Here is a 56,970-nt window from a genome sequence, read left to right on the forward strand (position 1 = left end):
GTCCTCCATCGTGACGATGGTGCCGTTGCGCTTCGACATGCGCATCGGCTCGCCGTCCTTGAGCAGGTTGACCATCTGCCCGATCAGGATCTCGAGGTTCTTGCCCGGCTCGTCCCCGAACGCGGCGCACATCGCCATCATCCGGCCGACGTAGCCGTGGTGGTCGGCGCCGAGCATGATCAGGTTCCGCTCGAACCCGCGCTCGCGCTTGTCGAGGTAGTACGCCAGGTCGCCGGCGATGTACGCGGGCTCGCCGTCCGACTTGATGACGACGCGGTCGCGGTCGTCGCCGAAGTCGGTCGTGCGGAGCCACTCGGCACCCTCGGCCTCGTACATCACGCCGGCCGACCGCAGGCGGGCGATGGCACGCTCGACGGCCTTCGACTCGTGCAGGGCGTTCTCGTGGAAGTAGACGTCGAAGTCGACGCCGAAGTCGTGCAGCGACGACTTGATGTCGGCGAACATGAAGTCGACGCCCTCGCGACGGAAGAGCTCCTGCGCCTCGTCGCGCGGCAGGTCGCGGACGTCGACGCCCGGCTCGAGGGTCGCGATGACCCGTGCCGCGATCTCGGCGATGTAGGCGCCGCCGTAGCCGTCCTCGGGCGTGGGCTCACCGAGTGCGCTGGCCACGAGGGAGCGGGCGAACCGGTCGATCTGCGCGCCGTGGTCGTTGAAGTAGTACTCGCGGGTGACGAGTCCGCCCTGCGCCTGGAACACGCGTGCCAGGCTGTCGCCGACCGCGGCCCAGCGGACGCCGCCCATGTGGATCGGGCCGGTGGGGTTGGCGGAGACGAACTCCAGGTTGATCCGGACGCCGTCGTACAGGTCGCCGGTGCCGAAGGACTCGCCGCCGTCCACGATGGTGCGGGCGATCTCACCCGCGGCAGCCGCCTCGAGCGTGATGTTGATGAAGCCGGGGCCGGCGACGTCGACCGAGTCCACGCCGTCGAGCTCGGTCAGCTCGCCGGCGATCTCGGTCGCGAGCTCGCGCGGGTTCGTGCCGAGCCGCTTCGCGAGCTGCATGGCGGCGTTCGAGGCCCAGTCGCCGTGGGCGCGGTTCTTCGGACGCTCGAGCACCACGTGGGACTCCTCGATCGTCACGGTCTCGGACGCACCTCGGCGCTCGACGATCCCGGTCAGGATCGACAGGTACGCGGCGGAGAGTTCGGCAGGAGTCACGAGGATCGATCCTACCGGGACGCCCAGGTCCGCACCGGTCGATGCAGCATCATGTCGGGATGACCCCCCGCAGCCGTGCCCGGGCGCTCACCGTCGCCACCCTCACCACCGCAGCAGCCCTCGTGCTCGCCGGGTGCTCGGGCGGCGGGGACAGCACCCCGTCGGCCACTGCGACCCCGGCGGGCAAGCCGGTGTCGCAGACCTGCGCGGAGCTCCTGCCCGCGAGCGCACTGTCGGTGTACGGGCAGACCTTCGAGCTCGACGACTCCTTCACCCCGGCGAAGGGTTCCCCCGCCGCGACCATCGCGAAGCAGCAGGGTCGCGTGTGCCGGTTCGTCAGCACCGACGCGGACGCCACGGCGATCACGCTCGCGGTCGCCGACCTGCCTGAGAAGTCGCTCACCAACCTGAAGGACGCCCTGTACGAGCGGGGCGGGTCCGTCCCCACCTACCGGGTGGAGGGGTACTTCGCCCTGAGCGGCGACGTCGGCCGCGCGGACGCCTTCGCCGACCCGTACTGGATCACCGCGCAGTCGACCTTGTTCACCGAGCCGGGTGGGGCGCAGCCCGTCGTCGACGCGGTGCGGGCCGCGCTGCAGCCGTCCGCGTCGGCGACGGCCACGCCCGCGGGCTGACGCGGCACTGCGGCCGCGCACCGTGCGGCCTGGAGGCCCGGGGCGGCCCGCACCGCGCCTCCCGGGCGCCCGACGTGACGTCCACGGCGCGACACGCGCTGTCCAGGACCACCCGCCGGACCTGCTACGGTTGTTGACACCCCTTGGCCCCCATAGCTCAGGGGATAGAGCACTGCCCTCCGGAGGCAGGGGCGGAGGTTCGAATCCTCCTGGGGGCACTGGAAATCGCCGGCCAAGGTGACGTCTCCGCTCCGCGGAGTCGGCACCGGCCGATGTCGCCTGCGGCGGCCTTCCCCCGTTGAGACTCCTCCGGGTGCGTCGCCGGCCTCGTGGCTGGGTGCTCCTCGACGGTGAGCAGCAGGACGAACCCCGTGCTCCTCGACCGTGAGCAGCAGGACGAACTGCGCGGCGCGCAGCGGGTCCGCCCGGTAGCGTTCGGGCATGACGATGACGTTCCCGGAGCCCGGAGTCCACGCACTGCGGGGCGGACCCGTGCTCCGGTGGGGTGTGATCGGCCCCGGGGAGATCGCGAACGACTTCACGACGACGCTGCACGCGAACTCCGACCAGCGCGTCGTCGCCGTGGGCTCCCGCTCCCCCGAGCGTGCTGCGGCCTTCGCCGCCCGCCACGGCGTGCCCGGCGTGCACGGGTCGTACGAGGCCCTCGTGGCGGACCCCGCCGTCGACGTGGTCTACGTCGCCTCGCCGCACCCGCAGCACCTCGGGCACGCACTGCTCGCGATCGCCGCCGGCAAGCACGTGCTCGTCGAGAAGCCGATGACGACCTCGGCGGCGGACACCCGCACCCTCGCCGACGCCGCACGGGCCGCGGGCGTCCTCGCGATGGAGGCGATGTGGACCCGGTACCTGCCGGGCACCGCCGTCGTCGCCCGTCTGCTCGCGGACGGGGTCCTGGGCGACGTCCGGCTCGCCACGGTCGACGTCGGGTGGCCGCACGACCCGGACCCGGCGGACCGGATGTTCGACCCCGCCGCCGGTGGGGGTGCCCTCCTCGACGCCGGTGTGTACGGGCACTGGTTCGCACGGTTCGCCACCGGCGCCCCGGTGACCAGCAGCACGACGGGGGCGGTCTCGGATCGCGGGGTGGACCTCCAGTCCGTCACGGTGTCGACGGCGGAGGGTGGCGCGCAGGCGGTGGTGGCCACGTCGATGACGGCGTGGACGCCGGGGCTGGCGGTGATCGCCGGGAGCCGGGCCACGGTCCGGTACACCGACCACTTCGTGTTCCCGGCGTCGTTCGCGGTGCACCACCGGGGTGGGGAGGACCACTGGGAGGAGCCGACGGGGCTGCGGGGTCGTCAGGGACTCGTGTGGCAGGCGGCGGCGCTCGCGCAGTACGTGGCGGACGGCCGCACGGAGTCCCCGGTGCACACGCTGGACGACTCCGTCGGGATCGCGGCGGCGCTCGACGCGGCACGTGCGGCACTCGACCCGACCGGTGCGGCACCGTCCGTTGCGGCACCGTCCGTTCCCGAGCAGGACACCTCGACCCTCTAGGATCACGGGCCGGTCGTCCCGCACGCGACCGGGAAGAGGCCTCGATGACCACCGGCACCGGGAACGCGCAGCTCGAACTCGCCCGCGGCGGCGACGCACCCGCCCCACGGACCCTGTTCGACGTCCTGGCGGCGACCGCGGCGACCCACCCGGATGCGACCGCCCTCGAGGACCCCGCCGGCAGCGTCGACTACGCCGCCCTGCTCGACCTCGTGTGCGCGCAGGCCGACGACCTGGCCCGCCGCGGTGTCCGCCGGGGCGACCGGGTCGGGGTGCGGATCCCCTCCGGTGGGCGTGACCTGTACCTGTCGATCCTCGCCGTGCTCGCCGCCGGAGCCGCGTACGTGCCGGTCGACGCCGACGACCCCGAGGAGCGCGCCACCCTGGTGTTCGGCGAGGCCGGTGTCGTCGGGGTGATCGGCGCGGGCGGTGTCCTGCGCGACCGCGACGGCACAGAGCTGCCGGTGACGGACCCTGCGGCGAGCGCCGAGCTCCCGCGCGAGACCGACGACGCGTGGATCATCTTCACGTCCGGGTCGACCGGGGTGCCGAAGGGTGTGGCGGTCACTCACCGCAGTGCTGCGGCGTTCGTGGACGCCGAGGCTCGGATGTTCCTGCAGGCGGCGCCGATCGGTCCGGGTGACCGGGTGCTGGCTGGTCTGAGCGTGGCGTTCGACGCGTCGTGCGAGGAGATGTGGTTGGCGTGGGGGCACGGTGCCGCGTTGGTGCCGGCGCCCCGGTCGTTGGTGCGGACGGGGGTGGACCTGGGGCCGTGGCTCATCGCGCACACGATCACGGTGGTGTCGACGGTGCCGACGTTGGCGGCGTTGTGGCCGGACGATGCGCTCGAGCAGGTGCGGCTGGTGATCTTCGGTGGTGAGGCGTGCCCCCCGGAGCTGGCGGCGCGCATCGCGAGTCGTGACCGTGAGGTGTGGAACACGTACGGGCCGACCGAGGCGACGGTGGTGGCGTGCGGGTCCCTGCTCGACGGGAGCCAGCCGATCCGGATCGGGTTGCCGCTGGACGGGTGGGACCTGGCGGTCGTCGACGCGTCGGGGTCCCGTGTGGCGCCCGGAGGTGTCGGGGAGCTGGTGATCGGCGGGGTCGGGCTGGGGCGGTACCTCGACCCGGCGAAGGACGCGGAGAAGTACGCGCCGTTCCCGGAGCTCGGGTGGGAGCGGGCGTACCGGAGCGGGGACCTGGTGCGGTACGAGCCCGAGGGGCTGGTGTTCCAGGGGCGTGCGGACGACCAGGTGAAGCTCGGTGGCCGGCGGATCGAGCTCGGGGAGATCGATGCGGCGCTGCAGGCCCTGGACGACGTGGCGGGTGGTGCTGCGGTGGTGCAGCGGACCCCGGCGGGCAACCAGGTGCTGGTCGGGTACGTGGCCCCGGTGGCCGGGGCGACGGTGGACGTGGCTGCGGCGAACGCCCGGTTGCGGCAGGAGCTGCCGGCGGCGCTGGTGCCGTTGGTGGCCGTGGTGGGGTCGCTGCCGACGCGGACGTCGGGCAAGGTCGACCGTGCGGCGCTGCCGTGGCCGTTGCCGGGTGCCTCGGACGCGACGATGCTGCCGGACACGGTGGCGTGGATCGCCGAGCGGTGGTCGGCGATCCTCGGGGTGCCGGTGGCGAGCGTCGACGACGACTTCTTCGCGCACGGCGGTGGGTCGTTGACGGCGGCGCAGCTGGTGTCGGCCATCCGCGAGCGGTTCCCGACGACGACGGTGGCGGACGTGTACGACCACCCGCGGATCGGGGCGTTGGCGGCGGCGTTGGACGAGTCCGGCCCGGTCGAGGCGTCGTCGCGTGACGTCACGCCGGTGCCTCCGGCGACCGGGTTGCTGATGACGCTGCTCGGGCTGCCGGTGCAGGTGCTCCGGGGGTTGCGGGTGCTGACGTGGACGGCCCTGGTGGCTGCGGTGCTGCACGCGACGACGCTGCCGTTCCTGCCGGTGCTGCCCTGGCCGGTGCTGGTGCTGGTGCTCCTGGTGTTCGTGACGCCGATCGGCAAGATGGCGCTGACGGTGGTGCTGGCGCGGCTGCTGCTCGCCGGGGTCCGGCCGGGGTCGTACCCCCGTGGTGGTTCGGTGCACCTGCGGGTGTGGCTGGCCGAGCGCATCGCCGAGGCGGTCGACGGCCCGTCGACGGCGGGTGCCCCGTGGATCAGCTACTACGCCCGGGCGCTCGGTGCGCGGATCGGCAGGGACGTCGACCTGCACACGCTGCCGCCGGTGACGGGGATGCTCACGATCGGCAAGCGTGCGTCGATCGAGCCCGAGGTCGACCTGGCCGGGCACTGGCTGGACGGCGACGTGTTCCACCTGGGGCACGTCCGTGTCGACGAGGACGCCGTGGTGCGCAGCCGGACGACGCTGCTGCCGGGGGCGCACGTCGGCGCGGGTGCCGAGATCACGGCGGGTTCCGCCGTCGGCGGCCCGGTGCCCGCGGGCGAACGCTGGGCGGGGGCGCCGGCGGAGCGCACCGGGTCGGCTCGTGACGACCGGGAGGCCCGTCCCGCGACCCGCCGACGCTGGCTGCTCGCGTACGGGGCCGGGTCCCTGGCCGTTGCAGGGTTGCCGGTCGTCGGTGTCGCGGTCGGACTGCTGGTCGCCCTCGCCCTGGTCGGGCGGGCGTCGACCCTGGGCGACGCGGTGCTCCGTGCGCTGGTGACGGTCCCCCTGGTGACGGTCGTCGCCGGTGCGGTGTACGCGCTGCTCGTGGTGGTCGCGGTGCGGCTGCTCGGCATCGGCCTGCACGAGGGGCGGCACCCGGTGCGCTCCCGGATCGGCTGGCAGGTGTGGTCGACCGAGCGGGTGCTCGACGCGGCGCGCACCCTGTTGTTCCCGCTGTACGCCTCGCTCGTGACGCCGGTGTGGCTGCGGCTGCTCGGTGCCCGGGTCGGTCGGGACACCGAGATCTCGACGGTGCTGCTCATCCCGGCGTTGACGCAGATCGCGTCGGGGGCGTTCCTGGCCGACGACACGATGGTGGCCACGTACGAGCTCGGCGGCGGTCGGGTGCGGATCGGTCGCTCGAAGGTCGGCCGGCGGGCGTTCCTCGGCAACAGCGGGATGACGGGTGCCGGACGCTCGGTGCCGCGCGAGGCACTGGTGGCGGTGCTGTCCGCGGTGCCGAAGAAGGCCAAGCGCGGGTCGTCGTGGCTCGGGTCGCCCCCGGTGCGGCTGCGGCGTGCGGCGACGGAGTTCGACGAGGCGCGCACGTTCCGTCCGTCCGGGAGGCTCAAGGTCGCCCGCGGCTGCTGGGAGCTGCTGCGCCTGGTCGCCCCGATGGTCTCCGCCGCCATCGCGCTCGGCGTGGCCGGAGCACTGCTGGCGCTGTGGTCGGCCGTCGGGATCGGGTGGACGGTGCTGCTCGCCGGGCCGGTGCTCATCGCCGCCGGTGCCGTCGCCGCCGTGGTGTCGACGATCGCGAAGTGGGCGTTCGTCGGCCAGATCACCGCTCGGGAGCACCCGCTGTGGTCGTCGTTCGTGTGGCGCAACGAGGTGCAGGACACCTTCGTCGAGACCGTCGCGCGCCCCTGGTTCGCCGAGCAGGCCACCGGGACCCCCGCGCTGGCCGTCTGGCTGCGGAGCCTCGGTGCGACGATCGGCCGCGGCACCTGGCTCGAGACCTACTGGCTGCCCGAGGCCGACCTGGTCACCATCGGCTCCGGGGCATCGGTGGCGCGGGGGACGGTCGTGCAGACGCACCTGTTCCACGACCGCGTGATGCAGCTCGACACCGTCCGACTCGACGCGGGTGCCACGCTCGGGCCGCACAGCGTGGTCCTCCCAGCGGCCGGCATCGGTGCCGGGGCGACGGTCGGGCCGTCCTCGCTCGTCATGCGCGGTGAGCAGGTACCGACGGGCTCCCGCTGGTCCGGCAACCCGATCGCTCCGTGGACATCGGCCGCACTGTCGGTGACAGCCCCACCGACGGCATGAGGTTGACTGTCCCCGTGCCCTCCGCAGACCCGTACACCCCGCACAGCGGCGACCGACGGTGGAGCGCCGAGCACTACGAGCTCCGTCTCGACTACCGCGTCGCCACGAACCGCCTGGACGGCACCGCCACGATCACCGCGCGCGCCCTCGAGCCCCTCGACAGGGTCGTGATCGACCTGCACGGGCTCACGGTCGACCGGGTCGACGTCGACGGACGCCGGGCCAAGAAGGTCTCGACCGCGACGCACAAGGTGACGGTCACCCCGGCCGACCCCATCGCTGCCGACACCGTGTTCTCCGTGCACCTGCGGTACCGCGGCACCCCGCACCCCGTGCGGAGCGCGTGGGGGCAGCTCGGCTGGGAAGAACTGTCCGACGGCGTCATCGTCGCCGCGCAGCCCACGGGAGCGCCGTCGTGGTTCCCGTGCAACGACCGACCCGACGACAAGGCCACGTACCGGATCGAGATCGCGGCCGAGGCGGCGTACGACGTCCTGGCGAACGGGGAGCTGCTCGCCAAGGAGCGCGACCGCGTCGGCACCCGCTGGACCTACGCCACCACCGAGCCGATGGCGACCTACCTGGCGACCGTGCAGATCGGCCGGTACCGCACCACGAAGGTGCGCACGAGCGGGGTCCCCGTCACGCTGCACCACCCCGCCGACCTCGCCGCCGCCGCGAAGACCGACTTCGGCCAGGTGCCGGAGATGCTCGCGCTGTTCGGCGACCGGTTCGGCCCGTACCCGTTCGCGGCGTACGGCGTCGTGGTGACCGACGACGACCTCGAGATCCCGCTCGAGGCCCACGGCCTGGCGGTGTTCGGCCGGAACCACGTCGACGGCGAACACGGCACCGACCGCCTCATCGCCCACGAGCTCGCCCACCAGTGGTTCGGCAACTCCGTCACGGTCACCCGCTGGCAGGACATCTGGCTGCACGAGGGGTTCGCCTGCTACGCCGAGTGGCTGTGGTCCGAGGACCGCGGCGACGACACCGCCGACCAGCTGGCCGAACGGTACCGGCAGGGACTGCTCGAGCAGCCGGAGGACCTGGTGGTCGGTGACCCGGGCGCGAAGGACATGTTCGACGACCGTGTCTACAAGCGCGGTGCCCTCGCCCTGCACGCCGTCCGCCGCACGATCGGCGACGACGCCTTCTTCACCGGGCTGCGGAGCATCACCGAGCGGCACCGGCACGGATCCGTCACCGTGCCCGACGTGCTCGGTGCGTTCGCGGACGCCACCGGCCGCTCCGTCGCGGACGTCCGTGCGGTGACCGGGCCCTGGATCGACGAGGCGTCGGTGCCGGCACTGCCCGCGCCGCGCGGACGGTAGCAGGCTCCGCCGCCGCGTCGGCTAGCCAGCCAGCTCGCCGTCGGCCGGGTCGCAGCTGACCTCGGACCAGACGGCGTCGAGCGACAGCCCGACCACGCCCGCGACCGACGCGATCGTCGAGAACGCCGGCGTCGCGATGCGGCCGGTCTCGATCTTCCGGAGCGTCTCCGGCGAGATCCCCGCGGCCAGGGCGGTGTCCACGATCGATCGCGGACCACGGGCACGACGCAGCAGCGCACCGAGGCGACGACCGCGCGCGACCTCGTCGGGGCGGAGTGGGAGACGGACCATGACCACATAGTAATACCGGTATGATCATCCGCGTGATCGAGATCCTGACCCCCGCCGAGGTCGACAAGGGCCGCGCCACCGGAGCCCTCGTCGGCACGATCCTGCAGACCCTGCGCGAACGCACCCGCGTCGGCACGAACCTGCTCGAGATCGACCGGTGGGCGAAGCAGATGATCGAGGCCGCTGGCGCCGACTCCTGCTACGTCGAGTACGCGCCCTCGTTCGGCCGCGGTCCGTTCGGCCACCACATCTGCACGGCTGTGAACGACGCCGTGCTGCACGGGCTGCCGCACGACCAGGTGCTGCGCGACGGGGACCTGCTCACCCTCGACCTCGCGGTGTCCCTGGACGGCATCGCCGCCGACGCCGCGATCAGCTTCGTCGTCGGCACCCCGCGCCCGGAGGACCTCGCACTCATCGACGCCACCGAACGGGCACTGGCCGCGGGCATCGCCGCCGCCGGACCGGGTGCCCGCATCGGTGACCTGTCCCACGCGATCGGCACCGTCCTCGAAGCCGCGGGCTACCCGGTGAACGTCGAGTTCGGCGGGCACGGCATCGGCTCGACCATGCACCAGGACCCGCACGTGTCGAACACCGGTCGCCCCGGTCGCGGCTACACGCTCCGACCCGGGCTCCTGCTCGCGCTCGAACCGTGGGTCATGGCGGACACCGACGTCCTGGTCACCGACGCCGACGGCTGGACGCTGCGGAGTGCCACCGGAGCGCGGACCGCCCACACCGAGCACACCATCGCCATCACCGAGGACGGCGCCGAGGTGCTCACGCTCGCCCGCTGACCGTCCCGACCACCTCGACGGACAGCCCACCCGCCGCGACGACGAGCACCACGTCCGGCGCGGGGTACAGCACGGTGAGCGGTTGTTCGACACCCTCGAACCTGGCGGTGCCGGCGGCCACGTCGACCTCGACCGCGAGCGGGTCGACGCGCAGCCCGCGTCCGTCGCGTTTCAGCACGGCCTCCTTGGCCGCCCACGCGGCGGCGAGGAGCGCCGGGTCCCCGTCGGCTCGACGGAGTTCGTCCGGGGTGAACGCGTCGAGCGGCGCGGCAGCGACCCGCGACACCCGTTCGACGTCGACGCCGAGCGCCGGAGCGCCGACCGCAAGGGCGACGACCCCCGGTGCGCGCGACAGGCTCACGCCGACCGTGGTGCCCGCGACGGTCGCCCACGGACGACCGTGGTCGGTCCCCGCGCAGTGCGGGCAGACGCGCCCCGCGCGCACCGCGACCGGCTCGACGCCGGTCGCCGACGCGACGGCGGCGACCAGCGCCTCCCGGTCGTCCGCGCGGTCAGCAGCCGGCGTCCGGAGCGTCACCGTGACGGTCGGGAGGCGCGACCCAACGACCCGGGCAGCGCCCGTCGGTCGTGTGGTCGCGCCCAGAGCAGATCAGGCGTGCGTCAGCGCGATGAGCGCGACGTTCATGGTGCTGTACTGACCCTCGGAGCGGGTCGCCTGGCGGACTCGTCCGCGCAGGACCTCGTAGCGGCCGTCGTGCTCGCGCACGAAACCGATCACACCCGTCGCCGGCGTCGACACCCGGTGGTAGCCGTCCTCGAGCGGGACGACCTCGGTGCTCGTGGTGCGTTCCATCGTTCTTCCCCTTCCGTTCATCCTCGAACAGTGGCGCCAGTCTACCCCGTCCGGGGGACAAGACGTCCACAGGAAGCACGGTCCGGAGCGTTCCCCCAGAGTCTGTCCGTGCCCCTGCGTGGCCTGGATAGACTCCGGGCGACAGCGCACTCGTGGCGCGGTCCGGTGCGGTGCCACGGGGTACCGACCGGCGACGGACGGAGGACGGATGCGAGCGGTCCAGCACGGATCGGGCAAGGACGGATCGAGCGGGCACAGGGGGACAACGCGGCTGTGGAGCCGTGTGACGGCGGCCCTGGTCGCGATGCTCATCGTCCTGGCTCCGGCAGCGACCGCCCACGCCACGGCGCCCGTCGACCTGGGCGGCGCGTACGTCCTCGACGAGGCCGACGCGCTGACCGCATCCCAGCAGGCGCGGGTCGAGCAGGCCGTGCAGGACCTGTACTCCGAGACCCAGACGCAGCTGTTCGTCGTGTTCGTGCCGTCCTTCACCGATCCCACCGACCACACCGAGTGGGGCCGGGCCGTGCTCGAGCAGAACCAGATCGACACCGACGGCATCCTGCTCTCGGTCGCGGTCGACGAACGCAACTACGACGTCCAGCAGACGAACGAGACCGCGATCTCCTCGTCCGACGTGGAGAACGCCGTCAACGACTCGCTGCTCCCCCGGCTCAAGCAGGGCGACTGGTCCGGCGCCGCCGTGGCCTTCGCCGACGGGCTGACCCAGTCGCAGGCCCCGGTGGACCTCACCTGGCTGTGGATCCTGCTGCTCGCCGTGGTCGTCGGGCTCATCGTCGTGGTCCTGGTCATCCGGACCCGGAACAAGCGCCGCACCGCCGCGGCGACCAAGGCGCAGGAAGCCTCGCTCGCCGACCTCGAACGCACCGCCGGCGGCGCGCTGGTCACCATCGACGACGAACTCCGCACCGCCGAGCAAGAGGTCGGGTTCGCGAGCGCGCAGTTCGGCCCCGACGCCGCCAAGCCCTTCGCCGACGCCGTGCAGGCCGCTCAGCGCGAGGTCCGCAAGGCCTTCACGATCCGGCAGCAGCTCGACGACGAGATCCCCGACACCCCCCAGCAGCGCGCCGAGTGGGCGAACCAGATCATCGTGATCTGCGAACGGGCGCACGCCGCCATCGAGGAGCAGACCGAGGCGTTCGACCAGCTCCGGTCGCTCGAGGACGGCATCGAGGACGCGGCCGCGTCGCTCGCCCAGGCCGTGGCCGCCGCACCGGCCTCGGTCGGAGCCGCCGCCGCTGCACTCGACCGCGTCCGCGCCCGCTACACCGGACGCACCCTCGCGACCGTGGCGAACAACGTCGACCAGGCTCACCAGGTGCTCGCCTTCGCCACCGAACGCTCGAACGCGGCCACCGCCTCGATCGCCGCCGGTGACAAGGGCGAGGCCGTCGTCGCCGTCCGTGACGCCCAGCACGCGCTCGCCCAGGTGCAGCAGCTCACCGACGGCGCACTCGCCGCCGAGCAGTCCTTCGACGAGGCCACCGCCCGCGCCGAGGCGATGCGCATCGACATCCAGGGGGACGTCGCCGCCGCCCGCAGCCTGCGCTCGGGCGGGCCGGACCTCGCCGCCGCGGTCACCCGCGCCGAGGCCGTGCTCCGCCAGGGGCTCGACCCGAAGGACCCCGTGGCGGCCGTCGACGCGCTGACCCGGGCGAACACGGAGATCGACCAGGCCATCGCCGCGGCCCGCGGTGCCGAGGAACAGCGCCAGCGCGCCACCCAGGCGCTCGACGCGGCCCTGCGCGACGCCCGGAACCGGATCAGCCAGGCCCGCGACTACGTCTCCCTGCACCGCGGCGGCATCGGCCCCACCGCCCGGACCCGGCTGTCCGAGGCCCAGCGCGCCTACGACGACGCCGTCGAGCTCGCACCGAGCAACCCGGGCCAGGCGCTCAACGCCGCCCGCGCGGCCGAGCAGTACGCCGCTGCAGCGATGGACGCCGCCAACGACGACCTCGGCGGCTGGGGTGGCGGCCAGGGCGGTGGCGGTGGTGGTGCCCAGCTCGGTGGACTCGTCACCGGACTCGTCCTCGGCGGCCTGCTCGGCGGTCGCGGCGGCAGCTACGGCGGCGGCTCCTTCGGGGGCGGTGGCTTCGGCGGCGGCGGGGGCTTCAGCGGCGGTGGCGGCTTCGGCGGAGGCGGCGGCGGGGGCGGCGGCTTCTCCGGCGGCGGCCGCTTCTGACGGGCACGCTCCCCCGCTCCCGACACGACCGGACCCGACCCGACCTCCGGCACCCCAGAACCAGACACGACCCGACAACACCGTCCACAGGACTTCCACGAAAGGGAACAGCAATGGCCAAGCAGACCATCTTCGGACGCATCTCCACCCTCGTGCGCGCGAACATCAACCAGATCATCGACGACGCCGAGGACCCGCAGAAGATGCTGGACCAGCTCGTCCGCGACTACACGAACAACATCGCCGACGCGAAGACCGCGATCGCGCAGACCATCGGCAACGTGCGACTGCTCGAGCAGGACCACGAAGAGGACAAGAAGGCCGCGGTCGAGTGGGGCCAGAAGGCCGCCAACGCCTCTGCCGCCGCCGACAAGTACCGCTCCGAGGGCAAGTCGGCCGAGGCGGACAAGTTCGACAACCTCGCCAAGATCGCGATCGGCAAGCAGATCGCCGCCGAACAAGAGGTCAAGGACGCGGAGCCGAACCTGGCGTCGCAGAACGAGGCCGTCGAGAAGCTCAAGACCGGTCTCGCCGGCATGGAGCAGAAGCTCGAGCAGCTCCGCGCGAAGCGGGACAACCTCGTCGCCCGCTCGAAGACCGCCGAGGCGCAGTCCCGCGTCAATGACGCCCTCGGCAACATCGACGTGCTCGACCCGACGAGCGACCTCGGCCGCTTCGAGGAGAAGGTCCGCCGCGAAGAGGCGAAGGTGCTCGGTCAGCAGGAGCTGCAGTCCTCCAGCCTCGACGCCCAGTTCGAGAGCCTCGAGGACGTCGGCAAGGACGCCGAGGTCGAGGCACGGCTCGCCGCGCTGAAGTCCGGCGGATCCTCGAGCATCTGACGAACGCCCTGACGACGCCGGACCCCAGCTGACAGACTGAGACGATGCACTTCCTCGTGGTCGGTCAGTGGCAGGGTTCGGCGTCGTCGCGCGCGATGCGGCTCGGGGACGGCGCGTCGGCGATCGCGGCCGACCTCCCCCGGGCGTCCACCACCGTGGTCGACGTCCCGGCCGGAGCGGGCGACCGCCTCGAGACCGCCGTCGCCCGCTACACCTCCGTGCTCGCCGTCGCCGAACGCGTCGCGGAAGAAACCGCCGTCGCCACCGAGCCGGTGCTCGTCGTCGGCGGTGACGGCGCCAGTGTCCTCGGCGCGACCGCCGCCCTCGCACCGGACACCGCGTTCGTCCGCATCTCCGGGTCCAGCGGGTACCGCGCGCTCAACCGGGCCCAGCCCGTCGCCGCCGAGACCGCCGCCCTGCGCCTGCTGGTCGACCGCCCCGACGACCTGTTCCCCGGCCTGCCGGTGGTGCCGTCGTCCTCGGTCGTCGTCGCCGGGGTCCGCGGGGTCGAGGACGCCGAACGGGCCGCCCTCGACAAGGCCGGTATCGTGCACCTCGACGTCGACGCCGCCACCCCGGACGCACTCGCGGCAGCGGTCGAGCGGACCGGTGCCGCATCGGTCTTCGTGCACGTCGACCTCGACGTCCTCGACCCGTCCGAGGTCGACGGACTCCTCGAACCCGTCCCGTTCGGCCTCGACGGCGCAGCGCTCGTCGAGCGCATCCAGGCCGCGACGCGCGGCCGGCGCCTCGTCGGCGCAGCGCTCACCGGCTTCGCCCCCGTCGACCCGGACCGGGCGGTGGACGACCTCGGCGTGATCCTGCGCGTCGTCGGAGCGGTGACCAGCGCCTCCCGGGTGGGCTGACCACAGGCACGACGCGACCGGCGGCCCCCCTGCCGCTCCGCGTAGGCTCGGCAGCATGACGGACTACGACCTCATCGTGATCGGAGCCGGCGCTGTCGGCGAGAACGTGGCGGACTACGCCAGGAAGCGCGACCTGTCGGTCGCGATCGTGGAGGCCGAGCTCGTCGGGGGCGAGTGCTCCTACTGGGCGTGCATGCCCTCGAAGGCGCTCCTGCGCAGCGGACACGCCCTCGCCGCCGCCAAGCGGCTCGACGGTGCGAAGCAGGCCGTGACCGGCACGCTCGACGCCGCCCACGTGCTCGCCCGCCGCAACTCGTTCACCTCCGACTGGAAGGACGACAGCCAGGTCTCGTGGCTCGAGTCCGCCGGCATCGACCTGATCCGCGGGCACGCCCGCATCACCGGCCCGAAGACCATCGACGTCGACGGCGAGACGCACACCGCGCGCGCCGCCGTCGCGGTCGTCACCGGTTCCCTGCACACGCTGCCCCCGGTGCCCGGTCTCGCCGAGGCGAAGCCGTGGGGCACCCGCGAGGGCACGAGCGCCCAGCAGGTCCCCGAGAGCCTGCTCGTCATCGGCGGCGGCGTCTCCGGCTCCGAACTCGCGACCGCGTGGGCGTCCCTCGGCGCGAAGGTCACCCTCGTCGCCCGGCACGGTCTGCTCGGCGGCATGGAGCCCTTCGCCGGGGAACTCGTCGCCGACTCCCTGCGCGAACTCGGCGTCGACGTCCGCACCGGCGTCAACCCGGTCCGGGTCGACCGCGACGAGCACGGTCTCGTCACCACGGAGCTCGACGACGGCACCACGGTCATCACGAGCGAGGTGCTCGCCGCCACCGGCCGCGCCGCGCACACGCGTGACCTCGGGCTCGAGACCGTCGGCCTGACCGCGGGCGACTGGCTCGACGTCGACGACACCATGCTCGTGCACGGCACCGACTGGCTGTACGCCGTGGGTGACGTCAACCACCGCGTCCTGCTCACCCACCAGGGCAAGTACCAGGCCCGTGCCGCCGGCGAGGCGATCGCGGCCCGGTACCAGGGCACGCCGCTGCACACCGAGCCGTGGGGTGCACACGTCGCCACCGCCGACCACGCCGCCTCGCCGCAGGTCACCTTCACCGACCCCGAGGTCGCGAGCGTCGGCCTGACCGAGGCGAAGGCCCGCGAGCAGGGGCTGAACGTCCGCGCGGTCGAGTACGACCTCGGTGCGATCGCCGGGTCCTCCCTGCAGGCCGACGGCTACACGGGCCGCGCGAAGATGGTCGTCGACGAGGACCGCGGGGTCGTCGTGGGCGTCACGTTCGTCGGCCAGGACGTCGCCGAGATGCTGCACGGCGCCACCGTCGCCGTCGTGGGCGAGGTCCCGATCGACCGCCTGTGGCACGCGGTGCCGGCCTACCCGACGATGAACGAGATCTGGCTCCGCCTGCTCGAGACGTACGGCCGCCCGGCCTGAGCGTGCGCAACCCGCTGCTCGACTCCCCCGTGTCCCGTGCGGGGTGGGTGTTCGCGACGGCCGTCGGGCTCGCCGTGGGCGTCCCCCTGTCGACCGGGCGGATCCGGGTGGAGGACGGGCTCGTGGTCTGCACGGGGCTGCCGCGCTGGGTCTTCCGGCGCGGAGGCACCTGCGTCGGGTCCGTGTACCTGACCCGCGACAACGACGGCCCGCGGGTGCTCCGGCACGAGCGGGTGCACGTCGAGCAGTGGCGCCGGTACGGCATGCTCATGCCGCTGCTCTACGCCGTCGCCGGGCGGGATCCCCTGCGGAACCGCTTCGAGGTCGAGGCCGGCCTGGAGGACGGCGGCTACCGCTGACGGGTGCGGCGGGCGCTGCGTCCTGCGTCCCGCCGAGGTCGCTTGCGGTCGCCTGCGGTGGCCTGCGGTGGCTTGCGGTGGCACGACACGCCGTGTGCGCGTCGTCGTGGTCGCGCGAACTGTCGTCCCGACGCCGGTCGGGCGGCAGTTCGTGCCACCTCGGTGGGCGTGCCGACCGGCGGCTCGGTCGGTCGCGACACCCCGCCGGGTGCGCTGCGAGCGGTCACAGACCGTCGCCCGCGGCGCCCCCAGCCGACGGTTCGTGACCACTCGGCGCCCGGCCCACGACGTGTCGTGACCACTCGGCGGCGAGCCGGCCAGGCGACGAAACGCGACCGGCCCACTGCCTGGAGGCGCGTGGCGCCGCCGCCCCGGGCCTCCAGGCCGCCGCGCCCCACGCCCACTGCACCCGCCTGCCGGTCACAACACCCCGCCGGGTGCGCGGCGAGCGGTCACAGACCGTCGCCCGCGGCACCCCCAGCCGACGATTCGTGACCACTCGACGCCCGGCCCACGACGTGTCCTGACCACTCGGCAGCAGGCCGGCCAGGCGACGAAACGCGACCGGCCCACTGCCTGGAGGCGCGTGGCGGCGCCGCCCCGGCCTCCAGGCCGCCGCGCCCCACGCCCACTGCACCCGCCTGCCGGTCACAACACCCCGCCTGGTGCGCGGCGAGCGGTCGCAGACCGTCGCCTGCGGCGCCCCCAGCCGACGGTTCGTGACCGCTCGGCGCCCGGCCCACGACGTGTCCTGACCACTCGGCCGCGGGCCGGCCAGGCGACGAAACGCGACCGATCGACGGCCTGGAGGCGCGTGGCGGCGCCGGAACAGGGTCACGGCCGGTCACAACACCCCGCCGGGTGCGCGGCGAGCGGTCGCAGACCGTCGCCTGCGGCACCCCCAGCCGACCATTCGTGACCGCTCGCGCGCCGGCCCACGACGTGTCGTGACCACTCGGCGGCGAGCCGGCCAGGCGGCAGCAGGCGGCAGCAGCGGCAGCGCCGCAAGCGCGTCAGGCCGCGCGCCGCCGCGGCACCACGAGGGGCGTGCCGGTCTCGGGGTCGGGGACGACGACGCACGGCAGGCCGAAGACGTCCTCGACGAGGTCCGCGGTGAGCACCGACGCTGGCTTCCCCGCCGAGACGATCGCCCCGTCGCGCATCGCGATGACGTGGGTGGCGTAGCGCGCAGCCTGGTTCAGGTCGTGCAGCACCGCGACGACCGTGCGACCGGCGGCGTGCAGCGTGGAGGCGAGTTCGAGCACGTCGTACTGGTGCGCGATGTCGAGGAAGGTCGTCGGCTCGTCGAGCAGCACGATGTCGGTCTGCTGCGCGAGCACCATCGCGATCCACACCCGCTGCCGCTGCCCGCCGGAGAGCTCGTCGACACTGCGGTCGGCGAGTGACACGGTCTCGGTCTGCTCGAGTGCGGCCTGCACGGCCTGCCGGTCGGACCCGGACGACGGGTGCAGCAGGTCCTGGTGCGGGAACCGGCCCCGGGACACGAGGTCGCGCACGGTGATGCCGTCAGGGGCGATCGGGGTCTGCGGGAGCATCCCGACCCGCCGGGCGACGGCCTTCGGGCGGTACGAGTCGATCGGCGCCCCGTCGAGGAACACCGTGCCGGCTCGCGGCTTCAGGGTGCGGGCGAAGGACTTCAGCAGCGTCGACTTGCCGCAGGCGTTCGGCCCGACGATGACCGTGAGCTCGCCGTCGGGGATGTCGACGTCGAGCGTGTCCACCACGACCCGGTCGTCGTAGGCCAGGGTCAGCCCTCGGGCCCCCAGCGCGGTGGTCGGGACCGGACCGAGCGCGGCGCCCGCGGCCGGCATCAGTGCTCGGCCCTGCCGTGCCGCCAGTACCCCATGAACGCGACCTGCTTGCGGTCGATGCCGACACCGCGCACCAGGTGGCGGCGGAGTTCCTTGACGCAGCCGGCCTCGCCAGCGATCCACGCGTACACGGGGCGCTCGTCGACCGGGGCGGGGACGTCCCACAGCACCTGCTCGTCGACGTCCACGTCGGTGAGCTCGACAGCGGGACCGCGGCCGACGGACGTCGGCGCGACGGTGGAGGCCCAGGCGTGCACCTGGTCGGTCATCCGGACCCCGTGGGTGGCGCCGTTGCGGGCGATCCAGCGGACCTCGACCCCGGCGGGCGCGGTGACCGGCAACCGGTCGGCGTCGGTGGGCACCTCGATGAAGACGTGGCCGACGGCCGAGACGTCGAGGGCTTCGAGGATGGCGCAGATGGCCGGTGCGGCGGTCTCGTCCCCGGCGAGCAGGATCCGGTTCGCGTGCCCGGGAGCGAACTCGGCGGCCCCGGTCGGCAGGTCCTCCGGCGACTCGGGGACCCGCGGCCCGACGATGCGCAGCTCGTCACCGACGCGGCAGGCCGACACCCAGCGCGACGCCGGACCGGTGTCGCCGTGCGCGACGAAGTCGATGTCGAGCTCGCGGGCGTCCGGCCGGAACGAGCGGACGGTGTACGTGCGGAGCGGGTTGCGGGTCTCGTCCGGCAGAGCACGCCGCGCGGCGTACCAGTCCTCGTCCTCCGGCAATTCGGAGAAGCCGATGCCGGGCAGGGGCAGCACGATCTTGATCCGCTGGTCGAGACCGACCGAGGAGAAGTCGGCGAGCGCGTCGCCCGTCAGGGTCACCCGGACGAAGTTGGGGGTGAGCGACGTGACGGCGGCCACGCGGACGGAGAAGACGCGATACCGGGTTGCCACGGAAGCGAGTATGGCATGCCTTACCTCACGTCTCCAGGCCCCCGGAACGGTGCGAGGATCGTCCCCGTGTCCGAAGCCCCCGACGACGAATTCGCCGACCTGCCCGCCCTCGCCAGCGCGAGCGGCGTGCATGCGCCGCTCCGCGCCTCCAGGCAGGTGGTCCGCACCACGGACGGCCAGGACATCTCCGCGATCCGGTGGGGCGACGACGGCCAGGAGGCCCGGATCACCTACCTGCACGGGCTCGGCATCGACGCCCACAGCTTCGACACCACGGCACTCGCCGTGGGCGAGCCGGCGGTCGCCCTCGACCTGCCCGGCCACGGCCGGTCGTCGTGGCGGGAGGACGCGGACTACGCGGCGGCCGCGACGGCGCCCAGCGTGCTCGACGCGCTCGACGCGCTCGCGGTGCCGCCCGGGATCGTCGTCGGCCACTCGCTCGGCGCCATCCTGTCCGCTCGACTCGCGGCCACCGCGCCGGAGCGGGTCACCGGACTCGTGCTCGTCGACATGTCGCCGGACTTCGCGCAGCGTGCGGTCGACCGGATCGCCCGCGCGCTCGAGGCCGAGGAGCCGTTCGAGTCCCTCGATCAGGTCGTCGACCGGGCGATCGAGGCACGGGTCGGCGACGACCGGCAGGTGCTGCTCCGTGAGGCCCGGCACACGACGGCCCTCGGTGCGGACGGGCGACTCGTGCGCCGTCACCACTTCCCGCACCTGCCCGCCGGGCGGACGTCGTCGGTGGGGCGCTTCGCCGACGCGTGGCCGGACCTCGAGGCCCTGCGCGTGCCGATCCTGCTCGTCCGGGGTGACCGCGGGTACGTCTCCCCGAAGCTGCACGCCGGGTTCGCTGAACGCCTGCCGGACGCCGAGATCGTGACGGTGACCTCGCGGCACGCGGTGCAGAACCAGGCACCCCTCGAACTGGCTTCGGCGATCCGGGCATGGGCGGAGCGGTACGGATTGTTGCACCCGATCGAAGAACCGTCGCCGGACGGCACCAGCCGCCGGTACCCTCGTGCGAGCGCGAGGCCCGATCCCAGCCCTCGCGCCCGGAAGGAACCCACAACCCCATGAGTCCGCTCCTGCCCCGTCGCACCGCGCGCACCTCGCGCATCGGGCGTGCTGCCCTCGCCGCCACCGCGGTCGCCGTCGTCTCCGCCCTGGCGCTGGCCGGCTGCTCCGGCTCATCCGACACCACCGGGGGCAAGGACGCCACGGTGCGCGTCGGGCTGGTGCTCGAGCCGACGAGCCTCGACATCCGCACCCAGTCCGGGGCGGCGCTCGACCAGGTGCTCATCGACAACGTGTACCAGGGGCTCGTCGGCCGGACCGCCGAGGGCGACGTCCGCGACGTGCTGGCCTCGTCACACGAGGTCTCGGACGACGGCCTGACCTACACGTTCACGCTGCGGGACGGCACGACGTTCCAGGACGGCAAGCCGGTCACCGCGGCCGACGTCGTGTGGTCGCTCGAGCAGGTCAAGTCGAACGACTCGTACGTCGACTCCGCCAAGCTCGCGGGCGTCACGTCGATCACCTCGCCGTCGGACGACTCCGTCGTGCTGAAACTGGCGAAGCCGGACTCCGACCTGCTCTGGAACCTGACCGGCCGCTCGGGCCTGGTGCTCGAGAAGGCCGCGGACAACGACCTGTCCGACAGCGCGAACGGCACCGGTCCGTTCGAGGTGGCCGACTGGAAGCAGGGCGACTCGCTCACGTTCGACCGCAACGAGGACTACTGGGGCACGAAGGCGAAGGTCGCGAAGATCGTCTTCCGGTACATCACAGACCCGTCGACCGCCGTCAACGCGATGGCGAACGGTGACCTCGACGTCCTGAACCCGGTCGACGGTACGCTCAAGAGCCAGCTGCAGGGCAACGCCGACATCGCACTGCACAGCGGCAAGACGACCGACAAGTACACGCTGGCGTTCAACAACCGCAAGGAACCGTTCACGGACGAGCGCGTGCGCCGGGCCATCCGGCAGGCGATCGACGCGAAGGGGCTCATCAAGGCGATCGGCGGCACCGGCGTGGAGCAGGGCGGCCCGATCCCGGAGCTCGACCCCGGCTACGAGGACCTGACCGACATCGACGCGTACGACCCCGCAAACGCGAAGAAGCTCCTGGCCGCCGCCGGCCAGCAGGACCTGAAGCTGACGCTCACCTACGCGAACATCTACCCGGCCACGATCGGCGACGTGCTGAAGTCGCAGCTCGCCGACGTCGGGATCACCCTGACGGTCAAGCGCGTCGACTTCGCCACCTGGCTGTCCTCGGTGTTCCAGGCACCGAAGTCCGGCGAGCGGGACTTCGACCTGTCGATGGTCGACCACGTCGAGGCCCGTGACTTCGGCAACTGGGCGAACCCGGACTACTACTTCGGGTACGACAACGCGAAGGTGCAGGCGCTCTACGCCCAGTCGATCGCGGCGACCGACGAGGCCACCAAGACCGAGGCACTCCGGAAGGCGGCGCGCATCGTCAGCGAGGACGCGGCCGGCGAGTGGCTCTACACGGCGACCGAGATCACCGCGGTGCGCTCCGGCGTGACGGGCTTCCCGGTCGACGGCGGGAACTCGCGCCTCGACCTGGCGAAGCTCGCGGTCAAGTGAACCGGAGCGGCCGCGGCTCGGGGTGCGTCCCCGTAGCATCGGTGTCGTGACCCGGTTCCTCATCGGGCGGGTGCTCCTGCTCGTCGTCGGCCTGCTCGTGGCGAGCGTCATCATCTTCGCCACGCTCCGCGTGCTGCCCGGTGACGTCGCCCAGGTCGTCGCCGGCACGCAGTCGACCCCCGCGCAGGTGGAACAGCTCCGGCAGCAGCTCGGACTCGACCGGCCCGTCGTGGTGCAGTACCTCGACTGGATCGGTGGCGTGTTCCGCGGTGACCTCGGCCGCTCCCTGGTGACGAACGGTGCCGTCGCGCCGGAGATCGCTCAGAAGCTCGCGATCACCCTGCCGCTCGCCGCGATGTCCCTGGCGACCGCGCTGGTGATCGGCGTCCCGCTCGGGGTGATCGCCGCGGTGCTCCGTCGCCGCCCGGGTGGCGCGGTGATCGGGTTCGCGGCGCAGGCGGTCGCCGCCGTGCCCGTCGTGTGGGCCGGCATGCTCCTCGTCGCCCTGTTCGCGGTGACGCTGCACTGGCTGCCGACGCAGGGCTTCCCGCTCGACGGCTGGTCGGAACCCGGGCGGGCGTTCGCGTCGCTCGTGCTGCCCGCGCTGACGATCGGTGCGGTCGAGGGCGCCGTGATCCTCCGGTTCACCCGGTCCGCGACGCTCTCCGTCCTCGATGCCGACCACCTGCGCACCGCCGCCGCCGTCGGCCTCACCCGCACGCAGGCGCTGCTCCGCCACGGTCTGCCGAGCGTCGCCCTCACGGTGCTCGCCGTGCTCGGCGTCCAGATCGCCGGGCTGCTCGTCGGAGCCGTCGTCGTCGAGCAGCTGTTCTCCCTGCCCGGGGTGGGCCGGATGCTCGTGACCGACGTCGGCCGCCGCGACATCACGAAGGTGCAGTCGGAACTGCTCGTGCTCACCGGACTCGTGCTGCTCGTCGGGTTCGCCGTCGACGTCGTGCACCGCACCCTCGACCCCCGACAGCGCGAGGTGCAGGGATGATCCGCCGCCTGGTGTCCCGGCCGACCGGGGTCTTCGCCGTCGTCGTGCTCGGCCTGCTGCTCGTGCTCGCCGCCGTGTCACTCGTCTGGACACCGCAGAACCCGTTCCGCGCCGACCCGTTCCACCAGTGGGAGGGGCCGAGCGCCGCGCACTGGTTCGGCACCGACGCCGCCGGCCGGGACATCGCGAGCTACCTGCTCGCCGGCACCCGCACCACCGTGCTCGTCGCGGTCGGTTCCGGGGTGATCGCGAGCGTCGTCGGCATCGTCCTCACCGCGATCGGGTCGCTCACCGCCCGCTGGGTGCGCGAGGGCACCGCGGTCCTGCTCGACATCCTGGTGGCGTTCCCGACCCTGCTCACCGCGATGCTCCTGACCGCGGTGTTCGGCGGGTCGCTCGGCGTCGTGATCGTCAGCGTCGGGCTGTCCTTCGGCGTGACGATCGCCCGCGTGGCCCGCGGTGAGATCCGCCGGATCGCCCGGAGCGACTACGTCACGGCGGCCCGGGCGTCCGGCGTCGGCGGTGCCGGGGTGCTCTTCCGTCACCTGGTGCCGAACGCGGCGCCGCTGTTCACCGTGCAGCTTTCGCTCGCGATGGCCACGGCCGTGCTCGCCGAGGCCGGGCTGTCCTACCTGGGCTACGGCGCCGGATCGGACACCGCTTCGTGGGGCAGCCTGCTGTCCGACCTGCAGACCTACATCGGGGTCCACCCGTGGAGTGCGACCTGGCCGGGAGCCGCCATCGCCCTCGTCGTCGCGGCACTGTCGTTGCTCGGCGACGCGGTGCGTGACGCCTCGGACCCGCGGCTGACGACGAGCGACCGGACCGATCCCGGCACGACCACGCCGGGGGTGACCGCATGACCGACCACGCAGCCAACACCGACGCAGCCGGCACCGCCCACGCCACCGCAGCCTACGGGCTCGAGGTGCGCGGGTTGTCGGTCCGCATCACGGGGCGGACGATCCTCGACGACGTCAGCTTCACCGTGCCTCCCGGCCAGCGCGTCGGCGTGATCGGCGCGAGCGGATCCGGAAAGTCGATGACCTCGCTCGCCCTGATGGGCCTGGAGCCCACCGGCGCCGTCGTGACCGGCAGCGTCCGCCTGGACGGCACCGAACTCGTCGGCCTGCCCGACCGCGAGCGCGCGCGACACCGCGGATCGGGCATCGCGATGGTGTTCCAGGAGCCGGGCACAGCGCTCGACCCGCTGCGACGGGTCGGCGCGCAGATCGCGGAGCCGCTCCGGCTGCACCGCGGGCTCGACCGGCGTGCGGCCCGCGCGGCAGCGGTCGACCTGGCGGCGTCCGTGGGCCTCCCCGACCCGGAGTCGCTGCTGCGGCAGTACCCGCACCAGCTGTCCGGCGGGCAGCGGCAGCGGATCTGCATCGCGATGGCGATGGCGGGCGAGCCGTCGTACCTGGTGGCCGACGAACCGACCACGGCGCTCGACGTCACCACGGAGGCCCGCATCCTCGACCTGTTCGAGCACCTGCCGGCGGGCATGGTGTTCGTCACCCACGACCTCGCCGTGCTCGCGCGCATCGCCGACACCGCGGTCGTCCTCGACGCCGGTCGGGTGGTCGAGCAGGGCCGCGTCGCGGACCTGCTCGCCGCACCGCAGCACCCCGCCACCGCCGCGCTCGTCGACGCCGCACGTGCCACCGCCAGGAGGACCGCCCCGTGACCCTCCCCGTCCTCGAGGCCGCCGGTCTCCACCGCACCTACCGACTCCCCCGCCGCGGCCCGTTCGAGCCCGGTCCGGTCCGCACCGCGGTCGACGGCGTCGACCTGACGGTCGCCCCCGGCGCACGGCTCGGCATCGTCGGCGAATCGGGATCCGGCAAGTCCACGCTGGTCCGGTTGCTCGCCGGCCTGGAGGCCCCTTCCGCCGGCACCGTCGCCGCCTCCGGCCGTCCGGTGGTCGCGTCCCGGTCCGCGCGGGCGTTGCGCTGGTTCCGTCGCGAGACCGGGGTGGTGTTCCAGGACCCGTACGCGTCCCTCGACCCGCGGATGCGCGTCGGGGCGATCGTGGCCGAGCCGTTGCGGGCCCTGCAGGTCCCGGGCTCGCACGACGACCTGGTCCGTGCCGTGCTGGAGCGCGTCGACCTGCCCGCCGACACGGTCGACCGATACCCGCACGAGTTCTCCGGCGGGCAGCGACAGCGGATCGCGATCGCCCGGGCCGTGGTGCACTCGCCCCGGATCCTGTTCGGCGACGAGCCGATGAGCGCCCTCGACGTGGTGGTCCGGGCCCGGGTGATCGAGCTGTTCCGGTCGCTCGCTGACGATCTCGGGCTGACGCTCGTGCTGGTGTCCCATGACATCGGCGTCGTGCAGCGGTTGTGCGACACCGTCGCGGTGATGTCCGACGGCCGGATCGTCGAGCACGGGCCGGTGTCGCTCCTCGACGATCCGCAGCACCCGGTGACGCGGGCGCTGGTGTCGGCGGCACCGACGCTGCCGTAGGGCGGCCGGCGCGGCCCGGGGCGAACGTGGGGGTGCCGACGCGGAGCGACACCGTCGACGTCGTACGACGACGACTCCGTCGCACCTCCCGCCGCGCCCACCGAGTCCGGCGTCCTGAGCCGACGGTGCACGCCGCCCGGGTAGACGGGATCCATGAGCGGCGACCTCGACCAGACCCAGGCACCCTTCCTCGACGCGCTCCGGGACTACCACGCCCGAGACCGCTACGGCTTCTCGCCACCGGGCCACCGGCAGGGCCGCGGCGTCGACGCCGACACCCTGGCCGTGCTCGGCAAGGACCCGTTCCGCGCCGACGTGCTCGCCAGCGGCGGACTCGACGACCGGAAGTCCTCGAACGGGTACCTGACCACCGCGGAGTTCCTGATGGCCGAGGCCGTCGGTGCCGACACGGTCTTCTTCTCGACGTGCGGGAGCTCCCTGTCGGTGAAGGCGGCGATGCTCGCGGTCGCCGGCGTCGAGGGCGGGATCCTGGTCAGGCGTGACGCGCACAAGTCGGTGACCGCCGGCCTGGTGTTCTCCGGGCTGCAGCCGTACTGGGTGGAGCCGCGACTCGACCGTGACCAGGGGATCTCCCACCCGCCGTCGCCCGCCGACTACGCCGCGGTGTGGGACGAGCACCCGGACGCCGCCGCCGCACTCGTGGTCAGCCCGACCCCGTACGGCACCTGTGCGGACATCGCCGGCATCGCGGCGGTGTGCCACGAGCGCGGCAAGCCCCTCATCGTCGACGAGGCCTGGGGTGCGCACCTGCCCTTCTCCGAGCAGCTGCCCTCGTGGGCGATGGACGCCGGCGCCGACGTCTGCGTGACGAGCGTGCACAAGATGGGCCTCGGCTTCGAGCAGGGGTCCGTGCTGCACCTCCGTGGCGACCTCGTCGACCACGACCACCTGTGGTCCTGCGCGGACATGCTCATGACGACGAGCCCGAACGTGCTCGTCTACGCGGGCATGGACGGCTGGCGTCGGCACATGATGCGCGACGGCACTGGGCTGATCGCGCGGACCATCGTGCTCGCCGAGCAGACCCGGCAGCGCATCGAGGCGATCGACGGCATCCACGTCCTGCACGACGAGCTGCTCGGGGCGGAGGCATCGCACCAGCTCGACCCGATGCGCATGCTGCTCGACGTCGAAGCGCTCGGGATCACCGGGTACCAGGCGCACGACTGGGTCCGCGAACACCACCGGCTCGACCTCGGGCTCTCCGACCACCGGCACCTCGGCATCGACGTGTCGCTGGCTGACGACGACTTCACCACCGACCGGCTCGTGCACGCCCTGCAGTCGCTCGCCGTGGCGGCACCGGACCTGCCGCAGACGCCGCCGGTCCGCATCCCGGAACCGTCGGGCCTGCTGCTCGAGTCGGTGATGACACCCCGCGACGCCTTCTTCGGCGCGGTCGAGCTCGTGCCCGCCGACCAGGCAGCGGGGCGGATCGCGGCCGAGCAGGCGACCCCGTACCCGCCCGGGATCCCGGCGTACGTGCCCGGAGAGCGGCTGACGGCCGAGGTGATCGACTACCTGCGCAGCGGGCTCGAGGCCGGGATGGTCATTCCGGACCCCACCGACGGGAGCCTCGGCGTGATCCGGGTGGTGCGGGAGACGAGCTGAGCGGGCGCACGAGCGCTGCGACATTCCACGCGTCGTTCGACTGGTGGTCTGTCGGAGAACGCGTGTTTGTGGGACCCGGCCCCGGGCCTCCCGTCAGGCGGTCCAGGCGGCCGGGTGCCGCCGCTGCCAGCGCAACCGGCGCTCGAGCTGCGCGCCGATCGCGAGCAGGACGCGCTCGCCGCCGGGGCGTCCGATCAGCTGCACGCCCATCGGCAGCCCGCCACCGTCAGGGTGGTCGTCGTCGGTCACGCCGACGGGCAGGGTGATCGCGGGGAGCCCGGACACGTTCGCCATCGACGTCCACGGCGAGTAGGCGCACTGGCGGCGGAAGTCCTCGTCCGGGTCGTCGCCGTACCAGCCGAGGGGCCGCGGCGTCATCGCGAGGGTCGGTGTGAGCACCGCGTCGAACCGGTCGAAGGCACCGATGAGCGTTGTCGAGAAGGCGTCGAGCGTCGTCATCGCGTCGAGGACCTGCGTGCCGGACAGTGCTTGTCCGCGGGCCACGAGCCACGCCACGAGCGGGGTCAGCGACGTCGGGTCGATGCCGGGCACCTGCGGCAGGCGGGCGGCGGAGCTCGCCCACGCCACCCGGAAGGCGTCGGCGTACGGCACCCGGGGCATCCGGACGTCCTCGACGCCGTGCCCGACCTCGCCGAGCACCCGCACGGCGGTCTCCACGGTGGCCCGGGCCGCGGGGTCGACGACCACGTCGACGGTGTCGTCCCACGGCGACCCCTCGAGCACCCCGACGACGAACCGGCCCTCGCCGCGGACGGCTGCCGCGGTGAACGGCCCCTCGCCGACGTCGGGGGTGACGAGGGCGTAGGGCGACGGCTCCGGCAGCCCGGTCGGCGCGACCAGCGCGTCGAGCAGCATGCCCGCGTCGGCGACGGAGCGGGTGAGCGGCCCGGCCACGGACAGGCCGCCGACGCCGGAGCGGCCGGGCATCGACGGCACGCGGCCGCGGCTCGGCTTCAGCCCGACGAGTCCGGTCGCCGCGGCGGGGATCCGCACCGATCCGCCGCCGTCCGACCCGACCGCGGCCGGCAGCAGTCCGGCGGCGACGGCGACGGCCGCACCGCTCGACGACCCGCCCGGCGCGCGCGCGGTGTCGTAGGGGTTCCGCGTCACGCCGAGCCGGGTCTCGGACGACGAGGACATGCCGAACTCCGGTGTCGCGGTCTTGCCGAGGCTGACGGTGCCGGCCGCGTCGAGCGCGGCGACGAGCGGGTGGTCGGCCGACGCGGGCCGCTCCGGCAGGCTCGCGGTGCCGTTCCGCGTGGGGACCCCGGCGCGGTCGTACAGGTCCTTGTCGGCGGACGGGAGGCCCCACAACGGTCTCGACGTCGGCACCAGGTGACCGAGGCGATCGGCTCGGGCCCGGGCCGCGTCCGCGGTGACCGTCACGAAGGCGCCGAGTCCGGCGTCCAGGCGTTCCACGCGGGCCAGGTAGTGCTCGGTGACCTCGAGGGCGGTCGCCTCGCCCCGGCGGATCCAGTCCCAGAGTTCCTGTGCGGAGAGGTGGTGGAGTTCGAACACGGCTCCGAGCCTAGGCGGCGGTGGCCCGTGCGTGCCCGGCCGGTGCGGCGGTGGCCCGTATCCTTCGACGGTGGACACCACTCTCCCCTCCGGCACGACGAAGCGCCGGATCGAACTCCGGCTCGTCCGGCCCCTGTTCGCCTGGTTCGCCCGGCCGACCGTCACCGTCGACGGGGTGGGGCACCCGGCCCAGTGGGGCACCGGCACGTGGGCGGTGCCGGACGACGGCGACACGGTGATCGGCGTGTACCTGTTCAACCGCGCGTGGCGGTTCGGGGCGGCCTCGGTGTCGGTCGGCGGCGCGACGGCGCTCGAGTACCGGAGCGGGCTGCTGCCGGTGGGTGCGGGTCGACTGGCGCCCAGGGGCTGAGGGTCACGCCGGGGGTGCCGCTTCCGCGTGGGACGATGGGCGCATGACCGCCACGCTCGTCGCCAAGGGCCTGTCCGGCGGGTACGCCGCTCGCACGCTGTTCGACTCCCTCGACCTGACGGTGGCGCCGGGCGACGTGATCGGGGTCGTCGGCGTGAACGGTGCCGGCAAGTCCACGCTGCTCCGGCTGCTGGCCGGGGTCGACGAGCCGCTGGCGGGCACGGTGTCCCTGGCGCCGACGGATGCGTTCGTGGGGTGGCTCCCCCAGGAGCACGAGCGCATCGCTGGCGAGACCGTCGCGGCGTACCTCGGGCGGCGGACCGGCTGCACCGAGGCGACCGCGACGATGGACGCAGCGGCGGCGGCGCTCGGGGACCCCGACGCCGGCGACGCAGCGGCCGACCGGTACTCGGCGGCGCTCGACCGCTGGCTCGCCGCGGGGGCCGCGGACCTGGAGGACCGGATCCCGGCGGTGCTCGCCGACCTCGGCCTCGAACCCGGCACCGGCGACTCCGGTGCGGACGGCGTCGGCCCGGACTCCCTGATGACCGCGCTGTCCGGCGGGCAGGTCGCCCGCGTCGGGCTCGCCGCGCTGCTGCTCTCGCGGTTCGACATCGTCCTGCTCGACGAGCCGACCAACGACCTCGACCTGGACGGCCTCGACCGGCTCGAGGCGTTCGTGCGCGGGCTACGCGGCGGGGTGGTGCTCGTCAGCCACGACCGTGAGTTCCTGGCGCGCTCGGTGACCTCGGTGCTCGAGCTCGACCTGGCGCAGTCGTCGAACCGGCTGTTCGGCGGCGGGTACGACTCGTTCCTCGAGGAGCGCGAGATCGCCCGGCAGCACAAGCGTGACGCGTACGACGAGTTCGCGTCGACGAAGGCCGACCTGGTCTCGCGGGCACGGACGCAGCGCGAGTGGTCGAGCCAGGGTGTCCGGAACGCCATGAAGAAGAGCCCGGACAACGACAAGATCCGCCGCCGTGCCGCCTCGGAGTCGAGCGAGAAACAGGCGCAGAAGGTCCGGCAGATGGAGTCCCGCATCGCCCGGCTCGACGAGGTCGAGGAGCCGCGCAAGGAGTGGCAGCTCGAGTTCACGATCGGCAGCGCACCCAGGTCGTCGGCCGTCGTCGCGACGCTGTCGGACGCCACGTTCACCCAGGGCGACTTCACCCTCGGCCCGGTCTCGCTGCAGGTCGACGGCGGTGACCGGATCGGCATCACCGGTCCGAACGGCGCCGGCAAGTCCACCCTGCTGCGGGCACTGCTCGGCAAGCAGGCGCCGACGACGGGCACGGCCTCGCTCGGCTCGAGCGTCGCGGTCGGCGAGGTCGACCAGGCGCGTGCGGCGTTCACCGGTGACCAGCCCCTGGCAGCGGCGTTCGAGGCGATCGTGCCCGAGTACACCACCGCCGACGTCCGGACGCTGCTCGCGAAGTTCGGGCTGAAGGCGGACCACGTCGGCCGACCGGCCTCGGCGCTCTCCCCCGGCGAACGCACCCGGGCCGGGCTCGCGCTGCTGCAGGCCCGCGGGGTGAACGTGCTCGTGCTCGACGAGCCGACCAACCACCTCGACCTGACCGCGATCGAGCAGCTGGAGCAGGCGCTGGAGTCCTACGACGGGACCCTGCTGCTCGTCACACACGACCGGCGCATGCTGGAGACCGTCCGACTCGACCGGCAGTGGCGGGTCGAGGGCGGAACCGTCACCGAACGCTGACGGGTCGACCGAGGGGGCGCAGCATGCGACGCAACACCTGGATCGCGACGACCGCCGGGGTGGTGGTGCTCGCCGTCGCCGCCGTCGTGGTGGGGGCGACCGTCGGGTCACCGGCGCCGGAGCCGACCCGGGCGGCACGGGCGACGACGACACCGACCCCGAGCGCCACGCCGACGCCGACGCTCGCGGCCGTCCCCGCTGCACCGTCGGACGCGACCCTGGCCGCGCTGCCGTTGGCGTTCCACGACGCCGTCGTGCCGCAGTTGCTCGACGGCGGGGACGTGGAGCCCGAGGACACCTGGCAGATCGCGACCCCGCGCACGCCGCTCGTCGCCCTGTACGCGAGCCCGTCCAGCCGCGCCCGACCGGTGGCGACCCTGTCCCACCTGGTGTCGACGATCAACCGACCCGCGGCGACCGCGGTGTGGGGTCGCTCCCCCGGCCGGGACGGCGGGATGCTCCTGGTGTCGACTCCGTCCCGCAACCGCACCCCCGGTGACGGCGGCGACCCGGACGCGCCGAGCGCGACGTTCGCCTGGGCCCGGGCGTCCGACTTCACCGTGACGCGGACCGACCGGATGATCCGGGTCGACGTCGCCGCCAGCACGGTGTCCGTCGTCACCCGGACTGGCGAGGTCACCGCGACCGAGGCCGGCCGGCTCGGGACGCCCGAGGACCCCACACCGGTCGACACCGCCACCTACGTCGAGGCGGCGTACGTCGACACCCGCGTCGCGTACACGCAGGGCAACCCGATCATCCTGACCGGGGCGCACTCGTCCCGGATCCCGTCGTACGGCGGCAACGCCGCACTGACCGCGTTGCACTACTACCCGGACCCGACCGGCAGCTCGCACGGCTGCGTCCGGATCTCGGCGGAGATGACCCGGACCCTCGCCGCGCTGCCCGTCGGCACGCCGATCCGGTTCAGCTGAGACCGGGTCAGTGGAAGGGGCAGCGGCCCCGGACCTCGCCACCCGAGGCCGGCTTCGTCGGCAGCCGGCGGCGGTCCACCTGCAGCCCGTCGTCGAGGATCGTCAGCCGTGGGTCGCTCAGCACCGAGACCGCGGCCGCGAGCGCGGCGACGGCGACCTTCTCGCCGGGGCACCGGTGTCCCGTGGCGACGTCGGCGCCGCCGTGCGGGACGAACGTCGTGATCGCCTCGGAGTCGTCCACGCCGAGGAACCGCGACGGGTCGAAGTCGCCCGCACGGTCCCACGAGCGCTCGTCGGTGTCGGTCCCGGTGATGTCGAGCACCACGCGCCCGCCGGCGGGCAGGTGCTCGCCGTCGAGCTCGACGTCCGTGGTGGCCCAGGCGGGCAGCATCGGCACGAACGGCGCCGTCCGGCGGATCTCCTGCGCGAAGGCGACGGCGAGCGGGCCGTCGACGCGCGGCCCGTCGACGCGCGGCCCGTCCGCGGTGTCGGCCGCCCCGCTCTCGGCGGCGATCCGTGCCCGCCACTCCGGCCGGTCGTGCAGCTCCTTCGCCGCGAACGCCACGAACCGGGCCACCGCGATGGCCGGCCGGATGCTGTTCTGCAGTTCGATGCCGGCCAGCCGCGCCGGCAGCAGCGCCCCGGAGGGGTCCCGGTGCCACGCCCACTCGTGCAGGGCGGTGTGCGGCTCGGGGGCCAACCGGCCACCACGCACGGCCTCGACCAGCCGCCGGGCGTGCCGGTCCGACCAGTGCCGGTTCAGGACGGCCTGCAGGTACTCCGGTGAGTAGGGCACCCCGAAGCCGTCGACGACCTGGGCGAGCCGTGCCGCCCACCGGGTCTTCGCCGCCGGCGTCCCCGGCAGTCCGGCCCACCGCATGACCGCACGGCCGATCGCGCCGACGGCAGCGTCGTACGCCGACCGGGTGCCGCCGGCGAGCCACGCGTCGCGTTCGGTCGCCCACTCCCGGGTCAGCAGGGGTGCGAGCCGCCGGACCTGCTCGTCCTCGTACGCGACGTCGACGAAGGTCGCCTTGCGGTGGTGGTGCTCCGCCCCGTCGAGGCTGTGCACCGACCCGACACCGAACAGCGTCCGCTGCACGATCGCCGGCATCGCGCCGTGGCGTGCCGTGCGGTCGCCGTCGTAGAACAGCCCGACGCCCTCGGCGCCACGCACGAGCAGCGCCGGACGTCCGAGCAGTCGGAAGCCCACCGCTCGCGCCCCCGGACGGGTCCGGCGCCACAGGTGGGCACCGAACCCGTAGCCGCGGGTCAGGAGCGAGAGGGAGTCGTCGATCGCCATGCCGCCATGCTGCCGAGCGCCACCCGATCAGGCTCTCGGGATCCGGACCAGTCCGAGCCGCGCCACGACCTCGGCGCTCTCCGCTTCGGGGGTGCGGTCGGCGGCGATCGTCACGTGGGCCTCGTCGGGTTGCGGCGGCTCGAGCGTGGCGAGCTGCGACTGCAGCAGCGACGTCGGCATGAAGTGCCCGGAACGCTCGGACATCCGCTCCTCGATGAGCGCACCGTCACCGGCCACGTGCACGAACACCACCCCGGGGGCCCGCAGCACGTCGCGGTACGAGCGCTTCAGGGCCGAGCAGGTCACGACGCCGTTCGTGCCGGCGTCCAGGTGTCCGCGGATCCAGCCGGCGACGACGTCGAGCCACGGCCAGCGGTCCTCGTCGGTGAGCGGGGTGCCGGCGTGCATCTTGTCGACGTTCGCCTGTGGGTGCATCGCGTCGCCCTCGGCGAACTCCCACCCGATCTGCTCCGCCACCATGGCGGCGACGGTCGACTTGCCGGACCCGGAGACCCCCATCACCACCAGGACACGTGCGTCCAGCCCGGTGTCGGCCGCCCCGGCAGCATCGGCCGCACCGAGGTCTGCTGCGCCGCTCATCGGATGAACACCCCGGCCAGCAGGACCCCGACCAGACCGAACACCGAGATGAGGCACTCGAGCACCGTCCACGTCTTGAACGTCTGCCCCACCGTGGTGCCAAGGTACCCCTTCACCAGCCAGAACCCGGCGTCGTTGACGTGCGACAGGAACACCGACCCGGCTCCGATCGCGAGCACGAGCAGCGACGTCATCGGGGTCGACAGGTCGGCGGCGATCGGTGCCATGATGCCGGCGGCGGTCACGGTGGCGACCGTGGCGGACCCGGTCGCCACGCGGACCAGGGCCGAGACGACCCAGGCGACGAGCAGCACCGAGACGCCGGAGTCCTTGACGGCGTCGGCGATCACGCCGCCGATCCCGGTGTCGATGAGCACCTGCTTGAAGCCACCGCCGGCGCCGACGATGAGCAGCACCCCGGCGATCGGGGGCAGCGCGCTCTCGAGCGACTTCGACACGGCCGAGCGGTCCATGCCACCGCCGATCGCGAAGAAGACCATCGCGTAGACGGCCGCGATGCCGATGGCGATCATCGGCGAACCGAGGAAGTCGAGCAGGCTCACCCACGAGCCGGCGGCGTCGGGGGCGGTGGCCTCACGGATCGCCTGGGCGAGCATGAGCACGACCGGCAGCAGGATGCCGACCAGGGCGACGGTGAACGACGGGCTGCGCGGCTCGCTGATGACGCGCGTGAAGTCGCTCTTGCCGTTGGGCAGGGACGCGGTGTCCTGCGTGACGGGGCCGCGCCGGGCCTGGCGTCCGGGGTGTGCCGGGTCGTCCACGAACGCGGCGGACCCGGAACCCGAACCCGACCCCGGGCCGGCGGTGGCGACCGCCCCGCGCGACCCGAACATGTCGGGGACGGGGATGTCGACCCAGCGGGCCGCGAACCGGGCGAAGAGCGGCCCGGCCAGGATGATCACCGGGATCGCCAGCACGATGCCGAAGGCGAGCGTGGTGCCGAGGTTCGCACCGACGGTGGAGATCGCGACGAGCGGGCCGGGGTGCGGCGGGACGAACGCGTGCATCGTCGACAGGCCGACCAGGGCGGGGACGGCGATCTTCATGATCGGCACCTCGCTCCGCTTGGCGACCAGCACGATGATGGGGATGAGCAGGACGAGGCCGACCTCGAAGAACATCGGCAACCCGATGAGCGCCCCGATCAGGGCCATCGTCCACGGCAGCGCCGCCTTCGGCGACTTCCGCACCAGGGTGTCCACGACACGGTCCGCTGCACCCGAGTCGACGAGCATCTTGCCGAACATCGCCCCCAGCCCGACCAGGATGCCGACGCTCGTCATGGTCGCGCCGAAGCCGTCGCCGAAGCTCGTGACCGCCTTGTCCGGCGCGAGGCCTGCGCCGATCCCGACGCCGAGCGCACCGATCGTGAGCGCGATGAACGGGTGCACCTTGAGCCAGGTGATGAGCGCGATGATCACCACGATGCCGACGAGCGCCGCGATGATCAGCTGCGGGATGGAACCGGACGGGTCGACCGTCTCGGTGGTGCCACCCGCGGCGAGCAGGTGGTCCGGGAGAGCGTGAGGCATCAGCACCCCTTCCTGGAGTCGCTGCTGCGCGGCTCCGTCGCCTTCGTGTCGAGGGTGGGCTGGCGCGACGAACGCCGACCCTCAATAATCTGATTAATCAGACTATACGACGTCGTCCCGCGCGCCGACCGCCCGTCTCCGGAGTCTGCCGCTTCGATGGGACCGGTGTCACGGCGACCGCGTGACCCGTACTGCACGGAGGAAACGATGCCCACCGCACGCGGACTGCACGCCCACGTGCTCGACACCCTGGGCCAGCGGATCGTCGACGGCGACCTGGCCACGGGCGCCGTCGTCCGACCCGAACTGGTGGCCGACGAGTTCGGGGTGTCCCGCTCGGTCGTCCGCGAGGCCCTGCGCGTCCTGCAGTCCCTCGGCCTGGTCGAGCCCCGGCAGCGGGTCGGTACGCTCGTCCGCGACATCACCGCGTGGGAGCTGCTCGCCCCCACCGTGATCCGGTGGCGCGGCGGATCCCCCGCGTACTTCGTGCAGCAGCGGGAGCTCGTCGAACTCCGGCTCGGCGTCGAACCGGTCGCGGCGTCCCTGACCGCCGGCTCCGAGGGCGCGGACGCCGTGCTCGCAGCCGCCGAGGACATGCTCGACGCCTGCGGACGCGAGGACAGCCGCGCCTACCTGGAGGCCGACGTCCGCTTCCACCGTGCACTGCTCACCGGGTCGGGGAACGCCGTGTTCGCGCACTTCGCCGGCACGGTCGAGGCCCTCCTGCGCACCCGCACGTCGGAGTCGCGCGACCCCATCACGCGCTGGACGCGCGAGGCGGCGCTCCGGCACGAGGCCGTCGGGCGCGCAGCGGTCGACGGTGACGCGGACGCCGCGGCGGCGGCGGCCACCGCGCTGCTCCGCGTGACGCGCGACGAGTTCATCACCGAGGCCCCGGCGGGCTGACCCGGCCACGGCGGTCCGACGCGACCCGGAGACGGCCTGGAGGCGCGTGCCGGGCCCGCCACGGGCCTCCCGTCCGCACTGCCCACGTTCTCGTGCGTGACGCGCGTCGACCGCGTCGGGTCCGTCAGCGTCGTCGTGCGAACAGCCGCGGGCCGCGCAGGCGGAGCCGCATCGTGACGGTGCCGAGCCAGCGGTCGTACTTGTAGCCGACCTTCCCCATCCGGCCGACCTCCTCGAAGCCGAGCCGCTCGTGCAGCCGGATCGACGCCTCGGCCTGGCGGTCCGCGATGACGGCGACGACCTCGCGCACGCCGGCCGACCGGCACTCGTCGAGCAGCGCCTCCATCAGTGCGCGGCCGAGCCCCTTGCCACCGGACGCGGCGCCGAGGTAGATCGAGTCCTCGACGACGTGGTTCGAGCGGTCCCGGGGGTTCCACGCGTCGACCAGGGCGTACCCGAGGATCTGTCCGGCAGGGTTCTCCGCCACCAGGAACGGCAGGCGGCGCTTCCGGATGTCGTCGTAGCGCTTCTTCCACGCGGCGTAGGTGAACGCCGCCGGGTCGAAGGTCACCGACGAGTTGCGGACGTAATGCGTGTGGATCTCGCGCACGTGGGGCAGGTCCCCCACCTCGGCCGCACGGATGCGGTACTCGAAGGCCGTCTCGGTCGCCACGGGGGCACGCAGGTGTCGCGGCAGGACCCGCCGTCGCTGGTATTCCTCCTCGAGCACGTGCCGAGCCTACTGAGCGGGCAGCGTCCAGTCGACGGGCGGTGCGCCCTGCGACTCGAGCAGGGCGTTCACCTGCGAGAACGGGCGGCTGCCGAAGAACCCGCGCGACGCGCTGAGCGGGCTCGGGTGGGCCGACGCGACGACCGGGGTGTCACCGAGGAGCGGTCGCACCGACCCGGCCTGGGCGCCCCAGAGCACGGCGACGAGCGGGCCGCCACGGGCGACGAGGGCACGGACGGCCTGGTCGGTCACCGCCTCCCAGCCCTTGCCGCGGTGACTGCCGGCCTCGCCCGCCTGCACGGTGAGCACCCGGTTGAGCAGCAGGACGCCCTGGTCGGACCAGGCCCGCAGGTCACCGTGCTGCGGCGGCGTCACCCCGAGGTCGTCGGCGAGCTCGCGGTAGATGTTCGCCAGGCTGCGCGGCACCGGACGGACGGCCGGGTCGACCGCGAACGACAGGCCGATCGGGTGGCCGGGCGTCGGGTACGGGTCCTGCCCGACGACCAGCACCCTGACGGCGTCGAACGGGGTCGTGAAGGCACGCAGGACGTCGCCGCCAGCGGGCAGGTAGTGACGGCCCGCAGTGGTCTCGTCCCGCAGCCATGCGCCGATCCGGTGCACGTCGGGCTCCACGGGTGCGAGCGCCGACGCCCAGCCGGGGTCGACCAGGTCGGCGAGCGGCCGGGGTTCCACGTCGGCTACGCGCCCATGGTGGCGACGGCCACCGACTCCTCGCCGGCCATCACGCGCCAGACGCTGCCGGTCCCGCGGACCTCGAGCGCGCCCTCGCCGACGACGAGCGTGGTGTCCTCGTCGATCGCGAGTCCGGCGGTGACGAACTCGGCCTCGGCGCTGGCGATGAGCCGCGCGAGCGTGCCGGCCTGCACCGCGTGCACGTCGATGGTCAGGTCGACCAGGCCGAGGCCCTCGCGGAGCTCGACCTCGTCCAGGCCCTCGGACGCCGCTTCGGGGCAGATCTCGACGCCGCCGATGCGCCAGCCGCCCACCAGGGCACGGTCGGCGGCGATCATCGCACCGGCCGAGTAGCCGAGGTAGGGCAGACCGTCGGAGACGAGCAGCCGGAGCTGGTCGACGAGCGGGGCGATCGCCGCCAGGTAGTCGGGGGTGACGCCGCCGCCGACCACCAGGGCGTCGACGTCGCTCAGGACGGTGGTGTCGAAGACCTGACCGGCTGCGACCTCGGTGACGAGCACCTCGGCCGTGCGCGGGCCGCCGAGGACCTCGGCGATGTCGGCGGTCGACGACGGGCTGCCGCCGTCCGGGCCCGCCACGGAGAGCAGGGCGATGCGCGGGGTGCTCCGGCCGACCGCTGCCGAACGGGCGGTGGCCTCGGCGAGGAACGGCGCTGCGGCGTCCGAGGCGGCGAACAGACCGCCGCCGACCAGGTGGATGCTCACGACTCGGCCGTCACGGGGGCGAGGGCGCTCCACGGGAACGTGATCCAGCCGTCGACCTGACGCCACACGTGGTCGGGTTCGAGGACGGTGCCGGGCTTCGAGTACAGGCAGGCGCTCCGGACGTCGGCACCGGCGTTCCGGATGATGTCGACCACCAGGCGCAGGGTGCGGCCGGAGTCCGACACGTCGTCGACGACGAGGACCCGCTTGCCCGCCAGGCTCGGGGCGTCGAGGGCGGGGGCGAGCACGACCGGCTCCTCCAGCCGCTGCTCGACGTCGGTGTAGAACTCGACGTTGATCGAGCCGCACTCCTTGGTGCCGAGCGCGTACGCCACGGCGCCGGCGATGATCAGTCCGCCGCGGGCGACGGCGACGACGACCTCGGGCTCGAAGCCGCTGGACAGGACGTCCTTGGCGAGCAGGCGTGCGGCGTCACCGAACTCGAGCCAGCCGAGTACCTCGGGCCCGCTCGTCACGGTCACGGTGGACGGAGCCGCGGGCTCGGGTTCGCTGCTGATCGGCATCCGACCACGGTACCGGCAGGGAGCCCACGCCCGCGACCCGCGCCCGCCGCCCGGGCGCTGCGTGGGGCCGGCGCGGGTCCGGCGCGGGTTGGGCGCGGGTCGGGCGCCGTCCGCTCAGCGGGGCGTCAGCGGGCCGCGGGCCAGCTTGTGCTGCGCCGACTGCGCCACCGGCCGGATCGTCACGAGGTCGAGGTTCACGTGGGCCGGCAGCTCCACGGCGTGCACGATCGCCTCGGCGACGTCGTCGGCCACGAGCGGCTCCGGCACGTCGTCGTACACCGCGGCGGCCTTCTGCTCGTCCCCGCGGAACCGGGTGAGCGCGAACTCGTCGGTCTTCACCATGCCCGGCGCGATCTCGACGACCCGGATCGGCTCCCCGTTCAGCTCGAGCCGGAGTGCGCCGACCAGGGCGTGCTCGGCGAACTTCGCGGCGTTGTAGCCGCCACCGTTCTCGTACGCGACGAACCCGGCGGTGCTGGTGACCGTGACGATGTCCGCTCCCCCGGACGCGCGAGCGCGATCGCGCAGGTGCGGCAGCAGCGCGGAGACGACACGCTTCGTGCCGATCACGTTGACCTCGAACATGGCGCGCCAGTCGTCGACGTCGGACTCCTCGACACTCGCCGAACCGAACGCCCCACCGGCGTTGTTCACGAGCACGTCGGCGCCGCCGAGGTCCGCCACCCGCGCGGCGAGCGCCGCCACGTCGTCGGCGTCCGTGATGTCGGCGACCAGGGTCTCGGCCCCGGTCTCCGCGGCGAGCGCCTCGAGCTTCGCGGCGCGGCGGGCCACGGCGAGCACGTCCCAGCCCCGCGACCGGAACAGCCGAACGGTGGCCGCCCCGATGCCCGAGCTCGCTCCGGTGACGACTGCGCGCCGTGCTGCCATGTGATCTGCCTCCTGCGTCGGTGACCGGGGCACGTCGTGGCCCGGTCCGTCCACCGTACCGAGCGGGACGGTTCCGGCACCGCACCGGGCCGTCCAGGTCACGATCCGGTAACGTGACCGGCGATGACGACGGATGCCGCCCCTCCCGCCCCCTCGGCCCCGGCGACGCAGCTCGAACCCGGTCGAGCCCCGCGCCGGATCCCGATGTGGGACACCGCGCGGTTCGTCGCGGTCACGCTCGTGGTCATCGGGCACGCGATCCAGCGGCAGACGCCGGCGAGCGAGCACGCCCTGGCCCTCTACACGTTCATCTACGCGTTCCACATGCCGGCGTTCGGCGTGATCAGCGGCTACTTCTCGTCGGCGGACACCCCGACCGCGAAGCGGATGCGCCGGACGATCACGGACATCGTCGTGCCGTACATCATCATGCAGACGATCTGGACCGTGGTGCAGGGCCTCGTCGAGGGCGGCAAGGACTTCAACCCGACGAAGCCGACGTGGACCCTGTGGTTCCTGCTGGCCCTGGGCATCTTCAAGCTGATCCTGCCGTACCTGGCGCAGCTGCGGTGGCCACTGTTCTGGGCGGTCGTGTTCAGCATCGGCGTCGGCTACTTCGACAACGTCGACTCGACGCTCTCGCTGTCCCGCGCGATCAGCCTGCTGCCGTTCTTCCTGCTCGGGTGGCAGGTCAAGCAGTGGGGCGTCTTCGACCGCTGGTACGAGGCGTCCCGTCGCACGGTCGTCCGGGTGCGGATCGCCGCCGTCGTGGTGTTCGCCGCCTGGGCGGTGTCGTGCGCGGTCTGGATCCCGCAGTTCAAGGAGTTCGACCTGCACCACTGGTTCTTCTACGACGACTCCTACTCGGGGCTCGGCGAGGACGCCTGGTGGGCGGGTGCGGTGCGGTTCGGCCTGATGCTGCTCGCGACCCTGCTGACGGCGTCGTTCCTGGTGCTCATCCCCCGTCGGAACATCTGGATCACGCAGTTCGGCGCCGCGACGATGTACGTCTACCTGCTCCACACGTTCGTCCTCTACCCGATCCGGGAGTCCGGCGTCCTGGCCGGCGAGCACTCGGCCTGGCCGTTCGTGCTCCTCATGGTCGTCATCGCGTGCGTCGTCAGCCTCTTCCTGGCGCAGCCCTTCGTGCGGCGCGGGATGCGGTGGCTGCTCGAGCCGAAGGTCGACTGGCTGTTCCGCCGCGACGCGTGACATTGCCGCGCAAGCAGTCGTCTTCGCTGCGCTCAGTCGGCAGCGCGCGACGTCGCGGCAGGCCGCGACCGATCCCCGTGGTCGCCGCCGTCAGCCCCGGGCACCATCCTGGCCTGGAGGCGCGGGGCGGGCCCGGCGGGTGCGTTACGTCCCGAGGCGGGTGCGGTGGTGCGGGCCCGGCCACCTGCGTACCGTGACACCCGACGCACAGCAGCGCCGAGCCTCCGGGCCGAGCGCAAGGCGACCCGACGACCAGCCGCACCGGACAGGAGCACCAAGATGACCGAGCACGACGCCGCGCAGTGGCAGTTCGAGACCACCCAGGTCCACGCCGGCGCACAGCCGGACCCGACCACGGGCGCCCGAGCGACGCCGATCTACAAGACGACCTCGTACGTCTTCGCGAACTCGGACGAAGCGCGCGACCTGTTCGCGCTCGCCAAGCCGGGCAACATCTACTCCCGGATCATGAACCCGACGAACGACGTCGTCGAGCAGCGGATCGCCGCGCTCGAGGGCGGGTCCGGGGCCCTGCTCGTCGCGTCCGGCCAGGCTGCCGAGACCTACGCGGTGCTGAACATCGCGGGGGCGGGTGACCACATCGTGTCGTCGTCGTCGATCTACGGCGGCACGTACAACCTGTTCAAGTACACGCTGGCGAAGCTCGGCATCGAGACGACGTTCGTCGAGGACCAGGACGACCTCGAGGAGTGGCGCCGCGCGGTCCGCCCGAACACGAAGCTGTTCTTCGCCGAGACCATCGGCAACCCGAAGATCAACGTCCTCGACATCACGGGTGTCAGCGACGTCGCCCACGAGTCCGGCGTCCCGCTGATCGTCGACAACACGATCGCGACGCCGTACCTGATCCGTCCGTTCGAGCACGGCGCCGACATCGTGGTGCACTCGGCCACGAAGTTCCTCGGTGGCCACGGCACGGTCATCGGCGGGATCATCGTCGACGGCGGGAAGTTCGCCTGGTCGCAGCACGCCGACCGGTTCCCGGAGTTCAACACGCCCGACCCGTCGTACCACGGTGCGGTCTTCGCCGAGGCGGTCGGCAACGAGCTCGCCTACATCGTGAAGGCCCGGGTGCAGCTGCTCCGCGACCTCGGTGCGTCGAACTCGGCGGACACGGCGTTCGCACTGCTGCAGGGCATCGAGACCCTGTCGCTCCGCATCGAGCGGCACGTGTCCAACGCGCAGGAGATCGCGGAGTGGCTCGACCAGCACCCCGACGTCGCCACGGTCGCCTACGCCGGTCTGCCGACGTCGCCCTGGTACGCCGCCGCGAACCGGTACGCGCCGAAGGGCGTCGGCGCCGTGCTGTCGTTCGAGCTCAAGGGCGGGGTCACCGCGGGCAAGGCGTTCGTCGACAACCTGCAGCTGTTCTCGCACCTGGCGAACATCGGCGACGTCCGCTCGCTCGTCATCCACCCGGCGTCGACCACGCACTCGCAGCTCACTCCCGAGCAGCAGCTCACCACCGGGGTCACGCCCGGCCTGGTGCGCCTGTCGGTCGGCATCGAGAACATCGCCGACCTGAAGGCCGACCTCGAGGCCGGGCTCGCCGCGGCTCGGGCGATCGCGCAGGAGAGCCAGCGCGCGTAGGGCTTGCGCGCCGCCTGCCTGCCCGCCCACCTGCCTGCCCGCCTGCCCATGCGCGTGCATGTTGCGACGTCCCACGTGTCGATCGACGCGTGGGACGTCGCTCGTTGCACACGCATCCGGTACGTGCGCATCGTGCGACGATCCACGAGTCGAACGACGCGCACGATGTCGGAACATGCGTACGCACGCAACGGCGAGCGCGGCCCGGAGCCCGGCCGCGCGACGGGCGTGACGTAACACGGCGGCGGCGACCCGCGCCTCCCGGCAGACTGGACCCACGATGGACTGGCAGACGACCCCCGAGGACTCCGTGCCGTCCACCCTGGTGCCCGGCACCGAACTCGGCACACTCGGCAAGCCGCCCGTGACCGGTGCCTGGCGTCCCGGTGACCACCCGGGTGCACGCCACTTCGAGTCCCTCGGCGAGCAGTGGGTGCGCGGCGGTCGCCTCCCGTCCGTGCGCGTGGCCTACGAGACGTGGGGCACGCTCAACGCCGCCCGCGACAACGCGGTGCTCGTCCTGCACGCACTGACCGGTGACTCGCACGTCGCGGGCGCCCCCGGCCCGGGCCACCGCACAGCCGGCTGGTGGGGTGACGTCGTCGGGCCCGGCCGGGCGATCGACACCGACCGGTGGTTCGTGATCGCGCCGAACATGCTCGGCGGCTGCCAGGGCACCACCGGGCCGTCGTCGGTGTCGCCGACGGGCGCTGAGTGGGGCTCGCGGTTCCCGTTCGTGACGGTGCGCGACCAGGTCGAGGTGCAGGCGCAGCTCGCCGACCGGCTCGGCATCGAGACCTTCGCGGCGGTCGTCGGCGGGTCGATGGGCGGCATGCACGCCCTCGAGTTCGCGGTCTCGCACCCCGCGCGTGTGCAGCGTCTGGCTGTCCTGGCGTCGACGGCGCAGACCACCGCCGACCAGATCGCGGCGAACTCGCTGCAGCGGGCGGCGATCCAGATGGACCCGGCGTTCGCCGGCGGCGACTACTTCGAGGCCGAGGCCGGCGAGGGACCGCACCGGGGACTGTCACTGGCCCGGCGGATGGCGCTCATGACGTACCGCGCGTCGGACGAGCTGAACAGCCGCTTTGCGCGGTCCTGGCAGAGCGACGTCTCCCCGCTCGGCGACGACGGCCGGTTCTCCGTGGAGAGCTACCTCGACTTCCACGGCAACAAGTTCACGCGGCGGTTCGACGCCTCGAGCTACGTCACGCTGACGTACGCGATGGACTCGCACGACGTCGGTGCCGGGCGCGGCGGGGTGTCGGCCGCCCTCGGGCTGGTGACCGCGCGGACCCTGGTCGTGGGGATCTCGAGCGACCGGCTGTTCCCCGTCGAGGACCAGCACCGGATCGCCGCGGGCGTGCCGGACGCGCTCGACGGGGACACCGCAGCGGTGATCGAGAGCGAGTTCGGACACGACGGGTTCCTCATCGAGCACGAGCAGGTCGGGGCGCACCTGCGGCGGTTGCTCGAGCCCTGAGCGGGGCCTGCCGTCACCGCGGCGCGCCGAAGACCCCCCAACGGGTGGCGCGCGTGGAATGATGGCGTGGAGCCCGGCACTGACCGACGCTCGGTTTCCCGCACCACCCAGATCGTCACCAACCAGGACATCGATGGACTTCATCGCACAGGAACGCGACCGCTTGCTGCGGTCGGCGACCCGTGTCGTGGGCATCGTCTGCGCGCTCGTCAGCGTCGTGGGCATCCTCTCCGCGGCCGCCGTGCCCACGGCGTCCCTCATCGGCGCACTCCTCTGCATCGCCGCGATGATCACCGCGCTCGTGTGCTTCGGCCGCGGCGGTGAAGTGTGGTGGACCGCCGCCATCGTCGTCGCCGGGCTCGCCACGATGGTGTTGCTCTTCACCGGCGTCGACGACTCGGCGCGGCCCCTCGTCGCCAGCGCCGTCATGCCCCTGGCTGCCGGCGGGCTCTCGGCACCGCTGATGGCACAGCGCGGGCACCCGGTCGGTCTCGGCATCACCATCGCCGGCGGCGGTGCCGTGGTGGTGCTCATGGTCTGGGGATCGGGCTCGCTCCTGTCGACCCCGGTCAGCGGCGCACTGCTCGGGTGGATCCTGATGGCCGTCGTGGCGATCTGGATCTCGCGCAGCATCCCCCGCGTCGCCCGCCGCATCTACAGCATCGGCACCGCCCACCGCGCCGAACGGCAGGCCAGCGAGACCGAGGCGCAGCGCCGCCAGGGTGCCCGCCTGCTGCACGACACCGTGCTCGCGACCCTGACGCTGCTCGCGCACTCCGGCGTCGGCGTCTCCGAGCAGGCGATGCGCGAGCAGGCCGCCGAGGACGCCCGACTGCTGCGGCACCTGCGCCTCGGTGCGACCCCGCAGCCCTCGCAGTCCGGTGACTACTCGCTCACCCGTGAAGAAGAGTCACCGCTCGGGCAGACCCTCGAGTCGGTCAAGCAGCGCTTCGGCCGGATGGGGCTCGAGGTCAGCTGGCACGGCACCGGGCAGGTCCTGCTGCCGTCGAACGTGCTCGACGCGTTCCTGCTCGCGCTCGGCGAGTGCCTCGAGAACGTCCGTCGGCACGCCGGCGTCGGCGAGGCCCACGTCACGATCGTCCACGACAACGAGGTCGTCCGTGCGATGGTCACCGACTCCGGCGTCGGCTTCGACCTCACCACCGTCAGTGCCGAGCGACTCGGCTTCAAGGAGAGCGTCGTGAACCGCCTGCGCGAGGTCGGCGGCGACGCCAAGCTCTTCTCCGCGCCGGGCTCCGGCACCACCGTCGTCCTGGAGGCACCGCGATGACCCGGGTCCCCGAGGACACCATCGGCCGCCGCCTGCCCGGTGAGACGGCTCCGCCCGCACCCCGCACCCGCCGCGAGGCGCGTGAGCGGTACCGCACGAGCGAACGCCGCCAGGCCAGAGGGCTCCCGTCGACGTCCACCGGCGCCCGGTCCCTGCGGCAGGCCGCGAAGCCCGGCGCCTCGCTCGGTGCGGGGTACCTCGGCCTCGGCGCCGCGGTCCTCACCGCGATCGAGGCCGTCGCCGGCATCGCGTTCTTCCTGGTGCGCTGGAACGAGTACTCCGACCCGTGGCTGCCCGCCGTCGCCTGGGCGCTCTACCTCGTCGCGGCCGTCGGGGTCGGACTCAGCGTCCTGACCTACGGCGAACGCCTGACGGGTCCGGCCTTCGCGCTGATCTGCGTCGTGCTGGCCTGCGTCGTCACGCTCGACTTCATCGGCATCTGGCCCGAGCACGACATCGCACACACCGCCACGGCGTCGATGGCCGCGGGCTTCGCCCTGCTGCCGATCGCCACGCTCCGACCCGCCCGCGAGGTCGCCGCCGCCATCGGCGTGCTCGGCATCGCGTTCATCGTGATGGCCGTCGCGTCGACGCCGATCACGCACGACACCATGCCCGGCATCGTGTCCCTGCTGTCACTCGTCGTCGTGCCGCCGGCGCTCGCGCTGTACGTCGTGCAGCGGTTCCGCCAGCTCGTGCAGCGCGAACTCGACCGGGTGCTCGTGCAGAGCAACGTGCAGGCGCCGCAGTTCGCCGTCGGCATGCTCGCCTCGGACGAGCTCGCCCGGCTCGACCTGGCCGCCGAGAAGCTGCTCGACGCCGTCGCGAACGGCACCGACCCCCTGCCGTTGTCCGACGCCTCGAGCTCCGTCGCCGCGTCGCTCGCCACCGAGCTCCGCCTGCACCTGATCGAGGGACGCCGCGAGACCTGGCTCTACCACGCCATCACCGAGTCCGACCACCTCGGTCGCTCGGTGAGCGTCGCCGACCCGACCGCCCTGGCCGGGCACCTCTCCCCCACGCAGCGCGACGGGTTGCTGCAGGCGATCTGGCAGATGGTCGGCGACGGCCGCACCGCGCAGCCCGGCATGCCCGTCGTCTCCGTCACCCTCGGCCCGATCGGCTCCGACGGTCACCCGGTCAGCGACGACACGATGGACGTGCCCGTCGTGATCGAGTCCCGCGGGGTGCCCCGGCGCAGCCTCGGCCCGACGGCCTGGAGTGCCCTGCAGCGCATCGGCCCGTACACCGAGACCGTCCGCGACGGCACGCTGCACATCGTCGCCCACTGCGTCGTGAACCGACATCCGTCGATGTAGCTGCCGGGCACCCGCACGCCTCACCGACTTCCGGCCCGCATCCTCCTAGGATCGGCCGAGCAACCGCACCGAGAAAGGACGCCAGCATGGCGACTCCAGAGGAACCGATCCGACTCGCACTGGTCGACGACCACAGGATGCTCCTCGGCGCGCTCACGGAGTGGATCCGGAACGCCGCCGACGACATCACCCTGGTGGCCGCCGTCACGACCTGGCCCGAGCTCCTGACGAGCCCGGCGTTCCCGGTCGACGTGGTGCTGCTGGACCTGGACCTCAAGGACTCCATCCCGGTGTCGCTGAAGATCTCGACGCTCAAGACCGCGGGCGTCAAGACCGTCGTGATGAGCACGTACTCGGAGCCGAACGTCGTGCGCGAGGCCCTCGGTGCCGGCGCCCTCGGGTACCTCGTCAAGAGCGAGGACGCCGACATGATCGTCGAGGCGATCCGCTCCGCCCAGCGCGGCGAGCAGTACGTCTCGGCCGAACTCGACCTCGCCATCAACAGCGGTGACGTCGGCGGTGTCCCGAAGCTCAGCGCCCAGGAGCGTCGCGTGATGGCCCTGTACGGCGGTGGCGAGCCCGTCAAGAGCGTCGCCTACCAGCTCGGCATCTCCGAGGAGACCGCGAAGAGCTACCTCAAGCGCATCCGCGAGAAGTACCGCGTCGCCGGCTTCGACGTGGGCACGAAGGTGGCGCTCCGGAAGCGTGCGATCACCGACGGCATCATCGTGCAGGACGGCAGCCCCCTGGGCCTGTAGCGCCGCGTGCACGCTGCGCTTCGTGCGCACAGATGGTCGGGTCCCGTCACGGGAACCGACCATTTCTGCTCACCATGGGCGGTCTCCCGCACCCACCGGACGGACGGGAGGCCCGTGGCGGCGTCGCCACGGGCCTCCCGTCCGTCGGTGCGCGCGCGCACCCCGCGTGTCAGGCCGTCGGGACCGGTGCGGTGATCGGACCGGTCGACGGCGACGAGGAGCGCAGCGACGCGCGACGGGTGCTCCGCCGCTCGACGGCGTAGCTCACCATCGTCACCAGCACACCGAGCAGCGCCAGGCCGATGCCCAGCCAGCCCGGTGCGAGGAACCCGAAGCCGGCGGCGATGACGGCGCCGCCCAGGGCCGCACCGATCGAGTTGCCGATGTTGAACGCCGAGTGGTTCAGCGCCGCCGCGATCGTGCGGGCATCCCCCGCGACGTCCATCAGGCGCGACTGCACCGCCGGCGGGATCGCGGACGAGGTCGCCCCGAGCAGGAACGCGCCGAGCAGCATGCCCCAGAGCCACTGCGCCGTGAGGACGGTGAGGAGCAGCGCTCCGATCAGCGCGAACATGCCGACGTAGATGGTGCGCTTCACGCTGTGGTCGGCCAGGTGTCCGCCGAGCACTCCGCCGACGACCATGCCGATGCCCACGACGACGAGCACGATCGGCACGAACGACTCGGGCATGCCGGTGACGTTCTGCACGAGCGGCGAGATGTACGAGTACACCGCGAAGAACCCGCCGAACCCGACGGCGCCGAGACCCATCACGATCCACACCTGCGGCACACGGAACGCCCGGAGCTCACGACCGATCGTTGCGTGCTCGTCGCGGGCGCTCTTCGGCACGAAGGCCGCGACGGCCAGGAACGTCAGGGCGAACAGCGCGGCGACCACGCCGTAGGCGACCCGCCACCCGGCCACCTGTCCGACCCAGGTGATCGCCGGGACCCCGACGACGTTCGCGACCGACAGGCCGAGCAGCACCATGGCGATGCCCTTGCCGCGCTTGCCCGGGCCCATCATGTCGCCGGCGACGATCGACGCGATGCCGAAGTAGGCGCCGTGCGGCAGGCCCGCGACGAAGCGGGCGACGAGCACCAGACCGAACGAGGGCAGCAGCGCGCTCGCGATCGTCGCGACGACGAACCCGACGAGCAGCACGAGGATCAGGCCCTTGCGCGGGAACCGGGCGGACATCGCCGCGATGGTCGGCGCACCGACGACGACCCCGAGGGCGTACGCGCTGACGAGCCAGCCGGCGTGGGCGATCCCGGCGTCGGGGTCGATGCCGTACTGCTCGGGGAGCAGGGCCTGCGCGATGTTCGGCAGCAATCCCATCGCGACGAACTCGGTCGAGCCGATGGCGAACCCGCCGAGGGCGAGCGAGATGAGCGCGAGGGTGCGACGCGCAGGCGTGAGCTGTGACATGGGGCCTGTTCTCGTGACGGGAGGGTCTGGGCGGCCGTCACAGCGGGACTGCCGTTCGGGCAGCGCGGTCACGGCGGGGAGTGCCGGTCCGGGTTCAGCGGCGAACGGGACTGGCCGGGCGGTGTCGATCACCCGGTCTTCGCAGTGTAGACCGCTCCAAAGCCCCAACGGAAGCCGGACAGTGCCCGGTGGTCGCCGCGCTGGCAGCCGCGCTGCGCACGCCGGAGCGGTCAGCGGGTCGGCGGCGGCGGGTCGGCGGCGGCGGCGGCGGGAGTCTCGGCCAGGCGGACAGTTCTTGCGGTCTGCGACACGTGCAGTGCCCGTCGGCGCGAGACTCGGGTCAAACCCCTCGGCAAGCCCCGGGGGCGAGCACGACCGTCGGCCCGCCAGCGCGTCAGGTCAGGCCGCCTGACGCTCCGCGTGGGCCTGACGTGCGGTGGTGACTGCGGGCTCGGGCAGCTCGTCGCGGTGGACCCATCCGGTGCCGCACTCCGCGCAGGTCGCCCAGGCGTTGTCGCCCTGTTCATCCGTGTCGATGACGACCGTTCGCAGGTCGCAGTCGGGGCACCAGCCGTCGTGCATCATCACGCGCTCCTCGTCGTCTCGCAGGCCACCCGGTGTGGCTCGATGCAGACCATGAGACACCCGACCACCGACATCCGAGGGAGGGCACCGGCGTGTCGTCCGCGCCGAGGACGCAGGATGGCGACGTGCCCACCGTCACGACCGTCCTGGCCTCCTGCGCCGCCGGCGCGCCTGCGAACTGCGAGGACGTCACCGACCCGGTCGGGATCGTCGTCGTCGTGGTGTTCGCGGTCGCCGGCCTCGTCCTGCTGACGGTCGCCGCGGTCTTCGGCACCGACCCTCGTCGCCGTAGGCGTCCGCGTCGGCGCCGCTGACCGCTACTCGCCGAGCGCGGCCTCGAGCCGTTCGAGCTTGCCGTCGATCTCACCGGTGTGCCCGGGGCGGATGTCGGCCTTGAGCACGAGCGACACCCGCGTGCCGTACTCGCCGACGGCCTCGGTGGCGCGCTTGACGACGTCCATGACCTCGTCCCACTCCCCCTCGATCTCGGTGAACATCGACGAGGTGCGGTTCGGCAGCCCGCTCTCGCGCACCACGCGCACGGCGGCCGCGACGGCGTCGTGCACGGACCCGTCGGACGTTGCAGCGGGACCACCGGACGGAGCGACGGAGAAGGCGACGATCATGCGTCCATCCTGCCCGGCTCGGGCTGGTCGCGCACGGACGGCGACGAGCGCGCCGACACCCGTCCGGACCCCGCAGCCCGTCCCATCCGCACCAGCACGACCACGCTCCACACCAGGATCGCCACCTCGAGCACGTTCCGCAGCGTGAGCACCACGAGGATCCACGGCTGCACGGTGAGCACCTGGTCGTAGTAGCCCGGGTAGACCAGCTGCGTGAGCAGGGCCATCGGCAGCGCGAGCACCGCGATCGGCACGAACCGACGCGCACTCGGGGTACCCGCCGCGAGTCCCCACACGATCGGCACCGCGAACCAGCCGATGTACTGCGGCGACCCCACCTTGTTCGTCGCGATGAGCGCCGCGACGAACAGGAGCGCGAGGACCGGTGCGAGCTCGGCCCGACGGGCGCCCAGGTGTGCGGCCCAGAGCGCGAGCACGACCCCGGCCACCACGACGACGGCCATCAGCGGCGTCGACACCGCGGCGGCGGCGGACGTGCCGGCACCGGACACCTCGAACGTCAAGATCTCCTGGTCGTAGAACACCGCTGCGCCCGGGACGCCGAAGGCTGCGGCCCACATGAAGGGCGTCGCGAGCGGTGACTCGATCTGCAGCGCACGGCCGGTCTGCTCACCGACGAAGGACAGCAGGTACGGCGCACCGCCCCACAGCACGTCGACGAGCACGATCAGGGCGCTCAGCACCAGGGCTCCGGCGAGCACACCGCGGCGGTGTCCGCGACGCAGGAGCAGCAGCACCGCGACGAGCGCCGCGGGCCACACCTTCGTCCACGCGCCGGCGGTGAAGAGCGCGGAGGCGACGGCCGGCCTCGAGGCCACGAACGCCACGCCCACCAGCGCGAACACCGTCGCGACGGTGTCGATCCGACCGAGCGCGATCGGCCCGAGCGCGAGCAAGAACAGCAGCCACCACCAGACGACCCGCACGCCGTGCACGCCGAAACGGTCGGACGACCCCACCCGCGCCCGGAACCGCCACAGGGACGCGCACGCCATGGCGTCGAGCAAGACCATCAGCAGCAGCCAGCCGGTGCCGATGGACTCGACTCCCCCGAGCGCCGCAGCCGCCATCGGCACGATCGCCAGGATCGGGTACACCCACGCGCCGTCGATGCCGACCCAGAAGTCCGCGGTCCGCCCGGTCTCGATCCAGCGACTGTAGGTGATGGTCACGTCACCGAGCGGCAGGTTCGCCGACACGAGGGTCAGCCACCACAGGAACCCGTGCACGGCGACGAACGCCAGGACGAAGCCGGCGAGTTCGAGCCACCGGGTCGAGGTCCTCTGCACCGGACGAGCGTAGCGGCCGGACCAGGGGCGATCGATGCCACGATCTCAGGCTCTCCCGAGCATGACGTGTCACCGTTCCTTTCGTGACCTCCGACACCCCGCGCAAGCGCCGCAAGGCCGTCATCTGGATCTCCGTCATCGCCGCCGTCGTCGTCCTCGGCGTCGTTGGCGCGGTCGTCTTCACGAACGTCTACACGAGCACCGAGAACGCGAAGGCCTCGGCCGCGCCGTCCGTCGCCGCCACCCGCGAGGCCTCCACCCTTGACGACACGCACCTGTCCGGCGAGTGGACGGTCGGCGGCGACTCCGAGGCCGGGTACCGCGTCCACGAGGTCCTGAACGGCTCCGACGTCACCGTCACCGGCCGCACCGACAGCGTCGCCGGCACCGCGACCGTCGACGGCACGAGCATCACCGCCGCGAAGATCACGGTGCAGGTCGCCGACATCACCACCGACTCCGACCAGCGCGACGCCTACTTCCGCGACTCCGCGATGGACGCGGCGGCGTTCCCCGAGGCCACCTTCGAACTCACCGAACCGATCGCCGACGCGGTCCCGAGCGGCTCCGACACGACGACCGTGACGGCTCCGGGGAAGCTCACCCTGCACGGCGTCACGAAGGACGTCACCGCGAAGCTGCAGGTCGGCCTGAACGGCGACGGCGTCGACATCTCCGGTTCGGTCCCGATCACCTTCTCGGACTACGGCGTGCAGGCCCCGAGCCTGGGGTTCGTCAAGGTCGACGACGCCGGTTCCGTCGAGTTCCTGGTGCACGCGACACCCGCGAGCTGACGTCCGCGACGCGCGTCACGCCCGTGAGGTGACCGCCGACGGCCTGGAGGCACGGTGCCAGCTGGCACCGCGCCTCCAGGCCGTCGGTCGCTTGCGTCCTGGGGCCGCACCCGCTCGCTGATGCGTGCGCATGTTGCGACCTTCCAACTGTCGAACCCGTGGTGTCCCGTCGGAACATGCGCACGAACCTATTGCGTGCGCATCCGGCGACAGAACACGCGTCGATCCTCTCGTGGATCGTCGGAAGGTGCACGCGCACCGACCGCTAGCCGCGCGCGTCCCCGTCCACCACCAGGTCCCGCACGACCCCCGGCAGCTCGGCGATGAGCGTCGTCATCGGGAACGGTCCGCCGCCGGAGGCCCGCCGCGCCGCGAGCCCGTGCACCACCGCGGCCGACGCGGCCAGGTGCGCGAGATCCGACGGCGCGAGCGACAAACCGGCCGCCTCGACGGAGCCCTGCCGCGCGGCGACGAGCGCCCCGAGCAGCCCGCCGAGCACGTCCCCGGCACCGGCCGCCGCGAGCCACGGCGTCGCCGAGGACGCCACGAGCCGCACCGACCCGTCCGGGGTGACCACGTGGGTCCGCTCCCCCTTGAGCAGCACGACGCTGCCGGTCTGCTCGGCCGCACGGAGCGCTGCGGCGGCCGGGTCCTGCTCGATCTCGGCGCGATCGACTCCCAGGAACGAAGCGAGCTCACCGGCGTGCGGGGTGAGCACGGCGAGTGGCCCGAGCTCGACGAGCGGGATCGCCCCGGCGTCGACGACGACCGGTACGCCGTCGTCGGACGCGTGCGAGAAGCCCGACGCCGTCGTCGCGTCCAACTCTCCGAGCGACGATGCCGAGACACCGGAGCCGACGAGCCAGGCCTGCACCCGGCCGATGCCGGACACGACCTCGGGGCGGCGGGTGAGCACGTGATCGGTGGCGCGTGCGGGTCCGACGTACCGGACCATGCCGACGCCGGTGTGCACGGCGGCGTCGACGCCCAGCACCGCGGCGCCCGGGTACTGGTCGGAGCCGGTGGCGACGCCGAGCACCCCGCGGCGGTACTTGGTGGACTCCCCCGTCGGCGCGGTGACCCACGCGGCGGCATCGGACGGTCGGACGGGCACGAAGTCGTTCACCGGCCCAACGTTACGGTGGAGCACATGAGCCTGTTCCTGCCTGGTCGCGTGGTGGTCTTCGACTACGGCGAGGTGATCAGCCGGACGCCGCACGCCTCGCGGGACGCACTCGTGGCCGCCACCGGGGTGCCGGCCGAGAAGCTGTTCCCGGTGTACCAGGAGCTCCGTCACGACCTGGACCGCGGCGACCTGTCCGTCGTGGCGTACTGGCGTGCCATCGCGGAACGGACCGGACGGACCTGGAGCACCTCCGAGATCCACCGGTTCTGGGCGATCGACTTCACCGGGTGGTTCGAGGTCGAGCCGGAGACCCTCGAGATCGTCGAGGAGCTGCACGACGCCGGCACCCGTGTGGCCCTGCTCTCGAACGCGGGCTTCGACTTCGGCGACCCGTACCGCCGGTCCCCGATGGGCTCGTTGTTCGAGACCGTGGTGGTGAGCGCCGAGGAGCACGTCCTGAAGCCCGCTGCATCCATCTACCGCGACACCTGTGCGCGCTTGGGAATCGACCCGGGTCAGATGGTGTTCGTGGACAACAGGGCCGAGAACGCCACCGGTGCGGAAGCGATCGGGGCGGTCGGCCACCACTACACGTCGCCGGCGTCGCTGCGGTCGTTCCTGAAGGGACTGGCCGAGGCGCCGGCACCCGTCCTCTGAGGAGCCCGCGTGACGCACGCCCTGTTCGACCCGATCACCGTCCGTGACCTGACCGTCCGCAACCGCATCTGGGTCTCCCCGATGTGCCAGTACTCGGTGGACCAGCAGGACGGCATCCCGACCCCGTGGCACCTCGTGCACCTGGGCGGCTTCGCCAAGGGCGGTGCCGGCGCGGTCGTGGTCGAGGCGACGGGCGTCGTGCCGGAGGGACGGATCACCCCGCAGGACCTCGGGCTGTGGAACGACCAGCAGCGTGACGCCTACAAGCCGATCGTCGACTTCCTGCACGAACAGGGCGCCGCCGCGGGCATCCAGCTCGCACACGCGGGCCGCAAGGCGTCGACCTACCGGCCCTGGGACACCACGCACGGCACCGTCCCCGCCGACCAGGGCGGCTGGACCACGGTCGCACCGTCCGCCGTGGCCTTCGACGGCTACGACGTGCCGCGCGAGCTCGCGGTCGAGGACATCCGCGTCGTCGCCCTCGCCTTCGCGCAGTCCGCCCGCCGCGCGGTGGAGGCCGGGTTCGACCTGGTCGAGATCCACGCCGCGCACGGGTACCTGCTGCACCAGTTCCTCTCGCCCCTGAGCAACCAGCGCACCGACCAGTACGGCGGCTCGCTCGAGAACCGTGCCCGCGCGCTGCTCGAGGTCGTCGACGCCGTGCGCGCCGAGGTCGGCGAGGGCTTCCCGATCGTCGTCCGCTTCTCGGCCACCGACTGGGTCGAGGGCGGACTCACCCTCGACGAGACCACCGTCGTCGCCCGCTGGGCCGCCGAGCACGGTGCCGACCTGGCCGACGTGTCGACCGGCGGCAACGTCGCGAGCGCCCCGATCCCGGTGGGGCCCGGCTACCAGGTGCCGCACGCGGCGGCGATCAAGCGCGACGCCGGCATCCCGACGATCGCCGTGGGCATGATCTCCGAGGCGTTCCAGGCCGAGCAGATCGTCGCGACCGGCCTCGCCGACGTCGTGATGATCGGTCGCGAGATGCTCCGCGACCCGTCGTTCGCGCTCCGTGCCGCCGTCGAGCTCCGCGTGCCGGTGGACTACGAGCCGCAGCAGTACCACCGCGCGCGGATCACGGCCTAGGCGCGGTCGGTTCTGTACGGATTCACGGTTCAGCGACCGCGCAGGCAGTACGATTGGCAGCACTGTGGACGATCCCCCGAATAGTTCTTCGCCTCACTCATCCGCCGCTCACTCGGTGAGCTGCACGTCATCCCTGTGCGCGAACGGGGGTGAATCATGAGTCCGATCGACATCGTCATGCTGATCGGCGGCATCCTGCTGACCCTCGGCACGGGTGTCTTCGTCGCGTCCGAGTTCGCACTGGTCAACCTCGACCGCGCCGACGTCGAAGCGCGGCGCGACCGGGGTGAAGCCGGCCTCGCACCGGTCATCGGCGCGCTGAAGGTCACCTCGACGCACCTGTCCAGCGCGCAGCTCGGCATCACGCTGACCACGCTGCTGACCGGCTACCTGCTCGAACCCTCGATCGCGAAGCTGCTCGAGGCACCGTTCCTGGCGATGAACCTGCCAGAGGGCATCGTCGAGACCGTCGGCTCGATCGTCGCGCTCGTCATCGCGACCCTGCTGTCGATGATCCTCGGCGAGCTCGTGCCGAAGAACTTCGCGCTCGCGCTGCCCCTGCAGACCGCCAGGCTCGTGGTCCCGCTGCAGATCGCGTTCACGACGGTCTTCAAGCCCGCCGTCGCGCTGCTGAACGGCACCGCGAACGCCGTGCTCCGGTCGCTGGGCATCGAGCCGCAGGAGGAACTCTCCGGTGCCCGCAGCGCCGAGGAACTCACCTCGCTGCTGCGCCGGTCGGCGTCCGAGGGCTCGCTCGAACAGGACACCGCGACGCTCCTCGAGCGCACCATCTCGTTCTCCGAGCTGAGCGCCAGCGACGTGATGACCCCGCGCCCGAGGCTCTCCACCATCCGCGTGTCCGAGTCCGCCGAGGACGTCATCGCCCTCGCCCGCAAGACCGGCTTCAGCCGCTTCCCCGTCATCGAGGAGGACGCGGACGACGTCGTCGGCATCGTGCACGTCAAGCAGGCCGTCGCCGTGCCGCGCGAGAAGCGTCCGGAGGTCCCCGTCGGGGCGCTCATGACCGACGCCGAACGCGTGCCGGAGACCATGCCCGGCGACACCCTGCTCGCCGAGGTCCGCGGTCGCGGCTACCAGATGGTCATCGTCGTCGACGAGTACGGCGGTACCGCCGGGGTCGTCACGCTCGAGGACCTGATCGAGGAGATCGTCGGCGAGGTCTCCGACGAGCACGACCGCGCCCGAATCGACGTGGTCCGCTCCCGCGACTGGCTGACCTTCCCCGGTCTGCTGCGTCCCGACGAGCTCGAGGACCGCGCCGGCGTGAAGGTGCCCGAGGAGGGCCCGTACGAGACCGTCGGCGGGTTCGTCATGTCGACGCTGGGCCGTCTGCCCGTCGTCGGCGACGAGGTTCCCCTGGACGGCGGCGTGTTCCGCGTCGAGCGGCTGGACGGCCGTCGGATCGACCGCATCCGCTGGACCCCGACGCGCCCGTCGACCGACACGGCGGCGACCGCGATCATCATCCCGTCCACCGGGAGCACCCCGACCACCACGACGAAGGGCAGCACCCGATGAGCTCCGATTCGGTGATGGGCGCAGCGGGATCTTCTGGCTGCAAGGAGGGACTGCGATGAGCTCCGATTGGTGGGGCATCTTCTGGCTCGTCGTCCTCTTGATGGGCAACGCGTACTTCGTCGCGGCAGAGTTCGCGGTCATCTCCGCACGCCGCTCGCAGATCGAGCCACGCGCCGAAGAGGGCTCGAAGGCCGCGCAGATGACCCTGTGGGCGATGGAGCACGCCACCCGCATGCTCGCGACGACCCAGCTCGGCATCACGGTCTGCTCGCTGCTCATCCTGAACGTGTCCGAGCCGGCGATCCACCACCTGCTCGAGGTCCCGCTGCACCTGACCGGCTGGAGCGCCGAGGTGATCGGCACCGTGGCCTTCGTGTTCACGCTGCTGCTGGTGTCGTTCCTGCACGTGGTGTTCGGCGAGATGGTGCCGAAGAACATCTCGTTCTCGATGCCGGACCGCGCCGCGCTGCTGCTGGTCCCGACGCTCTGGTACATCGGTCACGGCCTGCACTGGGTCATCGTCGGCCTGAACGAGGTCGCGAACGCCGTGCTGCGGCTGTTCCGCGTCGAGCCGAAGGACGAAGCGGTGAGCGCGTTCACGGTGGAAGAGGTGCAGACCATCGTGGAGCAGTCCCGCCGCGAGGGCACCCTGACCGACGACGGCAAGCTCGCCCTGGCGTTCGAGTTCACCGAGAAGAAGGTCCGTGACGTCGCCGTGCCGATGGCCGAGCTCGTCACCCTGCCCGACGACGCCACCCCGGCCGACGTCGAGCACGCCGTGGCCCAGCGCGGGTTCTCCCGCTACGTGCTCGTCGGCGAGGACGGCTCCCCCACGGGCTACGTGCACGTCAAGGACGTCATCGACCTGCGGCCGGACGAGTTCGACGATCCGGTGCCGCCGAAGCGCATCCGCCAGCTCATCTCGCTGTACACCGAGATGGACCTCGAGGACGCGCTC

The 56,970-nt window shown here is 72.7% G+C and carries 53 protein-coding genes and 1 tRNA gene (2 of these 54 running past the window's edge); 34 read left to right on the forward strand and 20 right to left on the reverse strand.

Annotated elements, in window-relative coordinates:
• Positions 1-1,179 carry the 5' portion of an arginine--tRNA ligase gene (gene argS, locus DEJ30_RS03180; protein ID WP_110859019.1) on the reverse strand. 492 nt of this gene lie to the left of the window's left edge, so only the first 1,179 of its 1,671 coding nucleotides appear in the window; its start codon is at positions 1,177-1,179; its stop codon lies off the left edge, out of view.
• Positions 1,180-1,238: 59 nt separating this feature from the next.
• Between argS and DEJ30_RS03185 the strand changes: the two genes are divergently transcribed.
• The 5 genes from DEJ30_RS03185 to DEJ30_RS03205 all read left to right on the forward strand — a co-directional run bounded on the left by DEJ30_RS03185 (position 1,239) and on the right by DEJ30_RS03205 (position 8,607).
• Complete coding sequence (locus DEJ30_RS03185) at positions 1,239-1,814, forward strand: hypothetical protein (protein ID WP_110859020.1); 576 nt, start codon at positions 1,239-1,241, stop codon at positions 1,812-1,814.
• 146 nt (positions 1,815-1,960) lie between these two features.
• Positions 1,961-2,032 (forward strand) — tRNA-Arg (locus tag DEJ30_RS03190).
• A gap of 223 nt (positions 2,033-2,255) precedes the next feature.
• Positions 2,256-3,332 carry a Gfo/Idh/MocA family protein gene (locus tag DEJ30_RS03195; protein WP_258369796.1) on the forward strand — a complete coding sequence of 359 codons (1,077 nt, stop codon included), beginning with the start codon at positions 2,256-2,258 and terminating at the stop codon, positions 3,330-3,332.
• Positions 3,333-3,376: 44 nt separating this feature from the next.
• Positions 3,377-7,273, forward strand: coding sequence for a Pls/PosA family non-ribosomal peptide synthetase (locus DEJ30_RS03200; RefSeq protein WP_110859021.1), 3,897 nt, complete (start codon positions 3,377-3,379; stop codon positions 7,271-7,273).
• 14 nt (positions 7,274-7,287) lie between these two features.
• The gene (locus tag DEJ30_RS03205; RefSeq protein WP_258369797.1) at positions 7,288-8,607 is read left to right on the forward strand and encodes a M1 family metallopeptidase; all 1,320 of its coding nucleotides are present in this window, start codon (positions 7,288-7,290) and stop codon (positions 8,605-8,607) included.
• A gap of 21 nt (positions 8,608-8,628) precedes the next feature.
• Here DEJ30_RS03205 and DEJ30_RS03210 read toward each other — a convergent pair whose 3' ends face one another.
• Positions 8,629-8,898 carry a helix-turn-helix domain-containing protein gene (locus tag DEJ30_RS03210; RefSeq protein ID WP_027465796.1) on the reverse strand — a complete coding sequence of 90 codons (270 nt, stop codon included), beginning with the start codon at positions 8,896-8,898 and terminating at the stop codon, positions 8,629-8,631.
• A 32-nt stretch (positions 8,899-8,930) separates the two neighbouring features.
• Here DEJ30_RS03210 and map point away from each other — a divergent pair, with 32 nt between their 5' ends.
• Positions 8,931-9,698, forward strand: a complete 768-nt coding sequence (gene map / locus DEJ30_RS03215) for a type I methionyl aminopeptidase (protein WP_110859150.1) — start codon at positions 8,931-8,933, stop codon at positions 9,696-9,698.
• On the opposite strand, the gene DEJ30_RS03220 is transcribed toward map, so the two are convergent.
• Positions 9,682-10,236 carry a 4'-phosphopantetheinyl transferase superfamily protein gene (locus tag DEJ30_RS03220; protein WP_181419981.1) on the reverse strand — a complete coding sequence of 185 codons (555 nt, stop codon included), beginning with the start codon at positions 10,234-10,236 and terminating at the stop codon, positions 9,682-9,684. The genes map and DEJ30_RS03220 overlap by 17 nt on opposite strands.
• Positions 10,237-10,308: 72 nt before the next feature.
• Positions 10,309-10,512: a hypothetical protein gene (locus DEJ30_RS03225; RefSeq protein WP_017885770.1), complete on the reverse strand. Its 204-nt coding sequence runs from the start codon at positions 10,510-10,512 to the stop codon at positions 10,309-10,311.
• A gap of 208 nt (positions 10,513-10,720) precedes the next feature.
• On the opposite strand from DEJ30_RS03225, the gene DEJ30_RS03230 reads away from it, so the two are divergent.
• The 5 genes from DEJ30_RS03230 (at position 10,721) to DEJ30_RS03250 (ending at position 16,241) form a co-directional block, all read left to right on the forward strand.
• On the forward strand, positions 10,721-12,718 hold the full coding sequence (locus DEJ30_RS03230; RefSeq protein WP_110859023.1) for a TPM domain-containing protein: 1,998 nt from the start codon (positions 10,721-10,723) through the stop codon (positions 12,716-12,718).
• Positions 12,719-12,831: 113 nt separating this feature from the next.
• Positions 12,832-13,557, forward strand: coding sequence for a PspA/IM30 family protein (locus DEJ30_RS03235; RefSeq protein WP_110859024.1), 726 nt, complete (start codon positions 12,832-12,834; stop codon positions 13,555-13,557).
• A gap of 44 nt (positions 13,558-13,601) precedes the next feature.
• Complete coding sequence (locus DEJ30_RS03240) at positions 13,602-14,423, forward strand: arginase family protein (protein WP_110859025.1); 822 nt, start codon at positions 13,602-13,604, stop codon at positions 14,421-14,423.
• Between the two features lie 55 nt (positions 14,424-14,478).
• A complete protein-coding gene (locus DEJ30_RS03245) occupies positions 14,479-15,882 on the forward strand; it encodes an NAD(P)/FAD-dependent oxidoreductase (RefSeq protein ID WP_027465800.1) in 1,404 nt (467 codons plus the stop codon).
• Positions 15,883-15,884: 2 nt separating this feature from the next.
• Positions 15,885-16,241: a Fe-S oxidoreductase gene (locus tag DEJ30_RS03250; protein ID WP_175330772.1), complete on the forward strand. Its 357-nt coding sequence runs from the start codon at positions 15,885-15,887 to the stop codon at positions 16,239-16,241.
• A 1,013-nt stretch (positions 16,242-17,254) separates the two neighbouring features.
• On the opposite strand, the gene DEJ30_RS03255 is transcribed toward DEJ30_RS03250, so the two are convergent.
• Entirely contained in the window at positions 17,255-18,073 is an 819-nt protein-coding gene (locus DEJ30_RS03255) for an ABC transporter ATP-binding protein (protein WP_110859026.1), read from the reverse strand.
• Positions 18,073-18,972 (reverse strand): siderophore-interacting protein, encoded by a 900-nt coding sequence (locus tag DEJ30_RS03260; RefSeq protein ID WP_258369798.1) that lies wholly within the window; start codon positions 18,970-18,972, stop codon positions 18,073-18,075. Before DEJ30_RS03260 ends, DEJ30_RS03255 begins: the two co-directional genes overlap by 1 nt.
• 66 nt (positions 18,973-19,038) lie before the next feature.
• Between DEJ30_RS03260 and DEJ30_RS03265 the strand changes: the two genes are divergently transcribed.
• The 7 genes from DEJ30_RS03265 to DEJ30_RS03295 all read left to right on the forward strand — a co-directional run bounded on the left by DEJ30_RS03265 (position 19,039) and on the right by DEJ30_RS03295 (position 26,691).
• Positions 19,039-20,049, forward strand: a complete 1,011-nt coding sequence (locus DEJ30_RS03265) for an alpha/beta fold hydrolase (protein WP_181419982.1) — start codon at positions 19,039-19,041, stop codon at positions 20,047-20,049.
• On the forward strand, positions 20,046-21,590 hold the full coding sequence (locus DEJ30_RS03270; RefSeq protein ID WP_110859029.1) for an ABC transporter substrate-binding protein: 1,545 nt from the start codon (positions 20,046-20,048) through the stop codon (positions 21,588-21,590). The genes DEJ30_RS03265 and DEJ30_RS03270 overlap by 4 nt, the downstream gene beginning before the upstream one ends.
• Positions 21,591-21,636: 46 nt before the next feature.
• Positions 21,637-22,590 carry an ABC transporter permease gene (locus DEJ30_RS03275; RefSeq protein WP_110859030.1) on the forward strand — a complete coding sequence of 318 codons (954 nt, stop codon included), beginning with the start codon at positions 21,637-21,639 and terminating at the stop codon, positions 22,588-22,590.
• Entirely contained in the window at positions 22,587-23,453 is an 867-nt protein-coding gene (locus DEJ30_RS03280) for an ABC transporter permease (RefSeq protein WP_110859031.1), read from the forward strand. The genes DEJ30_RS03275 and DEJ30_RS03280 overlap by 4 nt, the downstream gene beginning before the upstream one ends.
• Positions 23,450-24,277, forward strand: a complete 828-nt coding sequence (locus DEJ30_RS03285; protein ID WP_258369800.1) for an ABC transporter ATP-binding protein — start codon at positions 23,450-23,452, stop codon at positions 24,275-24,277. Before DEJ30_RS03280 ends, DEJ30_RS03285 begins: the two co-directional genes overlap by 4 nt.
• Entirely contained in the window at positions 24,274-25,059 is a 786-nt protein-coding gene (locus tag DEJ30_RS03290; RefSeq protein ID WP_110859032.1) for an ABC transporter ATP-binding protein, read from the forward strand. The genes DEJ30_RS03285 and DEJ30_RS03290 overlap by 4 nt, the downstream gene beginning before the upstream one ends.
• Before the next feature lie 153 nt (positions 25,060-25,212).
• Complete coding sequence (locus DEJ30_RS03295) at positions 25,213-26,691, forward strand: aminotransferase class I/II-fold pyridoxal phosphate-dependent enzyme (protein ID WP_110859033.1); 1,479 nt, start codon at positions 25,213-25,215, stop codon at positions 26,689-26,691.
• A 93-nt stretch (positions 26,692-26,784) separates the two neighbouring features.
• Here the strand turns inward: DEJ30_RS03295 and DEJ30_RS03300 are convergent, their stop codons facing one another.
• Entirely contained in the window at positions 26,785-28,230 is a 1,446-nt protein-coding gene (locus DEJ30_RS03300; protein WP_110859034.1) for an amidase, read from the reverse strand.
• Positions 28,231-28,300: 70 nt separating this feature from the next.
• Here DEJ30_RS03300 and DEJ30_RS03305 point away from each other — a divergent pair, with 70 nt between their 5' ends.
• From DEJ30_RS03305 to DEJ30_RS03315, 3 genes are read left to right on the forward strand one after another with little or no spacing between them, the layout of a single operon-like run.
• A complete protein-coding gene (locus DEJ30_RS03305; protein ID WP_110859035.1) occupies positions 28,301-28,600 on the forward strand; it encodes a hypothetical protein in 300 nt (99 codons plus the stop codon).
• 43 nt (positions 28,601-28,643) lie between these two features.
• Positions 28,644-30,317 carry an ABC-F family ATP-binding cassette domain-containing protein gene (locus DEJ30_RS03310; RefSeq protein ID WP_110859036.1) on the forward strand — a complete coding sequence of 558 codons (1,674 nt, stop codon included), beginning with the start codon at positions 28,644-28,646 and terminating at the stop codon, positions 30,315-30,317.
• Between the two features lie 23 nt (positions 30,318-30,340).
• Entirely contained in the window at positions 30,341-31,252 is a 912-nt protein-coding gene (locus DEJ30_RS03315; protein ID WP_110859037.1) for a L,D-transpeptidase, read from the forward strand.
• 7 nt (positions 31,253-31,259) lie between these two features.
• Here the strand turns inward: DEJ30_RS03315 and DEJ30_RS03320 are convergent, their stop codons facing one another.
• From DEJ30_RS03320 to DEJ30_RS03330, 3 genes are read right to left on the reverse strand one after another with little or no spacing between them, the layout of a single operon-like run.
• Complete coding sequence (locus DEJ30_RS03320; protein WP_110859038.1) at positions 31,260-32,555, reverse strand: cytochrome P450; 1,296 nt, start codon at positions 32,553-32,555, stop codon at positions 31,260-31,262.
• A 27-nt stretch (positions 32,556-32,582) separates the two neighbouring features.
• Positions 32,583-33,155, reverse strand: coding sequence for a gluconokinase (locus DEJ30_RS03325; protein WP_110859039.1), 573 nt, complete (start codon positions 33,153-33,155; stop codon positions 32,583-32,585).
• On the reverse strand, positions 33,152-34,708 hold the full coding sequence (locus tag DEJ30_RS03330) for a GntP family permease (RefSeq protein WP_220032924.1): 1,557 nt from the start codon (positions 34,706-34,708) through the stop codon (positions 33,152-33,154). The genes DEJ30_RS03325 and DEJ30_RS03330 overlap by 4 nt, the downstream gene beginning before the upstream one ends.
• Positions 34,709-34,915: 207 nt before the next feature.
• On the opposite strand from DEJ30_RS03330, the gene DEJ30_RS03335 reads away from it, so the two are divergent.
• A complete protein-coding gene (locus DEJ30_RS03335; RefSeq protein WP_181419983.1) occupies positions 34,916-35,614 on the forward strand; it encodes a FadR/GntR family transcriptional regulator in 699 nt (232 codons plus the stop codon).
• Between the two features lie 124 nt (positions 35,615-35,738).
• Here the strand turns inward: DEJ30_RS03335 and DEJ30_RS03340 are convergent, their stop codons facing one another.
• The 5 genes from DEJ30_RS03340 to DEJ30_RS03360 form a co-directional block, all read right to left on the reverse strand.
• Complete coding sequence (locus DEJ30_RS03340; RefSeq protein ID WP_110859041.1) at positions 35,739-36,344, reverse strand: GNAT family N-acetyltransferase; 606 nt, start codon at positions 36,342-36,344, stop codon at positions 35,739-35,741.
• A gap of 9 nt (positions 36,345-36,353) precedes the next feature.
• Positions 36,354-37,037: a uracil-DNA glycosylase gene (locus tag DEJ30_RS03345; protein WP_110859042.1), complete on the reverse strand. Its 684-nt coding sequence runs from the start codon at positions 37,035-37,037 to the stop codon at positions 36,354-36,356.
• 5 nt (positions 37,038-37,042) lie between these two features.
• Positions 37,043-37,762, reverse strand: a complete 720-nt coding sequence (locus DEJ30_RS03350; protein WP_110859043.1) for a Type 1 glutamine amidotransferase-like domain-containing protein — start codon at positions 37,760-37,762, stop codon at positions 37,043-37,045.
• A complete protein-coding gene (locus DEJ30_RS03355; protein WP_181419984.1) occupies positions 37,759-38,286 on the reverse strand; it encodes a phosphoribosyltransferase in 528 nt (175 codons plus the stop codon). Before DEJ30_RS03355 ends, DEJ30_RS03350 begins: the two co-directional genes overlap by 4 nt.
• Positions 38,287-38,400: 114 nt before the next feature.
• Complete coding sequence (locus DEJ30_RS03360) at positions 38,401-39,174, reverse strand: SDR family oxidoreductase (RefSeq protein ID WP_110859044.1); 774 nt, start codon at positions 39,172-39,174, stop codon at positions 38,401-38,403.
• 123 nt (positions 39,175-39,297) lie between these two features.
• Between DEJ30_RS03360 and DEJ30_RS03365 the strand changes: the two genes are divergently transcribed.
• The 6 genes from DEJ30_RS03365 to DEJ30_RS03390 all read left to right on the forward strand — a co-directional run bounded on the left by DEJ30_RS03365 (position 39,298) and on the right by DEJ30_RS03390 (position 46,848).
• Entirely contained in the window at positions 39,298-40,386 is a 1,089-nt protein-coding gene (locus DEJ30_RS03365) for an acyltransferase family protein (protein ID WP_110859045.1), read from the forward strand.
• A 279-nt stretch (positions 40,387-40,665) separates the two neighbouring features.
• Positions 40,666-41,997, forward strand: a complete 1,332-nt coding sequence (locus DEJ30_RS03370) for a bifunctional o-acetylhomoserine/o-acetylserine sulfhydrylase (protein ID WP_071404574.1) — start codon at positions 40,666-40,668, stop codon at positions 41,995-41,997.
• 280 nt (positions 41,998-42,277) lie between these two features.
• Positions 42,278-43,480 (forward strand): homoserine O-acetyltransferase, encoded by a 1,203-nt coding sequence (locus DEJ30_RS03375; protein ID WP_110859046.1) that lies wholly within the window; start codon positions 42,278-42,280, stop codon positions 43,478-43,480.
• A 133-nt stretch (positions 43,481-43,613) separates the two neighbouring features.
• On the forward strand, positions 43,614-44,771 hold the full coding sequence (locus DEJ30_RS03380; protein WP_110859047.1) for a sensor histidine kinase: 1,158 nt from the start codon (positions 43,614-43,616) through the stop codon (positions 44,769-44,771).
• A complete protein-coding gene (locus DEJ30_RS03385; RefSeq protein WP_110859048.1) occupies positions 44,768-46,090 on the forward strand; it encodes a hypothetical protein in 1,323 nt (440 codons plus the stop codon). Before DEJ30_RS03380 ends, DEJ30_RS03385 begins: the two co-directional genes overlap by 4 nt.
• Before the next feature lie 86 nt (positions 46,091-46,176).
• The gene (locus DEJ30_RS03390) at positions 46,177-46,848 is read left to right on the forward strand and encodes a response regulator transcription factor (RefSeq protein ID WP_017888182.1); all 672 of its coding nucleotides are present in this window, start codon (positions 46,177-46,179) and stop codon (positions 46,846-46,848) included.
• Positions 46,849-47,017: 169 nt separating this feature from the next.
• On the opposite strand, the gene DEJ30_RS03395 is transcribed toward DEJ30_RS03390, so the two are convergent.
• A complete protein-coding gene (locus DEJ30_RS03395; protein WP_110859049.1) occupies positions 47,018-48,283 on the reverse strand; it encodes an MFS transporter in 1,266 nt (421 codons plus the stop codon).
• 399 nt (positions 48,284-48,682) lie between these two features.
• Positions 48,683-48,868, reverse strand: a complete 186-nt coding sequence (locus DEJ30_RS03400; protein ID WP_110859050.1) for a hypothetical protein — start codon at positions 48,866-48,868, stop codon at positions 48,683-48,685.
• A gap of 125 nt (positions 48,869-48,993) precedes the next feature.
• Here DEJ30_RS03400 and DEJ30_RS03405 point away from each other — a divergent pair, with 125 nt between their 5' ends.
• Positions 48,994-49,182 (forward strand): hypothetical protein, encoded by a 189-nt coding sequence (locus DEJ30_RS03405; protein WP_110859051.1) that lies wholly within the window; start codon positions 48,994-48,996, stop codon positions 49,180-49,182.
• A gap of 3 nt (positions 49,183-49,185) precedes the next feature.
• Here DEJ30_RS03405 and DEJ30_RS03410 read toward each other — a convergent pair whose 3' ends face one another.
• On the reverse strand, positions 49,186-49,494 hold the full coding sequence (locus DEJ30_RS03410; protein WP_071404568.1) for a thiamine-binding protein: 309 nt from the start codon (positions 49,492-49,494) through the stop codon (positions 49,186-49,188).
• Positions 49,491-50,804 (reverse strand): glycosyltransferase 87 family protein, encoded by a 1,314-nt coding sequence (locus DEJ30_RS03415; RefSeq protein WP_110859052.1) that lies wholly within the window; start codon positions 50,802-50,804, stop codon positions 49,491-49,493. The genes DEJ30_RS03410 and DEJ30_RS03415 overlap by 4 nt, the downstream gene beginning before the upstream one ends.
• Before the next feature lie 83 nt (positions 50,805-50,887).
• Here DEJ30_RS03415 and DEJ30_RS03420 point away from each other — a divergent pair, with 83 nt between their 5' ends.
• Complete coding sequence (locus DEJ30_RS03420) at positions 50,888-51,598, forward strand: YceI family protein (protein ID WP_110859053.1); 711 nt, start codon at positions 50,888-50,890, stop codon at positions 51,596-51,598.
• 265 nt (positions 51,599-51,863) lie between these two features.
• On the opposite strand, the gene DEJ30_RS03425 is transcribed toward DEJ30_RS03420, so the two are convergent.
• Positions 51,864-52,724, reverse strand: coding sequence for an ADP/ATP-dependent (S)-NAD(P)H-hydrate dehydratase (locus DEJ30_RS03425; RefSeq protein ID WP_110859054.1), 861 nt, complete (start codon positions 52,722-52,724; stop codon positions 51,864-51,866).
• A gap of 24 nt (positions 52,725-52,748) precedes the next feature.
• Here DEJ30_RS03425 and DEJ30_RS03430 point away from each other — a divergent pair, with 24 nt between their 5' ends.
• From DEJ30_RS03430 to DEJ30_RS03445, 4 genes are all read left to right on the forward strand, one after another.
• On the forward strand, positions 52,749-53,381 hold the full coding sequence (locus DEJ30_RS03430) for an HAD family phosphatase (protein WP_110859055.1): 633 nt from the start codon (positions 52,749-52,751) through the stop codon (positions 53,379-53,381).
• 9 nt (positions 53,382-53,390) lie between these two features.
• Entirely contained in the window at positions 53,391-54,473 is a 1,083-nt protein-coding gene (locus DEJ30_RS03435; protein WP_110859056.1) for an NADH:flavin oxidoreductase/NADH oxidase, read from the forward strand.
• A gap of 156 nt (positions 54,474-54,629) precedes the next feature.
• A complete protein-coding gene (locus DEJ30_RS03440) occupies positions 54,630-56,012 on the forward strand; it encodes a hemolysin family protein (protein WP_110859057.1) in 1,383 nt (460 codons plus the stop codon).
• A gap of 55 nt (positions 56,013-56,067) precedes the next feature.
• On the forward strand, positions 56,068-56,970 hold the 5' portion of the coding sequence (locus tag DEJ30_RS03445; RefSeq protein ID WP_027465832.1) for a hemolysin family protein. It continues 135 nt past the right edge of the window; the window shows 903 of its 1,038 coding nt (coding positions 1-903); its start codon is at positions 56,068-56,070; its stop codon lies beyond the right edge, outside the window.

The organism is Curtobacterium sp. MCPF17_003, assembly GCF_003224385.1.
GTDB classification, from domain to species: Bacteria; Actinomycetota; Actinomycetes; order Actinomycetales; family Microbacteriaceae; genus Curtobacterium; species Curtobacterium flaccumfaciens.

Bases quoted from the DNA above. Each gene is read 5' to 3' on its own strand.
- DEJ30_RS03185 (WP_110859020.1), top strand. From the start codon at position 1,239: ATGACCCCCCGCAGCCGTGCCCGGGCGCTCACCGTCGCCACCCTCACC.
- DEJ30_RS03195 (WP_258369796.1), top strand. From the start codon at position 2,256: ATGACGATGACGTTCCCGGAGCCCGGAGTCCACGCACTGCGGGGCGGA.
- DEJ30_RS03200 (WP_110859021.1), top strand. From the start codon at position 3,377: ATGACCACCGGCACCGGGAACGCGCAGCTCGAACTCGCCCGCGGCGGC.
- DEJ30_RS03210 (WP_027465796.1), bottom strand. From the start codon at position 8,898: ATGGTCCGTCTCCCACTCCGCCCCGACGAGGTCGCGCGCGGTCGTCGC.
- DEJ30_RS03225 (WP_017885770.1), bottom strand. From the start codon at position 10,512: ATGGAACGCACCACGAGCACCGAGGTCGTCCCGCTCGAGGACGGCTAC.
- DEJ30_RS03230 (WP_110859023.1), top strand. From the start codon at position 10,721: ATGCGAGCGGTCCAGCACGGATCGGGCAAGGACGGATCGAGCGGGCAC.
- DEJ30_RS03235 (WP_110859024.1), top strand. From the start codon at position 12,832: ATGGCCAAGCAGACCATCTTCGGACGCATCTCCACCCTCGTGCGCGCG.
- DEJ30_RS03240 (WP_110859025.1), top strand. From the start codon at position 13,602: ATGCACTTCCTCGTGGTCGGTCAGTGGCAGGGTTCGGCGTCGTCGCGC.
- DEJ30_RS03245 (WP_027465800.1), top strand. From the start codon at position 14,479: ATGACGGACTACGACCTCATCGTGATCGGAGCCGGCGCTGTCGGCGAG.
- DEJ30_RS03255 (WP_110859026.1), bottom strand. From the start codon at position 18,073: ATGCCGGCCGCGGGCGCCGCGCTCGGTCCGGTCCCGACCACCGCGCTG.
- DEJ30_RS03270 (WP_110859029.1), top strand. From the start codon at position 20,046: ATGAGTCCGCTCCTGCCCCGTCGCACCGCGCGCACCTCGCGCATCGGG.
- DEJ30_RS03280 (WP_110859031.1), top strand. From the start codon at position 22,587: ATGATCCGCCGCCTGGTGTCCCGGCCGACCGGGGTCTTCGCCGTCGTC.
- DEJ30_RS03285 (WP_258369800.1), top strand. From the start codon at position 23,450: ATGACCGACCACGCAGCCAACACCGACGCAGCCGGCACCGCCCACGCC.
- DEJ30_RS03295 (WP_110859033.1), top strand. From the start codon at position 25,213: ATGAGCGGCGACCTCGACCAGACCCAGGCACCCTTCCTCGACGCGCTC.
- DEJ30_RS03310 (WP_110859036.1), top strand. From the start codon at position 28,644: ATGACCGCCACGCTCGTCGCCAAGGGCCTGTCCGGCGGGTACGCCGCT.
- DEJ30_RS03315 (WP_110859037.1), top strand. From the start codon at position 30,341: ATGCGACGCAACACCTGGATCGCGACGACCGCCGGGGTGGTGGTGCTC.
- DEJ30_RS03320 (WP_110859038.1), bottom strand. From the start codon at position 32,555: ATGGCGATCGACGACTCCCTCTCGCTCCTGACCCGCGGCTACGGGTTC.
- DEJ30_RS03325 (WP_110859039.1), bottom strand. From the start codon at position 33,155: ATGAGCGGCGCAGCAGACCTCGGTGCGGCCGATGCTGCCGGGGCGGCC.
- DEJ30_RS03330 (WP_220032924.1), bottom strand. From the start codon at position 34,708: ATGCCTCACGCTCTCCCGGACCACCTGCTCGCCGCGGGTGGCACCACC.
- DEJ30_RS03335 (WP_181419983.1), top strand. From the start codon at position 34,916: ATGCCCACCGCACGCGGACTGCACGCCCACGTGCTCGACACCCTGGGC.
- DEJ30_RS03355 (WP_181419984.1), bottom strand. From the start codon at position 38,286: ATGCCGATCAGCAGCGAACCCGAGCCCGCGGCTCCGTCCACCGTGACC.
- DEJ30_RS03360 (WP_110859044.1), bottom strand. From the start codon at position 39,174: ATGGCAGCACGGCGCGCAGTCGTCACCGGAGCGAGCTCGGGCATCGGG.
- DEJ30_RS03365 (WP_110859045.1), top strand. From the start codon at position 39,298: ATGACGACGGATGCCGCCCCTCCCGCCCCCTCGGCCCCGGCGACGCAG.
- DEJ30_RS03370 (WP_071404574.1), top strand. From the start codon at position 40,666: ATGACCGAGCACGACGCCGCGCAGTGGCAGTTCGAGACCACCCAGGTC.
- DEJ30_RS03375 (WP_110859046.1), top strand. From the start codon at position 42,278: ATGGACTGGCAGACGACCCCCGAGGACTCCGTGCCGTCCACCCTGGTG.
- DEJ30_RS03380 (WP_110859047.1), top strand. From the start codon at position 43,614: ATGGACTTCATCGCACAGGAACGCGACCGCTTGCTGCGGTCGGCGACC.
- DEJ30_RS03385 (WP_110859048.1), top strand. From the start codon at position 44,768: ATGACCCGGGTCCCCGAGGACACCATCGGCCGCCGCCTGCCCGGTGAG.
- DEJ30_RS03390 (WP_017888182.1), top strand. From the start codon at position 46,177: ATGGCGACTCCAGAGGAACCGATCCGACTCGCACTGGTCGACGACCAC.
- DEJ30_RS03395 (WP_110859049.1), bottom strand. From the start codon at position 48,283: ATGTCACAGCTCACGCCTGCGCGTCGCACCCTCGCGCTCATCTCGCTC.
- DEJ30_RS03400 (WP_110859050.1), bottom strand. From the start codon at position 48,868: ATGATGCACGACGGCTGGTGCCCCGACTGCGACCTGCGAACGGTCGTC.
- DEJ30_RS03410 (WP_071404568.1), bottom strand. From the start codon at position 49,494: ATGATCGTCGCCTTCTCCGTCGCTCCGTCCGGTGGTCCCGCTGCAACG.
- DEJ30_RS03430 (WP_110859055.1), top strand. From the start codon at position 52,749: ATGAGCCTGTTCCTGCCTGGTCGCGTGGTGGTCTTCGACTACGGCGAG.
- DEJ30_RS03440 (WP_110859057.1), top strand. From the start codon at position 54,630: ATGAGTCCGATCGACATCGTCATGCTGATCGGCGGCATCCTGCTGACC.